47 protein-coding genes and 1 tRNA gene (1 of these 48 running past the window's edge) are annotated in these 57,323 nt (G+C 72.3%); 19 read left to right on the forward strand and 29 right to left on the reverse strand.

The window, feature by feature from the left end:
• Nucleotides 1-37: 37 nt before the first annotated feature.
• A tRNA-Ser gene (locus ACILSK_RS14645) sits at nt 38-125 on the reverse strand.
• Nucleotides 126-481: 356 nt separating this feature from the next.
• Between ACILSK_RS14645 and ACILSK_RS14650 the strand changes: the two genes are divergently transcribed.
• Complete coding sequence (locus tag ACILSK_RS14650; RefSeq protein WP_395727907.1) at nt 482-916, forward strand: VOC family protein; 435 nt, start codon at nt 482-484, stop codon at nt 914-916.
• On the opposite strand, the gene ACILSK_RS14655 is transcribed toward ACILSK_RS14650, so the two are convergent.
• Nucleotides 820-1,527 (reverse strand): hypothetical protein, encoded by a 708-nt coding sequence (locus tag ACILSK_RS14655; RefSeq protein ID WP_395727908.1) that lies wholly within the window; start codon nt 1,525-1,527, stop codon nt 820-822. The two genes, ACILSK_RS14650 and ACILSK_RS14655, sit on opposite strands and share 97 nt — an antisense overlap.
• 195 nt (nt 1,528-1,722) lie before the next feature.
• On the opposite strand from ACILSK_RS14655, the gene ACILSK_RS14660 reads away from it, so the two are divergent.
• The gene (locus ACILSK_RS14660) at nt 1,723-2,097 is read left to right on the forward strand and encodes a VOC family protein (protein ID WP_395727909.1); all 375 of its coding nucleotides are present in this window, start codon (nt 1,723-1,725) and stop codon (nt 2,095-2,097) included.
• On the opposite strand, the gene ACILSK_RS14665 is transcribed toward ACILSK_RS14660, so the two are convergent.
• A complete protein-coding gene (locus ACILSK_RS14665) occupies nt 2,072-2,707 on the reverse strand; it encodes a hypothetical protein (protein WP_395727910.1) in 636 nt (211 codons plus the stop codon). The genes ACILSK_RS14660 and ACILSK_RS14665 overlap by 26 nt on opposite strands.
• A gap of 656 nt (nt 2,708-3,363) precedes the next feature.
• Between ACILSK_RS14665 and ACILSK_RS14670 the strand changes: the two genes are divergently transcribed.
• Together ACILSK_RS14670 and ACILSK_RS14675 are read left to right on the forward strand one after the other, a co-directional pair.
• Entirely contained in the window at nt 3,364-4,368 is a 1,005-nt protein-coding gene (locus tag ACILSK_RS14670; protein ID WP_395727911.1) for a sensor histidine kinase, read from the forward strand.
• A complete protein-coding gene (locus ACILSK_RS14675) occupies nt 4,365-5,009 on the forward strand; it encodes a response regulator (protein WP_395727912.1) in 645 nt (214 codons plus the stop codon). Before ACILSK_RS14670 ends, ACILSK_RS14675 begins: the two co-directional genes overlap by 4 nt.
• A 29-nt stretch (nt 5,010-5,038) precedes the next feature.
• Here the strand turns inward: ACILSK_RS14675 and ACILSK_RS14680 are convergent, their stop codons facing one another.
• The 4 genes from ACILSK_RS14680 to ACILSK_RS14695 all read right to left on the reverse strand — a co-directional run bounded on the left by ACILSK_RS14680 (nt 5,039) and on the right by ACILSK_RS14695 (nt 11,460).
• A complete protein-coding gene (locus tag ACILSK_RS14680; RefSeq protein ID WP_395727913.1) occupies nt 5,039-6,622 on the reverse strand; it encodes a TrkA C-terminal domain-containing protein in 1,584 nt (527 codons plus the stop codon).
• Between the two features lie 113 nt (nt 6,623-6,735).
• Nucleotides 6,736-8,775 (reverse strand): NAD(+) synthase, encoded by a 2,040-nt coding sequence (locus ACILSK_RS14685; RefSeq protein WP_395727914.1) that lies wholly within the window; start codon nt 8,773-8,775, stop codon nt 6,736-6,738.
• 76 nt (nt 8,776-8,851) lie between these two features.
• Nucleotides 8,852-9,292, reverse strand: a complete 441-nt coding sequence (locus ACILSK_RS14690) for a hypothetical protein (RefSeq protein ID WP_395727915.1) — start codon at nt 9,290-9,292, stop codon at nt 8,852-8,854.
• 545 nt (nt 9,293-9,837) lie between these two features.
• Complete coding sequence (locus ACILSK_RS14695; protein ID WP_395727916.1) at nt 9,838-11,460, reverse strand: DHA2 family efflux MFS transporter permease subunit; 1,623 nt, start codon at nt 11,458-11,460, stop codon at nt 9,838-9,840.
• Between the two features lie 59 nt (nt 11,461-11,519).
• On the opposite strand from ACILSK_RS14695, the gene ACILSK_RS14700 reads away from it, so the two are divergent.
• Complete coding sequence (locus ACILSK_RS14700) at nt 11,520-11,981, forward strand: MarR family winged helix-turn-helix transcriptional regulator (RefSeq protein WP_395727917.1); 462 nt, start codon at nt 11,520-11,522, stop codon at nt 11,979-11,981.
• 16 nt (nt 11,982-11,997) lie between these two features.
• Here the strand turns inward: ACILSK_RS14700 and ACILSK_RS14705 are convergent, their stop codons facing one another.
• From ACILSK_RS14705 to ACILSK_RS14755, 11 genes are all read right to left on the reverse strand, one after another.
• Nucleotides 11,998-12,648: a LuxR C-terminal-related transcriptional regulator gene (locus tag ACILSK_RS14705; protein ID WP_395727918.1), complete on the reverse strand. Its 651-nt coding sequence runs from the start codon at nt 12,646-12,648 to the stop codon at nt 11,998-12,000.
• Entirely contained in the window at nt 12,645-14,180 is a 1,536-nt protein-coding gene (locus tag ACILSK_RS14710) for a sensor histidine kinase (RefSeq protein WP_395727919.1), read from the reverse strand. Before ACILSK_RS14710 ends, ACILSK_RS14705 begins: the two co-directional genes overlap by 4 nt.
• Entirely contained in the window at nt 14,167-15,678 is a 1,512-nt protein-coding gene (locus ACILSK_RS14715; RefSeq protein ID WP_395727920.1) for a TRAP transporter substrate-binding protein, read from the reverse strand. The genes ACILSK_RS14710 and ACILSK_RS14715 overlap by 14 nt, the downstream gene beginning before the upstream one ends.
• On the reverse strand, nt 15,675-16,175 hold the full coding sequence (locus ACILSK_RS14720; protein WP_395727921.1) for a sensor histidine kinase: 501 nt from the start codon (nt 16,173-16,175) through the stop codon (nt 15,675-15,677). Before ACILSK_RS14720 ends, ACILSK_RS14715 begins: the two co-directional genes overlap by 4 nt.
• A gap of 89 nt (nt 16,176-16,264) precedes the next feature.
• Nucleotides 16,265-17,323 (reverse strand): hypothetical protein, encoded by a 1,059-nt coding sequence (locus ACILSK_RS14725; protein WP_395727922.1) that lies wholly within the window; start codon nt 17,321-17,323, stop codon nt 16,265-16,267.
• 201 nt (nt 17,324-17,524) lie between these two features.
• Nucleotides 17,525-18,811 carry an ATP-binding protein gene (locus tag ACILSK_RS14730; protein ID WP_395727923.1) on the reverse strand — a complete coding sequence of 429 codons (1,287 nt, stop codon included), beginning with the start codon at nt 18,809-18,811 and terminating at the stop codon, nt 17,525-17,527.
• A complete protein-coding gene (locus ACILSK_RS14735) occupies nt 18,808-19,455 on the reverse strand; it encodes a response regulator (RefSeq protein WP_395727924.1) in 648 nt (215 codons plus the stop codon). The genes ACILSK_RS14730 and ACILSK_RS14735 overlap by 4 nt, the downstream gene beginning before the upstream one ends.
• 31 nt (nt 19,456-19,486) lie before the next feature.
• Entirely contained in the window at nt 19,487-20,122 is a 636-nt protein-coding gene (locus ACILSK_RS14740; protein ID WP_395727925.1) for a maleylpyruvate isomerase N-terminal domain-containing protein, read from the reverse strand.
• A gap of 484 nt (nt 20,123-20,606) precedes the next feature.
• Nucleotides 20,607-21,647 carry a DNA polymerase IV gene (locus tag ACILSK_RS14745; RefSeq protein WP_395727926.1) on the reverse strand — a complete coding sequence of 347 codons (1,041 nt, stop codon included), beginning with the start codon at nt 21,645-21,647 and terminating at the stop codon, nt 20,607-20,609.
• Nucleotides 21,648-21,676: 29 nt separating this feature from the next.
• Nucleotides 21,677-24,145, reverse strand: a complete 2,469-nt coding sequence (locus tag ACILSK_RS14750; protein WP_395727927.1) for a DUF4157 domain-containing protein — start codon at nt 24,143-24,145, stop codon at nt 21,677-21,679.
• Between the two features lie 375 nt (nt 24,146-24,520).
• Nucleotides 24,521-26,335: an SLC13 family permease gene (locus tag ACILSK_RS14755; RefSeq protein ID WP_395727928.1), complete on the reverse strand. Its 1,815-nt coding sequence runs from the start codon at nt 26,333-26,335 to the stop codon at nt 24,521-24,523.
• A 130-nt stretch (nt 26,336-26,465) separates the two neighbouring features.
• On the opposite strand from ACILSK_RS14755, the gene ACILSK_RS14760 reads away from it, so the two are divergent.
• The 5 genes from ACILSK_RS14760 (at nt 26,466) to ACILSK_RS14780 (ending at nt 31,449) form a co-directional block, all read left to right on the forward strand.
• Nucleotides 26,466-26,786 (forward strand): putative quinol monooxygenase, encoded by a 321-nt coding sequence (locus ACILSK_RS14760; RefSeq protein WP_395727929.1) that lies wholly within the window; start codon nt 26,466-26,468, stop codon nt 26,784-26,786.
• A 127-nt stretch (nt 26,787-26,913) separates the two neighbouring features.
• A complete protein-coding gene (locus tag ACILSK_RS14765; protein WP_395727930.1) occupies nt 26,914-28,065 on the forward strand; it encodes an iron-containing alcohol dehydrogenase in 1,152 nt (383 codons plus the stop codon).
• 556 nt (nt 28,066-28,621) lie between these two features.
• Nucleotides 28,622-29,752 carry an alpha/beta hydrolase family esterase gene (locus tag ACILSK_RS14770; RefSeq protein ID WP_395727931.1) on the forward strand — a complete coding sequence of 377 codons (1,131 nt, stop codon included), beginning with the start codon at nt 28,622-28,624 and terminating at the stop codon, nt 29,750-29,752.
• 221 nt (nt 29,753-29,973) lie between these two features.
• The gene (locus ACILSK_RS14775) at nt 29,974-31,113 is read left to right on the forward strand and encodes a globin domain-containing protein (protein WP_395727932.1); all 1,140 of its coding nucleotides are present in this window, start codon (nt 29,974-29,976) and stop codon (nt 31,111-31,113) included.
• 27 nt (nt 31,114-31,140) lie between these two features.
• Nucleotides 31,141-31,449, forward strand: coding sequence for a hypothetical protein (locus ACILSK_RS14780; protein ID WP_395727933.1), 309 nt, complete (start codon nt 31,141-31,143; stop codon nt 31,447-31,449).
• Between the two features lie 61 nt (nt 31,450-31,510).
• Here ACILSK_RS14780 and ACILSK_RS14785 read toward each other — a convergent pair whose 3' ends face one another.
• The gene (locus tag ACILSK_RS14785; protein ID WP_395727934.1) at nt 31,511-34,957 is read right to left on the reverse strand and encodes a BTAD domain-containing putative transcriptional regulator; all 3,447 of its coding nucleotides are present in this window, start codon (nt 34,955-34,957) and stop codon (nt 31,511-31,513) included.
• Between the two features lie 213 nt (nt 34,958-35,170).
• Here ACILSK_RS14785 and ACILSK_RS14790 point away from each other — a divergent pair, with 213 nt between their 5' ends.
• Entirely contained in the window at nt 35,171-35,839 is a 669-nt protein-coding gene (locus ACILSK_RS14790; protein ID WP_395727935.1) for a hemerythrin domain-containing protein, read from the forward strand.
• 340 nt (nt 35,840-36,179) lie between these two features.
• Here the strand turns inward: ACILSK_RS14790 and ACILSK_RS14795 are convergent, their stop codons facing one another.
• Nucleotides 36,180-36,695, reverse strand: coding sequence for a gamma carbonic anhydrase family protein (locus tag ACILSK_RS14795; protein WP_395727936.1), 516 nt, complete (start codon nt 36,693-36,695; stop codon nt 36,180-36,182).
• A 47-nt stretch (nt 36,696-36,742) separates the two neighbouring features.
• Nucleotides 36,743-37,249, reverse strand: a complete 507-nt coding sequence (locus tag ACILSK_RS14800) for a SixA phosphatase family protein (RefSeq protein WP_395727937.1) — start codon at nt 37,247-37,249, stop codon at nt 36,743-36,745.
• A 306-nt stretch (nt 37,250-37,555) separates the two neighbouring features.
• Between ACILSK_RS14800 and ACILSK_RS14805 the strand changes: the two genes are divergently transcribed.
• Complete coding sequence (locus tag ACILSK_RS14805) at nt 37,556-38,503, forward strand: acyl-CoA thioesterase (RefSeq protein ID WP_395727938.1); 948 nt, start codon at nt 37,556-37,558, stop codon at nt 38,501-38,503.
• Nucleotides 38,504-38,517: 14 nt separating this feature from the next.
• On the opposite strand, the gene ACILSK_RS14810 is transcribed toward ACILSK_RS14805, so the two are convergent.
• Nucleotides 38,518-39,753 carry an AI-2E family transporter gene (locus ACILSK_RS14810; RefSeq protein ID WP_395727939.1) on the reverse strand — a complete coding sequence of 412 codons (1,236 nt, stop codon included), beginning with the start codon at nt 39,751-39,753 and terminating at the stop codon, nt 38,518-38,520.
• A gap of 128 nt (nt 39,754-39,881) precedes the next feature.
• Between ACILSK_RS14810 and ACILSK_RS14815 the strand changes: the two genes are divergently transcribed.
• The 4 genes from ACILSK_RS14815 (at nt 39,882) to ACILSK_RS14830 (ending at nt 46,746) form a co-directional block, all read left to right on the forward strand.
• Nucleotides 39,882-40,424 carry a 2'-5' RNA ligase family protein gene (locus ACILSK_RS14815; protein WP_395727940.1) on the forward strand — a complete coding sequence of 181 codons (543 nt, stop codon included), beginning with the start codon at nt 39,882-39,884 and terminating at the stop codon, nt 40,422-40,424.
• Between the two features lie 51 nt (nt 40,425-40,475).
• On the forward strand, nt 40,476-41,408 hold the full coding sequence (locus ACILSK_RS14820; protein WP_395727941.1) for a hypothetical protein: 933 nt from the start codon (nt 40,476-40,478) through the stop codon (nt 41,406-41,408).
• Nucleotides 41,409-41,491: 83 nt separating this feature from the next.
• Nucleotides 41,492-45,604, forward strand: a complete 4,113-nt coding sequence (gene hrpA, locus ACILSK_RS14825) for an ATP-dependent RNA helicase HrpA (RefSeq protein WP_395727942.1) — start codon at nt 41,492-41,494, stop codon at nt 45,602-45,604.
• A gap of 71 nt (nt 45,605-45,675) precedes the next feature.
• Nucleotides 45,676-46,746, forward strand: a complete 1,071-nt coding sequence (locus ACILSK_RS14830) for an alpha/beta hydrolase family protein (RefSeq protein WP_395727943.1) — start codon at nt 45,676-45,678, stop codon at nt 46,744-46,746.
• Nucleotides 46,747-46,802: 56 nt separating this feature from the next.
• Here ACILSK_RS14830 and ACILSK_RS14835 read toward each other — a convergent pair whose 3' ends face one another.
• Complete coding sequence (locus ACILSK_RS14835; protein WP_395727944.1) at nt 46,803-47,015, reverse strand: antitoxin; 213 nt, start codon at nt 47,013-47,015, stop codon at nt 46,803-46,805.
• A gap of 70 nt (nt 47,016-47,085) precedes the next feature.
• Entirely contained in the window at nt 47,086-47,670 is a 585-nt protein-coding gene (locus tag ACILSK_RS14840) for a putative glycolipid-binding domain-containing protein (protein WP_395727945.1), read from the reverse strand.
• 138 nt (nt 47,671-47,808) lie between these two features.
• On the opposite strand from ACILSK_RS14840, the gene ACILSK_RS14845 reads away from it, so the two are divergent.
• The gene (locus tag ACILSK_RS14845) at nt 47,809-49,503 is read left to right on the forward strand and encodes an ABC-F family ATP-binding cassette domain-containing protein (protein WP_395727946.1); all 1,695 of its coding nucleotides are present in this window, start codon (nt 47,809-47,811) and stop codon (nt 49,501-49,503) included.
• A 321-nt stretch (nt 49,504-49,824) separates the two neighbouring features.
• On the opposite strand, the gene ACILSK_RS14850 is transcribed toward ACILSK_RS14845, so the two are convergent.
• The gene (locus ACILSK_RS14850) at nt 49,825-51,279 is read right to left on the reverse strand and encodes an LLM class flavin-dependent oxidoreductase (RefSeq protein WP_395727947.1); all 1,455 of its coding nucleotides are present in this window, start codon (nt 51,277-51,279) and stop codon (nt 49,825-49,827) included.
• Entirely contained in the window at nt 51,276-51,746 is a 471-nt protein-coding gene (locus tag ACILSK_RS14855) for an Lrp/AsnC family transcriptional regulator (protein ID WP_395727948.1), read from the reverse strand. The genes ACILSK_RS14850 and ACILSK_RS14855 overlap by 4 nt, the downstream gene beginning before the upstream one ends.
• Before the next feature lie 163 nt (nt 51,747-51,909).
• Here ACILSK_RS14855 and hppD point away from each other — a divergent pair, with 163 nt between their 5' ends.
• A complete protein-coding gene (gene hppD, locus ACILSK_RS14860) occupies nt 51,910-53,142 on the forward strand; it encodes a 4-hydroxyphenylpyruvate dioxygenase (RefSeq protein ID WP_395727949.1) in 1,233 nt (410 codons plus the stop codon).
• 8 nt (nt 53,143-53,150) lie between these two features.
• On the opposite strand, the gene fahA is transcribed toward hppD, so the two are convergent.
• Complete coding sequence (gene fahA, locus ACILSK_RS14865) at nt 53,151-54,353, reverse strand: fumarylacetoacetase (protein ID WP_395727950.1); 1,203 nt, start codon at nt 54,351-54,353, stop codon at nt 53,151-53,153.
• Between the two features lie 25 nt (nt 54,354-54,378).
• Between fahA and ACILSK_RS14870 the strand changes: the two genes are divergently transcribed.
• Nucleotides 54,379-55,536 (forward strand): homogentisate 1,2-dioxygenase, encoded by a 1,158-nt coding sequence (locus ACILSK_RS14870; RefSeq protein ID WP_395727951.1) that lies wholly within the window; start codon nt 54,379-54,381, stop codon nt 55,534-55,536.
• Nucleotides 55,537-55,689: 153 nt separating this feature from the next.
• Here the strand turns inward: ACILSK_RS14870 and ACILSK_RS14875 are convergent, their stop codons facing one another.
• Complete coding sequence (locus ACILSK_RS14875; protein ID WP_395727952.1) at nt 55,690-56,343, reverse strand: class I SAM-dependent methyltransferase; 654 nt, start codon at nt 56,341-56,343, stop codon at nt 55,690-55,692.
• A gap of 63 nt (nt 56,344-56,406) precedes the next feature.
• Nucleotides 56,407-57,323: the 3' portion of a prephenate dehydrogenase gene (locus ACILSK_RS14880; RefSeq protein ID WP_395727953.1), read on the reverse strand. Its footprint extends 103 nt past the window's final position; 917 of the gene's 1,020 nt are visible here — the last part of the coding sequence; its start codon lies off the right edge, out of view; it ends in the stop codon at nt 56,407-56,409.

The raw sequence follows: 57,323 nt of genomic DNA on the forward strand, positions 1-57,323 counted from the left end.
CTTATTTCACCACATCCCGGCAGGCCGGTGTGCAGCGCGGAAGCGGAGGGATTTGAACCCTCGGTGCCCTTGACGAGCACAACACATTAGCAGTGTGTCCCATTCGGCCGCTCTGGCACGCTTCCAGGGGCCATCCTGGGATGACCACCGGCCGGTTACCCTACCGGTCCTTGCCCCGGCCGGGCAAAACGCCTGGTGAGAGCCATGGGGCTCCGATCCTGAAGCCTCACTGCCAGGGCCCACGCCGAGCCCCGAGCGGGTCCGGTCCGGGGCGGCGACGTGGGGGTCGGCCGTCCCGTCCGGGCGGACCCGTGCGCGGATTCACCCTCGGCCACCGGACCGTCCCGGGTGGACCGAAGCACCCGGTCGATCGGTCGCGGGGTTCGCTGGTCGCGGGTGGGTTGACTGTCGTAGGCGACCGCCAGACTGATCCGGTCGGCATTTGGGTACCAGCCCGCCGACGACGACGAAGGGAATCGCGATGACCGACCGCCCGGACGTGACCATCGGGATGATCAACATCGACAGCGCCGACGCCGCCAAGGCGGGGGAGTTCTGGGCGGCGCTGACCGGCTGGGAGGTGGTGGCCTCGGGCGACGGGTACGCGATGGTCTCCGGCGGCGGGCACAACCTCGGCTTCGGCACGATCCCCGACTACCGGCCGCCGGCCTGGCCGAACGAGCACGGTAGCAAGCAGTTCCACCTGGACCTGGCCTGCGCCGACATGGCCGCCACCGAGGCCAGGGCGGTCGAACTGGGGGCCACCGTGGTCGATCCGCAGCCCGGTGACACCTGGCGCGTGCTGATCGACCCCGACGGTCACCCGTTCCGCCCGGCCGATCCCGTGTGTGTCGGGCAGGCGCAGGATCGGCGCCGCCCGCTGCCACAACCGCACCTCTTCCACCGGCCCCAGTAGAACGTTTCGGCCACGCACTGCCGCTGCGGCTCGGCCAGGATCGCCGGACACCGGTCCCGTTGCCCCGGGTTGAGCAGGTCCGGGTACTTCTGCCGGCCGATCCGGGCCTGGACGACGTCGGTGACCGTGGCGAGCACAGTCTCCTCCTCCCGGTCGGCGGCCAACGGGGCCAGCGCGGCCGGGCGCGGGACCGACATCTCCCGCAGTTCGCGGGTTCGCTCGTCCAGCTGCCGTCGCGTCCGAATCAGGTCGGCCGGCGGTGCCCACGGCGGCAGCAGGTCGGCGCGCCGCGGCCATCGACCGAATTCGGCGAGCCAGTTCTCCTCGCCCGGGTTGGTCGGCTCGCCCGCCGGTGGTGGGGCGAACGGCGGGCGGTCGAACCCGTCGAACACCTGCCGCTCGTAGTTGAAGTCGAATCGGTAGGTGCCGTCGTTGGTCAGCGTGACCGTCGCGGAGATCCAGGCGCCCTTCTCCGGGTCCCCCATCAGCGTCTTGAGGGTGCGCAGGTCACTCAGGAGATCGTGGCCGAAGTCCACCTGCACATCCGCGCCGGTGGCGTCGACGACGTCCTCGACGCTCCAGCTCACCGTGCCGACGGCGGCGTAGAGCATCTCGGCCCGCGACCACCACTCCCGGCCAGCGACTCGAACAAGCGGCGCGCGATCGCCGTCTGAAGGTGCATCTGCTCGTCGAAGGTCCCCACTCCCGGCACGCTACGAGTCGCCGGGCGCGCCCACGAGGTAGACGCCCGACTGATCGGGTCGATCGGTGGGTACCAGCCCTCCGATGACGAGAAGGGAATCGCGATGACCGAGCCGGATGTGACCATCGGAATGATCAATATCGACAGCGCCGACGCCGCCAAGGCGGGGGAATTCTGGGCGGCGTTGACCGGCTGGGAGGTGGTGGCCTCGGGCGACGGGTACGCGATGGTCTCCGGCGGCGGGCACAACCTCGGCTTCGGCACGATCCCCGACTACCGGCCGCCGGCCTGGCCGAACGAGCACGGTAGCAAGCAGTTCCACCTGGACCTGGCCTGCGCCGACATGGCCGCCACCGAGGCCAGGGCGGTCGAACTGGGGGCCACCGTGGTCGATCCGCAGCCCGGTGACACCTGGCGCGTGCTGATCGACCCCGACGGTCACCCGTTCTGTCTTACGGACGCGAAGAACTGGGGCTGACCTCGGCCGCGGCGCCGGCCACGGCCGGCGCTGCCACACCCACCCCGATGAGGGCGATCCCGACGTTGACCACGGTCTCCACCCACCCGGGGTGCGCGTAGGCCGGCGCCAGGAATGCCAGGGCGATGATGATCCCGGTGACCGGCAGGATCAGCACCAGCACCCGGCCACCGATGCCCACCGGGTTGGTGCGGATCAGCGCGAGCCCGAGAACGACCGCGGCCAGGATGGTGCCGAAGAAGATCGGCGTGCCCAACGCCCCGAACACGGCGGCGAACGCCCCGTCCGTCGACTCGGTCACCAGCAGGGCCGGCACGATCACCACGAAGCTGACCGCCGACGCGGCCAGGCACACGACCAGCACCCACCGGCAGATCCGGGCCACCCGGTTGGCCGCGGCGAACCGCGCGGCCTCCGCGATCAGCACCCAGGTCAGCGCGGCGTAGGTCAATCCGTGCCACACGTCGCTGGCGACGATGGCGCCGACCGGGCCATCGTCGGCGGCGAAGATCGAATCATGGCCGGTGGTGGCCTGAACGAACGCGTCGGTCAGCGCGATGCCGGACAGTCCGACGCAGCCGATCAGCGCGGCGATGTGGTGTGCCTTCATCAGTGATCTCCTCCGAGTCCGGGCCGCCGGAGGCGGCGGCCTCGGCGTCGACCATCCCGCCGCACCCGGGCCGGCCGCGTCGCCCGCGAGCCGGTCATCGCACTCGCGGACGGCCGAACCGGCGACGCCGACCGGACGACGCCGGGTCGTCCGCACGGAGGATGTCCGGACGCCGGCGGGTTCCTATGCTCGGGCGATGGCGCACCCCGCGGTCCGCGTCGCCGCTCTCGCCTTGTTGGCGGCGGCGCTGGCCGGTGCGCTGACCGTGACGGCCGGCGCCGGTGTCCCGGAGTGGCTCTTCGGAACGGTCACCCTGTTCGCGTTGCTCCTCGTGCTCGACCACGGCGTCCGTGCCTGGCGGTTGGCCCGCCGCGAGCGGCGCCGGACCCGCACCGTCCTCGGCGTCGCTCCGGAGGTGGCCGCTCGGGCCGCGGTGGTCGACGAACGCCGGCGGCTCGCCGCCGACATCGCCGCGGGCCTGCGGGAGTCGCTGGACACGATCGCCGGGCAGGCCGCGGCGGCGGTCACCGCGGCCGACCCCACGCCGGCGATCCGGGACATCCACCGGGAGGCCCGCCGGGCCACCGCCGACCTGCGCCGCCACCTTGGCCTGCTCCGGGACCCGACACCGCCCGCCGCGCCCGCGCCTCTCCGTCGTGCTCACCGGCCTGGCCGCCGCGGCGATCGTCGGGCGACGCACCGCTCCTGGGCCGGCCGCGCTGGTCGTCGGCCTGACCTACCTGGCCGCGCTGGCGTTCGGTGCGCCGGTGAGCGGCGGGTTCTGGTGCCTGACGACCATCGGTGGCCTGCTGTGGACGATCGCCGTCCGCCCCGCCGCCAGCCGGCGGGACGCGGCCTGCGCCGGTTTCCTGGTCCTGGCGGTCGGGGCATCGGCCTGGCTGCTGGACCCGGACAATGCGGCGCTGCTGATGCTGGTCATGAGCGTCGCGCTGGCCGGTGGCGGCGCCGTCCGGTTCGCCCGGTCCCGTACCGACACGGCTCGCGAGCGGGCCCGGTGGCACGAGGTCGAGGTCGGCGCGGCCACCGCGGCGGCGCTGGCCGCCGAGCGTGCCGCGTTCGCGCGGGAGATCCACGACACCGTTTCGCACGCGGTCGGTCTCATCGCGGTGCAGGCCGCGGCGGCCGAGGTCAGCTGGCCGGGTCAGCCGGCGGCGGCCCGGCAGGCCCTCGGCGTGATCGCGGCCACGACGACCGCCGCCCTTGCCGACCTGGACCGGTTGCCGCCGCGTCGTGCGGCCCGGCCGCGGCAGCCCGCCGACCTGGTCGAGCTGATCGAGCGGATCCGGGCGGCCGGCACGCCGGTCCGGGCGACCGGCCTCGGGCTGATCCCGCCGGCGCGGCTCGACGTCGCCTACCGGGTGCTGCAGGAGTCGCTGACCAACGTCCTGCGGCACGGCGACGGCGCCGCCGCCCAGGTCACGGTGACCACCGACGACGTCGACGACCTGCGGATCGCGATCGTCGACGCCGGCCCCGCCGGCGGCGCCGATGACGCACCCGCCCGCCGGGGGTACGGGCTGATCGGGCTGGCCGAACGGGTCGGCTTCGCCGGCGGCACGCTGCGCGCCGGGCCGGGCCCCGACGGCGGATACCGGGTCGAGGTCACGCTGCCGGCGGTCACCGACCGGGTGGTCACGTGAGGATTCGGGTGGTCGTCGTCGACGACAACGAGCTCCTGCGGGCCGGCCTGGTCACCGTACTCACCAGCGACCCCGACATCGAGGTCGTCGGGCAGGCCGCCGATGGTCCCGCCGGCGTCCGCGCCTGCCGCGCGCACCGGCCCGACCTGGTCCTGATGGACGTCGAGATGCCCGGCGGTGACGGCATCGCCGCGACCCGGCGGATCGTCACCGAGCTGCCCGCCGTCCGGGTGCTGATCCTGACCATGTTCGACCTGGACGACTACGTGGTGCAGGCGCTGCGCGCCGGGGCCGCCGGGTTCCTGCTCAAGACCACCCCGCCGCGGGCGTTGACCCGGGCGGTGCGCCAGTGCGCGGCGGGGGAGACCACCGTCGGACCGACGGTGATGTCCCGCCTGGTCGACTCCTATGTCGGTCATCAGGAGCCGCCGCCGCCGGGGCTGGCCGAGCTGACCGGCCGCGAGCTGGACGTGCTTCGCTGCCTGGCCGACGGGCGGTCCAACGCCGAGATCGCCGGGGAGCTGTTCCTGGCCGAGACCACCGTGAAGACGCACGTCGCGCGGATCCTGGCCAAGCTCGGCGTCCGGGACCGGGTGCAGGCCGTCGTCGTCGCGCACCGCTGCGGGTTGGCCCGCGGCTGACGGCCGGCCGGCCCGGGCGCCCGACGAGATCAGAAATAGACCACCATCAGCTGCGCCAGCAGCACCTTGATGATCATGCTGACCGGGAACAGCACCGCGTAGCCGATCGCGACCCGCTGGTCCGGCACCTTGCCGATGGCGTACGCGTAGGGCGCCGGGTTCAGCTGCGAACCGGTCAGGCCGCCGAGCGAGCGCGCGGTCCCGTACTTGAGCACGGTGCGCAGGCCGATCACGCAGACCAGGGCGTGCGCCGCGGAGATGGCCAGGCCCAGGCTGACCAGCCGCACCCAGTCGGCCGCCAGCGCGGTGATCAGCCCGGACCCGGCGCCGGTGCCGACCGCGACCAAGAAGACCAGCAGCGAGTACTGGTTGAGCGTGTTGGCGACGTTCCCGGGCAGCGCCCAGATGATCGGGCCCGTCCGGCCGAGCGCGCCGAGGATGACGCCCAGGATCAGCGGGGCCGTCGCGGTGCCGAGCACCAGCGTCCCGCCGCCCGGCAGCGGGATCTGGATGAACGCGGCCAGCAGGCCGATGGCCAGTCCGAGGCCGAGCCCGACCGGGTTGATGTCGCCGGCCGTCCGCTCCGAATCGCCCAGCTCCTTGGTGATCGCGGCCAGCTTTTCGCGAGGCGCGGTCACCCGCAGCCGGTCGCCGCTGGCCAGCACCAGGTCCGGCGTGGCGATGATGTCGACGTCGCCCCGACGGACCCGGCTGACCACCGCGTCGTACTTCTCGTCGAGCCGCAGGTCGACCAGTTCGCGGCCGACGTAGGCGCTGTTGGACAGGGTGATCCGGCGGAAGTCGATGTCCGACCGGTCCATCCAGGGCTCCTCCTGGGCGGGCCGGCCCAGATCGCCGATCATCCGCTGCACCTCGTCCTCGCGGGCGGTGATCGTCAGCAGGTCCCCGGCGGCCAGTGCCTCCTCGTCGTGCGCGACGACCGTCGTGCCGCCCCGGGTCAACCGCGACACGACCGCCTGGTAGCGGTCGGCCAGCCCGCGCACGGTCAGCGCCGGGTCGCCCACCAGTTCCAGCGTGCGCACCGCGATCGGCGCCACCTTCTGCTGGTCCTCCGCGGTGGGCTTGCGGCGGCCCGCGCTGATCAGGTACGAGCAGCACAGGATGGTCAGCAGCACGGTGATCGGGTAGGCCACCGCGTAGCCGATCGCCGGTTCCGGCGGGATCGGGCCACCCGCGGCGAGCTGCTGCTGGACGGCGCCCAGTGCCGCGGTCGCGGTGCCCGCCCCGGCGAATGCGCCGGCCACGGTGCCGATGTCCAGGCCGAACCAGCTGCCGACGCCCAGCGCGGCCGCCGCCATCGCGACGATGGCCAGTACCGACACCACCACCGGCTGCCAGCCGGACCGCAGCGCGTTGACGAACGACGGCCCGGCGGCGATGCCGACCATGTAGCAGAAGACGCACAGGGACAGGCTGGTGACGATCGGCGGCAGGGCGACCTTCGGCTCGATCGCGGATAACGCCAACGCCACGAACAGCGCACCCGCCGGGCCGAACGACACCGGGCCGAATCTGATCTTGCCCAGCAGGCTGCCCACGCCGACACAGAAGAAGATGGTGAGCAGTGGGCTGTCGACGAACCATTGCAGCATGAGTGGACCCCCTTGGTGGGCAGCCCGCAGTTCCGGGCCACGCCGGGAACGCTAACGGGCCCACGGTGATCACGCAGGGGGCGAAAGGCCCTACTGTGCGTGCACGACCGGCGTCATTCGGTCGGGACGTTGCGGTCCAGTTCGGCCAGCCAGACCGCGGCGTTCCCGTCGGACGGCGCCCGCCAGTCGCCGCGCGGCGAGAGTGAGCCGCCGGCAGACACTTTCGGCCCGTTGGGCATGGCCGACCGCTTGAACTGGCTGAACCCGAAGTACCGCGTGACGAAGACGGTGAGCCACTGCCGGATCGGCGCCAGATCGTAGGCGTGGCGCCGCTCCGGCGGGAACCCGACCGGCCACAGACCGCCGTCGACGTCGTGCCAGGCGTGCCAGGCCAGGAACGCGATCTTGGACGGCGGGAACCCGTACCGCAGCGTGTAGAACAGGTTGAAGTCCTGCAGTTCGTAGGGCCCGATGGACTTCTCGGTGCTCTGCGGCACCTCACCGTCCTTCACCGGGATCAGCTCCGGGGAGATCTCGGTGCCCAGGATGGACAGCAGGATCTCGTCGACGTCGTCGGAGAAGTCGGGCAGCCCGGCCACCCACCGGATCAGATGCTGGATCAGGGTTTTCGGCACCCCGGCATTGACGTTGTAGTGCGACATCTGGTCGCCGACCCCGTAGGTGCTCCAGCCCAGGGCGAGCTCGGACAGGTCGCCGGTGCCCAGCACGATGCCGTGATGGTGGTTGGCCAGCCGGAACAGGTAGTCGGTGCGCAGCCCGGCCTGGACGTTCTCGAAGGTGATGTCGTACACCTCCTCGCCGTGGCCGAACGGATGGTCCAGGTCGGCCAGCATCTGCCGGGCCGCCGGCCGGATGTCCAGCTCGTTGGCAGTGATGCCCAGGGCCCGCATCAGCGCCCACGCGTTGGCCTTGGTCGACGTGCCGGTGGCGAACCCGGGCATGGTGAAGCCGCGGATGTTGGTCCGCGGGTACCCGAGCAGGTCCATGGCCCGGGCGGCGACGATCAGCGCGTGCGTGGAATCGAGCCCGCCGGACACCCCGATGACCACGGTCCGCGTGCCGATCGCCCGCAGCCGCTGCACCAGCCCGTCGACCTGGATGTTGTAGGCCTCGAAGCAGTCCTGGGCCAGCCGCTCCGGGTCGGCCGGCACGAACGGGAACCGCTCGACCACCCGGCGCAGGCCCAGGTCCGCGTCGGGCGGGTCGAGGGTGAACTCGACCGTGCGGGGGACGGGCCCGCCGACCGTCCGGCGGTTGTCGTCGAACGTGCCCTGCCGGGCCCGCTCCTGCCGCAGCCGATCCAGGTCGACGTCGGCGACGGTGACGACCGGGTCCTCCGCGAACCGGGGACCCTGCCGGAGCAGCACCCCGTTCTCGAAGATCGACGTCTGCCCGTCCCAGCTCAGGTCGGTGGTCGACTCGCCCCGGCCGGCCGCCGCGTACAGGTACGCCGACAGGCAGCGCATCGACTGCGCCCGGCACAGTGCGGTGCGGGTGTCCGACCGACCGATGGTGATCGGGCTGCCGGACAGGTTCAGCAGCACCGTCGCCCCGGCCAGCGCCAGCCCGCTGGACGGCGGCACCGGCACGAACATGTCCTCGCAGATCTCCACCCCGACGGTCAGCCCGGGCACGTCGGACGCCGCGAACAGCAGGTCGGTGCCGAACGGCGCCGCCCGCCCGGCCACCTCGATGGTCTGCCCGACGACGCCGTCCCCGGACGCGAACTGCCGCCGCTCGTAGAACTCCCGGTACGTCGGCAGGTGGATCTTGGGCACGACGCCCAGCACCGATCCCCGGTGCAGCACCACCGCGGTGTTGAACAACCGGTCCCGCTGCCGCAGCGGCGCGCCGACGACCAGCACCGGCAGCAGGTCGGCGGTCGCCGCCGCCAGTTCCCCGATGGCGGTGTGCACCGCATCGAGCAGCGACTGCTGGCCCAGCAGATCGTCGATCGCGTAGCCGGTCAGCGACATCTCCGGGAACAGCGCGACGGCCACCCCCTGCTCCGAACACCGGCGGGCCGTTTCGGCGATGCCGGCGGCGTTGCGCGACGGGTCGGCGATCCACACGTCGGCGGTGCAGGCGGCCACCCGCGCGAAGCCGTGCGCGTACAGGGAGCGGAACGTCATGCCCCCATCCTGGTACGACCACCCCTCCGGGCCGTACCAGGGCTCCGCTCCCGGCGTGCGTTCCCCGCCCGCGCGCTCAGCGGCGCCGCTCCCGGCCGGTGAGGATCAGCGCGATCCCGATCCCGACCAGCGCCACCACCCCGGTGAGGCCCCCGACCAGCCCGTGCCGGTCGTCGGCGATCCACTCCGGCAGCCGGGTCAGTTGCAGGAGGGCCACCGCGATCAGGGTGCAGCCGGCGACCAACCAGGCTGTCCGGCGGCGCGCGGGTACCGGCGTCGGCACCATCGCCGACGCCTCGGCGGCGAATCCGGCCGACGCGAACCCCGGCCGGTCCCCGGTCGGGTAGGCCGGGACCGGCCCGTACGCCGGAACCGGCCCGTACGCCGGGGGCGGGTAGGCAGATGCGCCGGCGTACGGCGGGTACGGCGCCGTCGTGGGGAACTGCCCGCTCGGCGAGGCGGCGGCGGTCGTCGGGGCGGCCTGATCGGTGGTCGGCGCGGTCGGGGTGGTGGTCATCGGTGCTCTCCTGGTCATCGGGGTTCCGGCGGGCACCAATGAGATTGCCGGGCTCGCACCACCGTGACCGTCCGCCGACCGGCCGACGGTCCGGGGGAGCTGGGTGTCCACCGATCGGGGGACCCGCGCGTGGTGGTTCCCCCCCGCAATGGCGCGTCGCGCTGCCGTGGTGAACGTCGCGCCGGGACAAGGTGGTGCGGCCCCAGGGGCGTGACGGGGCCTGGCTCGGGTCGGCCCCGCTGAGCGTGCGGAACATTTGCCGGCGTCAGGCCCGCGGAGTTTCCGCGGTCTGCGGCAGGCGACGGGCGCGGGTGGCGTGGAGGTTCGCTGCGGAACATTTGTCGGCGTCAGGCAGGCCGAGTTTGCGCGGTGGGCGGTTCAGGGTCCCGGGCGGCGCGGTGGTGGTGCGCTGCGGAACATCCGCCGGTGTCAGGCAGGCCGAGTTTCCGCGGTCGGCAGCACGCGACGACCCACCCGCCCGGAGCCGGCCCGGCCGGAGCTCAGCCCACCGCCGGAGCGGAGCTCGGGCCACCGCCGGAGCCGGATCAGCCCACCGCCGGAGCCGGATCGGCCGGCCGCTCGGCGGGTTCGGGTCGCCGGTTGGGCAGCGCGAGCGTGGCGAGCAGGCCGATGACCAGGAACCCGGCGGCGGTGAAGGCCGCGAAGCTGGTGCCGTCCGAGAACGCGATCTTCGCGGCATCGGCGGCGCCGGCGGTCTGCGGGGACGCCGCGAGCTGCGGGATCGCGCCGCCCGCGCTGTCCACCACGGCGTTCACCAGTTGATCGGCGGCGGCCGGCGGAAGCCCTTGATCGGCCAGCCCGGACGAGAGCGCGTTCCCGGCGCTGACGAACAGGACGGTGCCGAGCACGGCGATGCCCAGGGCGGAGCCGACCTGCCGGGCGGTGCTCTGGATGCCCGAGCCCTCGCCGCTGCGCCGGATCGGCACGTCGGCGAGCACCACCCCGGTCAGCTGCGCGGTGGCCAGGCCCACGCCGAACCCGTAGACGAACAGGAACGCGACCAGCACCGGCCAGCCGGTGGTCGGGGACACCACCAGGCCGACCCCGGCGATGCCGATGATCTCCGCGACGATGCCGATCCGCACCACGCCAACGGCGCCGATCTTGCTCGGCAGGCCGACGGACAGCCCACTGGCCGCGAACGAACCGATCGCCAGGCCGAGCAGCACCAGACCGGTCTGCAGGGCGCTGTAGCCGAGCACGTTCTGCAGCCAGATGGGCAGCGACAGGATGATGCCGAACTCGCCCAGCGAGACGATCAGGGCCGCGACGTTGCCGTTGCGGAAGCTGGTGATGGAGAACAGGCCCGGGTCGATCAGCGACGACCGGCCGGCCCGGGTGCGGCGGCGGGCCCGCACGGCGAACGTGATCAGCGCGGCGGCGGAGACGGCGAAGGCGGCCGGCACCGGCGAGAAGGCGGCGGTCCACGACCAGCTGCCGATCGTCAGCGGCTTGATCGTCGTCCACCAGCCGTACTGCCGTCCCTCGATGAGCCCGAAGGCCAGCAACCCGAAGCCGACGGTGGTCAGCGCCGCGCCGACCCAGTCGACGCCCCTGCTGTGCTCGCCGCGCGACTCGGGCACGAACAGCAGGACCAGCACGATGATCGCGATCCCGATCGGCAGGTTGATGCCGAAGGCCCACCGCCAGGAGAACGAGGTGGTCAGCCACCCGCCGAGCAGCGGCCCGACGGCGGCCATCCCGCCGATCGTCGACCCCCAGATGGCGAACGCGATACCGCGGTCGCGGCCGGTGAAGGTGGCGTTGATCAGGGACAGCGTGGTCGGCAGCATCATCGCGCCGCCCACGCCCTGGATCACCCGGGCGCCGATGAGCAGCGAACCGGTCGGCGCCACCGCGCACAGCATGGAGGCGATCAGGAACAGTGCAGTGCCGGTGACCAGGATGCGGCGGCGGCCGTACCGGTCGGCGAGCGCGCCCCACATCAGCAGGGTGGCGGCGAACACCAGCGTGTAGGACTCCTGCACCCACTGCACCTCGGTCGACGACAGGCTCAGATCCCGGACCATGGACGGGACGGCGACGTTGACGATCGTCGAGTCGACGATGATCAGCGCGACCGCGAGGCTGATCCCGATCAGGCCGATCCAGCGGTTGCGGTCGGCGGTCGGCGGAAGGGTGGCCACGGTGACCTCCTGGGGGAAGTAATACGGAAACCGTACTACACGGAAGGTAGCATGAACTCATGGCGGGACCACCAACGGCGGCGGGCCGGAGTCAACCCGAGACGCAGCTGCTCCGGCAGATCCAGGTGGCCGGGTCGATGGCCGAGCAGGCGATGGCCCGCCGGCTGGAGATCAACGGCACCGATCTGGCGGCCATGGGTCACGTCGGCGCCGCGCAGCCGCCGATCGGCCCGCGGGAACTGAGCCAGCGGCTGGGGCTGAGCCCGGCCGCCGTCACCGAGGTGGTCGACCGGCTGGAGACCGCCGGGCACCTGGTTCGGCAGCGGGACACCCAGGACCGTCGGCGGGTGCAACTGCGACCGTCGGACGCGGCCGTCGGCCGGGTGATGGCCGAGCTGGCCCCGTTGACCGGCGAACTCGACGCACTCGCCGCGTCGTTCGACGAGGCCGAGCGGGCCGCGATCGGCCGGTACCTGGCCGGCGTCCTCGCCGCCTACAACCGATTCCAGCAGGACCGGTGAATGGACGGCGCGTTGGTCAGGTCGCCGCGCGCAAATAGGTCAGTACCGCCATGACCCGCCGGTTGGTGACAGTGGTGTCGTCGAGCCTGAGTTTGCTGAAGATCTGTTTACTGTGCACCTCAACGGTGCGTTCGGTGATGAACAGACGCCGGGCGATCTCGGCATTCGTGAAACCCTCGGCGATCTGCTCCAGCACCTCGCGTTCACGCTCGGACAGTGCGTCCAACGGGTCTCTGCGTCGCTCCCGGCCGAGCAGCCGCGCAACGATGAACGGATCGACCACGCACTCACCGGACACGATGCGGCGTACCGAGTCCAGCAGGGCCGCCCGGTCCAGGATGCGGTCCTTGAGCAGATAGCCGACGCCGCCGCCGCCTTCGGCCAGCAATCGCAGGACGAACCCGGTATCCAGATGTTGCGACACGATCAGAACGGCCGTCGATGGGTACTCCCGCCGAATCCGGGCGGCCGCGACGAGCCCTTCGTCGGTGTGCGTCGGCGGCATCCGGATGTCGACCACCGCCGCGTCGGGGTGCTCGGTCGCCACGAGAGCGAGCAGCCCGGCGGCGTCGGTGGCCTCGCCGACGACGTCGAGTCCGGCCTGCCGGAGGACGTGCACGAGCCCTTCGCGGGTGAGCAATTGATCCTCTGCGACAACCACTTTCATGACGACTCCACCGGGGCCAAGGGGGGCAACGGCAGGCATCCGGTGAGGACACCGGCCACCGAGGGGGTGGGTGATGGCACGCACTGCAGCGTGCCGTCCAGGACGGCGAACACATCGAGGAGTACCCCGTCGGGCATTGACGCCCCGGTGACCACGACGTCGACCTGGTGGCCGCTGGTCGAGACGATCACATCGACGGGAAGCCGGGCTGTTTCGGTGGCCCGGGCGACCAGCAGGTAGATCGCGCGTTCCACCCCGGCCGGCAGTCGCTGGTCGGGGACGGCCACCGACAGCGGCACCGGGGACCGGTCCGCGAGGCTGTCAAGCGCGTCACGCAGGCCGGTCTGGTCCAACGACGCGGGATAGAAGCCGTGAGCGAGGTCACGAAGCTCGTGCAACGCCACGACGGTCGCCGCCAGGCCGGCCTGCAGCGTGTCCTGGGTTGAGCGATCTGCAGCCGCATCGATGCACGTGCGAAGGACCAGTCCCAGCGCGAGCAGATGCTGCTGGGCACCGTCGTGCAGATCGCGCTCCAGGATTCGGCGCTCCGCGTCAGCGCGGGCAACGATCCGCCGGCGGGAGGCGGACAGGGCACGAGCATGGTGCGCCGCGATGGCCTGGAGCCGACCGTTCTCGAACGCGAGCCGAGCCGGGCCCGTGACGGCGGCCGCGAGCGCAGCGGGGTCGGCGCGGCGGGGATCGTGCCGCACCCGCGCCACCAGACCTTCAGGGCCGATGATGTCCGTCCAGACCCGGCCGTCGGCCGGAGTGGGGGCTGGTCTGCCGGGCCGGTCTGCCGGGGCCGCGCCGCCGTCGAGGACGTAGGACACGGTGATGCTCGGGTCGCCCACCGTGGATTGCAGGGTCGCCTCGACGTCGGCGGCGCTTTCCAATGCGTGCGTGAGATCGGCGACCCGGGCTCGGGCTTCGAAGGTTCCGCCGACAACCCCGCCGCCGACGACGAGCAGCACGGCCCCGCTGAGGATTCCCGAGACCAGTCCACGGGCGGGGTCGGCTGAATACAGGGAAGCGGCGGACAGGGCGGCCGCCGCGGACAACAGCAGCATGGCCAGCCGTCCGGGGCCACGAAAACCCCTCACCAGGAGCGCCCCGGCGCTGACCATGGCCGCCGCCTGCAGAGTCGCGTGCATCGCGGCATTGATGTGGACCAAGGCCAGCGGGTTTCGGTCGCAGAGCGTCGTGCACCCGATGTCGTAGAACGGGTCGTAGAGCAGCGTGGAGATCGGACCGGCGACGAGGCCGGCGATCAGCGCGACGCGGACCGAGGTGCGGGCGGCCAGGAACGACCACGCAGCGAGCGGCGCCAGGAGCGGGCAGAGCATCAGGGCCAGCCGGGCCAGGCCGGCCGGCGCACCGAGATCATGCGAGTACGCCATCAGCGCAAGACTTGCTCCAACGGCGATGGCGCCGGCACCGATGCGCCGGCGACGCACGGCGAACGCCGCCGCCCCCACGATCAGCAGGGCGGCGGCGACGGCCAGCGCGAGGGCATCCATCTCAGTTCGCGTCACCCAACCGGATGAACGGGTTGTGGAAGAAGGCGGCGGCGAAGCCGGCCGGATCGGGCACCATGCGCCCTTCGTCATCACCCGTCAGCGGGACCCCGGTGGCGGTCCCCGGCCAGGGCGTCATCTGCATTTGGTCTCCGGAACGCGCCACCACCAGGGGCAAGACGTTGTTGCACCCGGGTTCTCGGCCGATTCCCAGGAAATGGTCGCCGCCCAGCACATATGTCATCCGGCAGACCCTGCCCCGCGGCTCGGTGTACGTGGCCTCGCCATCGGTGAGCGTGAAGGTCCACGTGCCCGCGTTGTTGCTGGCATCCAGTTCGCTCAGTCCGGCGGCGAGCAGGACGCCGGCATCGACGTCGAGCCGCCAGACGCCATTGATCGCGGATTGGTCCGCATCGGCCGCCAGCTCCGGGATCGCCACACTATGGTTGTCGGGCTCGCACGGGGCCGGGGTCGCCGGTGGGGTGACGTCACGCGCGAGCTCGCGGATCCGGGCGATGACGGTCCGCGTGACGTCCTGCTCCGCCAACGTCGAGACCACCTGCTCCGTCGCCGTCTTCATCGCCGCGAACTGGTCGGGCGTCGCGATCACGATGCGGCCGCCCGAGTCCGAGCAATAGGCCGCCGCCAGCGTTGCCGGATCCTCGTGGCGGGTGGCCATCCACTCACGGGTCTGTGCCGCGGCCGTGCGCAGCGCCTGTTGTTGCGCGGCGGACAGGCCGCCGAACACCTTGGCGTTCATGACGATCACGTTCGCCCGCAGGAAGGCCGGCTCGTTGGCGGTGAATATTTCGCCGGCCACCGGTTGAGTCGGTCCGTCGAACTTCTCCCAATTGCCGCGGACTTCGTTGTCGGCCACCGCCTGTTCCAGGTCGGGGCCGTTGCGTGGGTCCGGCGTGCCACCGAGCGCCTGCACGAGCAGATCGTTGGCCCGGCTGGGCCGAACCTGGAAAGCCTTGCCCGCGTAGTCCTCGGGGGTCAATACCGGCTGCCCGAAGCCGCCGGGGTAGGCCAGGAAGTCGTAGGCGAGACCGAGCCCGACAAGGCCGAGTGGTTGGGTCCCGTCCAGCATGGTGGCGGCGACCGGATCGGCGAGAATCCGGTCGGCCAGTTCGTTGGAGGTCACCAGATACGGTGCCTGCAGGGCCTGGAAGGACGTCACGCCCAGGGTGTCGAAGGTGCGGGCCGACACCACCGCCAGCTGCACTCGCCCATCCTGCGCCATGGCGATTGCTTCCGCCGAGGTATCCGGTCGGGAACTATCCGGCTCGGGGCCGGGGGTGATGGCGATCGAACCGTTCGACAACGTCGAGGCCAGTTCGGTGAACTTCACCAGTTGGTCGCCGCCGGATCGGCCGGTGACGCTGTAGCTGGTGGCGGTGATCGTGACGGGTGCGTCGACCGCTCCGTTGACGGTCACCTGGCCCGCGGCGCTGCCGCAGCCGGCGACGAGCACCGCGGTGATGGCCACGATCGCGGCCTGGTTCCTGCGTGTCATGGGGTGCCTCCAGGTAGCGGGTCACCGTCACGGTAGGAACCGTCGAGCGACCGCGAATCTGAGCTCGCCGGTAGCGGCACCTGTGGCTGGCCACAGTTCGATGGGTCCGGAATGACGATCTCGATGACCGTTCCGGCGTTCGTCGGGCTCAGGACGCGCAGCGTTCCGCCCAATGTCTCCACCCGGTCGGCGAGACCGAGCAGCCCCGGGCCCCGTGCGTCGGCGTCGCCGAGACCATCATCGGTGAGGGTGGCCTCGACCGAGTCACTCGTGCGCGACGCGGAAACCTCGAGCGCGGCGCGCGGACTGTGTTTCGCAGTGTTGCTGGCGGCCTCGGCGACGCAGAACCACAGAGCGCGGGCAACCTCCCGCGAACGGGGCTCATCGCAGCGCTCGATGCGGACCTCACAGGGAGCGGTCGCCACGAGCGCCTCCAGCGCCTGCCGCAACGATCGGTCCGACCCGATGGGGTCGATCCCGTGGGCGATGCTCTCCAACGCGCGCCTGGTTGTCGTGGTGCGCTCGCGAGCGCCGCCCAGTTCCGGGGAGCGGGCGAGTTCGCGCTCGGTCGAGACGATGTGCGAGATCACCCGGCTACGGAGCCGCGCCCCGAGCGCGGCCCGCTCCCAATCCGCTGCGGCCAGCAGCCGGCGTCGGATGCCTCGAGTTCGTCGACCTGCATGACGATGGAGGCTCGGAGACGGGCATTGACCGCGGCCAACCGGAGCATGCTGCTGACCGCAGGCGTCACGGGCGCGGACAGGGTGCCCGCCAGCACGGCACAGGCCTTCCCGGCACCGTCGTCCACGGCAATGCCTGACGGGGGCGCCGCCCCCCACGCCTCGCCGGTCGGCAGCAGCCAGCCGCCGGCGCCGTCACTGAAGGCGATCCGCAGGTCTGCAGCAGCACCGAGTTCGTCAGCCACGATCGTGGTCAGCTGCGCCAGGTTGTCGGTTCGAGGGGTGATGCTGCCCCATTCCGTCCGGCGGGTCCCGGCAACCGTCAGGAGCACCGCCGTCACCGCGATCTCGACGGGATGGCCGATCGCGATGAGGGCCTCCGGCCGGAGTGACGTGGTGCCCACCTCGCGCAGCAGCGCGTCACCGATGAGTCCAAGACCGAGCACCAGGCCGGCGAGCGTGCGGAGCCGGCGGACCAGCGGTGGGCGATGATGTCGGTCGGCGAGCACCGCGATGGTGACGGCGATCCCCGTGGCGGGCAGCGCCAGCCGATAGCCGCCGCCCAGGATGGGAGTGATGGCCGTCAGGTAGCCGATCGCGATGGCCAGGGCCTGCGGGACTCCTCGAACCCTCCGCGCTCCGACCACCACCACGGCGTGAACCAACAGTGCGATGTGCAGCAGCGCGCAGCTCCGCAGGGCGACATCGAGCCCGCTGTGGCTGGTCACGGCAAGGGCCGGCAGGAACCAGCAGTAGCCGGCCCCCAGGACCAGTCCGCCCACCGGGCCGACCGCGCGCGAGCGCACCAGCACGATCCCGCCGCCCAGCACGGTGAGTCCCGCCACCAGGGCGATCAGGTCCGGCCGTTGCAGGTGGACGGCGCGCGGCAGCAGTACTGACGCGGCGGCCAGGCCGACACCGAGAATGCCGGCCAGGACGACGACGACCGGGCGACGAGCGATCATCCCGGCATCGCTATCGGCACGCTGTCGATAGTGACGCCATCCGTGCGCCGAGGGAAGATGTGGCCCGGATGCTGCCGGCGTCGTTCGTGATCTTGATCGGGTCGCCCTGGGCGCCCTGACCAATCCGGCGCCTTCGTCGCCGAATCGCCGTCCGGGCACCCCACCGGTGCTCGATGGTGGCCTCGCGGGCGCGGCCAACTGTCACCCGACCTGCGGTGGTGGCCCGGCGGTCAGGTCGGTTCGGGTGAGCGGCACCGTCACCCGGACGGTGGCGCCGGGCCGACGGCTGGAGCTCGGTGACGCAGGAGAACCGGTTGCGGCGTCAGAGTTCCCGACCTGGAACCGGCCGCCGGCCGCCTCGACCTTGACCCGCTGCGAGTCCACGCCGATGTGCCCCTCCGACAGCTTGCGGGCCGCCGTGCCGGGCGTGAAGCCGACGCCGTCGTCGCTCACGGTCAGATCGGCCCGGCCGTCGTGCAGGGCGAGGGTGATCGTCATCCGGCTGGCGTGCGCGTGCCGGACGACGTTGCTGATCAGCTCCCGGGCCACCGCGAACAGCAACCGGTCCTGGTCGGTGCGGGCGTCGTCGGGCCAGCCGGCGGTGTCGACGGTCACCGTCAGGTCGCCCCGCTCGGCGCCGGTCGCGGCCAGCTGGCCGATCGCCAGCGCGAGCCCGGACTGCTCCAGCACGGCCGGGTGCAACTCGGAGACGGTGGATCGGAGCAGCTGCGCGGTGCGGGTGAGGGCGTCGTCCAGCCGGTCGAAGGCCGCCTCGGCGTCCGGGGTGCCGTCCCGGGCGTCCTCCAGGTCCATCCGGGCGGCCAATACGTATTGCAGGGCCCCGTCGTGCAGGTTCTCGGCCATGGCCCGGTGTTCGGTCTCGGTCGAGGTCATCAACTCGGTGAGCAACCGGGTCCGGTCGTCGACCAGCCCGCGGATCGAGCCCACCCGGGACCGCTGGATCCGGGACAGCCAGACCGCGGCCAGCCCGACCCCGGCGAGCACGACCACCCGCAGGATGATCGACGGCCACGGCTCGTTCTCGTTGGCCCGCTGGGTCAGGATCACCTCCAGCGCGTACAGGGCGACGGTGGGGATGACGACGCTGGCGCACACCCCCCAGCGGAGTTGGGTCGCGGCCAGGATCGGGATGAGGAAGAACCCGGACTGCAGCACGTACGACGTCCACGTGGTGCCGGCGGACTGCTGGGCGATCAGATTCAGGGTCAGCAGCACCGCGAGATCCAGGTACAGGCCGAGCCAACCCCAGTTCAGCGCGGCCCGGGTGCCGGTGCGCAGCCAGACCGTCAGCGCGATCGCGGCCATCACGTAGCCGCCGGCCACCCACCACGATGCGGCCCCGCCGACGCCCGGCGGCAGGAACGTCAGGGTGGCGACGACGAACACGACCAGGACGCCGCGCAGGGCCAGTTGCAGGTTGAGCCCGCGTTGCGCGGACACCGTGACGATCTGCTGGAGCTGCGTCATTCGAGCAGGCCGCGCCGCATGCCCTCGGCGACGGCGGCGGCCCGGTCGGACACCCCGAGCTTCTCGTACAGCCGCTGGGTGTGCGTCTTCACCGTGCTGGCGCCGATGTACAGCTCCTTGGCCAGTTGCGGGATGGACAGCCCGCGGGCGAAGCCCTTGAGCACCTGCATCTCCCGTTCGGACAGCACCGGCCCGGCCGGCTGCGCGCGCATCCGGATCTCCTGGGCGAGCGAGCCGGCCAGTTCCGGCGGGACCACGGTCCGGCCCTGGGCGACCGACAGGACGGCGTCCACGATCTCGGCCCGCCGGGCGTCCTTGGACAGGTAGCCGGACGCGCCGACCTCCAGCGCGCGGAACACCACCGGGCTGTCGGTGATCGCCGACAGCAGCAACACCTTGGTGGGCAGCCCGTCCCGGACGACCGCCTGGGTCACCGCGATGCCATCCAGGTCGGGCATCTGGTAGTCGACCACCGCGACCTGCGGCTGGTGTTCGACGATGGCGGCCAGCCCGTCCCGGCCGTTCTCGGCCTCGGCGACCACGGTGATCAGGCCACTGTTGGTCAGACCCCGGCTGACCCCGTCGCGGAAGAACGGATGGTCGTCGATGACGACGACCTCGATCCGGCGTTCGGAGGTCAGCACGAGGTGAGACTACTGCCGGTCGGACCTCAGCTCACACGACGGAGAAGCCGGCCGGCAGCTGGCGCCGGCCGGTCAGCGCCAGCAGCAGTTCCGGGCCGCGGCCGCCGAGCACCGCGACGTCGACGGCCAACCGCAGGGATTCGGTGAGGGCGGCGGCCGGCGGGTCGTACGGCCGGCCGGTGGCGGCGCCGATGTCCAGGCCGTGCACGACGAGCTCGAAGCTGCGGGTGACCAGGTACTGCTCCAGATGCATGCCGCCGACAATGGTCTCGATGACGGGGTCGCCGGGCGTGGCGTCCAGCGCGACGCGGCACCGGTCGACGAGGTCCCGCACGGTCGCGACCGGATCGTCGCCCAGGGCCGCGCCGGCCTGCCGTCCGCGCTCGGTGACCGCCACCGGGTCGGCCGCCATCATCGTCACCGCCGCCTGGTAGTACTGCGCGACGCTGGTCACCGCGGCGATCTCGGTCGTCCGGGGCAGGTACGTCAGCACCGTCACCAGGGACCGGCTGGCGTGCCCGACCAGCGCCCGCAGGTCCCAATCACCCAGGCCGGGGCCGTCCCAGACCGCGTCGGATCCGGCGGCGCCGATGCGGGCGACCTGGTCCGCGAAGGCGCTCGCGGCGAGGGCAAAGGTGGCGCGGGTGCTCGGGCTGGGATCGGTCATGCGGCGAGTATGCGGGCCTCGCCCCGATCCGGCGGCGCCGGCGTCCGTCGGACCGGTGCGGGCCTCCTGGCGGAGGCGTCGGTCAGCGGCGAGTGGTGCGCGGCCGGTTCACGTGAGCCGGTGTTGCGCCATTCGATCGGTCGGGCCGGCGCAGGCGTCGCCGCGCAGGCGTTGATCAGCACGAGTGGTTCAGGGCCGGTCCAAGTGAACCGGCCCTGCGCCATTGGATCCGGAACCACGGACATGCAGGTTGCTCCGCTGATCATCGTCCCGGTGAGGCGGACATTTCGGGCGCCAAAGTGGGACTTGGATCAGCGGAGGTGGTTCCGGCCGCTGGGTTCGCTGATCAAAGCCGGGCCGGGGTCGGACAAACCGGGCGTTCCGCGCGGGTTTGATCAGCGAAGGCCGGTCCGGCCCCGGCGGGCGGGGAGGGTGGTCACGCCGGGCCGGCCCCCTCCGGGGCCAGGGCGACCATCGCGCGACGTCACGCGGAGTCGGGAATCGGTGCGAGGTCCACTCGGACGCCGAGCAGCCTGGTCGGCCGGCGCAGCTCGAACTTGTCCAGCAGGGCGACCGCCGCATCGGCGACGTCACCGACGGTCGTGGTCGGCGCCGGCAGGGTGCGGATGTGGCTCTCGGTGAAGAACGAGGTGTTCCGGACGATCACCGCGACCTTGCTGATCACCCGACCTTCGGCCACCACGTCGGCGACGACCGCGGCCGCCAGCACCCGCAGTTCCCGCTCGATCTCCGCCCGCGTCAGCAGGTCGTCGGGGTAGGTGGTCTGGTGGCTGCGGGACCGGGCAATCCACGGCTCGGTGCGGATCGTCGTCTCGCCCTCGCCGCGGGCCAGCGCCCGGTAGCGCGGTCCCGTCGTCGGGCCCCACCAGCGGGCCAGGTCGGCCGGGTCCGCGGCGGCCAGCTCGGCGACCGTTCGGATGCCGTGCTCGGCGAACCGGGCGGCGCCGCGCGCACCGACGCCCCACAGGGCCCGGACCGGCCGGTCACCCATCACCGCCATCCAGTTGTCGGCGGTCAGCCGGTAGACGCCCGCCGGTTTGCCGAAGCCGGTGCCGACCTTGGCCCGCAGCTTGTTGTCGCCGACGCCGATCGAGCAGGGCAACCCGGTGCCGTCGAGCACCAGCGCCTGGACCGACCGGGCGAACGCCTCCGGATCGTCCGCGACGAGGCCGAGGAAGGCCTCGTCCCACCCCCACACCTCCAGCGGCCGGCCGGTGCCGCGCAGGGTGCTCATGACCTGCTCGGAGATCACCTCGTAGTGCGCCAGGTCCAGCGGCAGGTACACCGCGTCGGGCGCCTTCCGGGCCGCGGCCCGCATCGGCAGTCCGGCCCGCACCCCCAACGCCCTGGCCTCGTACGACGCGCAGGTCACCACCTGCCGGGCGCGGGTCGGGTCGCCGTCGCCGCCGACGACCACCGGGCGTCCGCGCAGCTCGGGCCGCCGCAGCAGTTCCGCCGACACCTGGAACTGGTCCAGGTCGACGTGCAGGAACCACTCGGTCACCGGCCCATTCTGCGGGCGTCCGGCCCCGGTTATCCCGCCGACCGCAACTTCGCCAGTTCGGGCGCCGCCCGCTCCATCGGCGTCAGGCTCTCCAGCACCGCCCAGCGGAGTTCGCGGGCGGACTGGACGGCCGCGAGTGCGAACGCCCGGAACTCCGTGGGATCCGCGTCGCCCTTGGCCGGTGATTCGACCTGTGACCGTAGGGATCCCACGTTGGCCAGGCACCGATGAACAAACCGCGACTTTCGGGTACCGAGCTTGGCCCGGCCCGCATCCTGCAGGCCGTCGCTGATCGCCACCAGTACCCGCGTCGCTCCATCGCGTAGCCGCCCATTGCGGTTCTGGTTGTCCGCCTGAACAGGATTACGATGCTCGTTCAGCTCCCGGCTCGACGGGAGGTCCACGATGTGGGCGTCTGCGTTGATCTTGTTCGTGCCGCGCATGCGCTCCAGCTGGATGCGTATGGCTCCGACGTCGGTCACGTCCTTGAAGAAGACGAAAACGCTGCGGCCGCGGTGTTCTCCGATCGCCCGCTGGTAGGTGACGTTTACCTCGATGAAGCTGACGTTGGCCGCCCACGTGCCCAGCGCGGCCATGATGTCGGCCTTCTTCGCGGTACTGCTGATTCCGACGATGGCCAGCCCGAGGTCGGCATTGCCCCGTGGCACCATGCGAACCGCGTCGACCGGGGGCGAGTCGATCGCGATCTCGCGAGCCCGGTAGGCATCTCGACCCGCCTTGGCGTTCGCGGATTCCCCCTTGATGTGTTTCGGAACGAACTCGACCTGTCCGAGGTCCTCGATCTCGAAGATGTGCTCCATCGCCTCTTCGCTGTGGGCCTCGGTGTAGCCCTCCTGGGGAACCCGGGCAAGATCGACCTTGACGATCCCGAACGGCGAATCGTATGTTCCCCGGGATGTCGACGTCGCCAGTTGATCGGACGTTGTCGCGGACAGGAAGCGGCCGTACCCCCGAATTTGACCGACCACCTTCTCCGGATGCGACAACTCGTCGCCGGTCGTGAAATCCGGCCCGTAGTCGGCCGCCTCTTTCCCGGAGATGCGCTCGTTCGGGCTCATCTTCGTCGGCATCGATTGACCCCCGAGGATCGCGATGGCGTCCTCGTACCGGATCGCCCTGGTGGCGAATCGAGGGGTGTACCGGTCGTACCGGTCCTTGACGAACTCCTGACCGGTCGAGAGATCCACATAAATTGCCGAGCCGTCGTCACGCAGGGGACCGTGAATCTGTCGGAAGCGAGCGTCTCCGAAATGCAGAACGCCGAGATCGTAATCGCGCCCGTCGAAATTCGTCGCACGGATCGTGCTCGTCTGCGAATCGTCGTCCTCTTCGATCTCGATGTCCAGCTCATATCTGTCGGCCAGGACACCCACCACCCGGTCGACCTCCGACCTGGCCCGGCGGTGGATCGTGACGATGTTCTGCTCGTGTTCGTAGACCCGCTTGTAGCGCAGCCCGGCGTCCAGTTTGTCCAATTGATCGGCCGAAATTGCGTTCCTGGCGAAGGCCGCGATCTCGCCCGGGGAGAACACCTCGTGCAAGACCGTCAGCTGCCGTGGGTTGACGTTGCCCTGGCTGATCGAGTCGGTGATGGCACGAAGGGTGTCGGGAATGGCCTTGAACTCCGCCTTGACGATGCCATCGAGGATGTCCAGGTCCGCCTTGGCCTCGGCCCGGACCTGCTCCATGAGCTCACCCAACCGGCGCCGCGCCTGCTTGATCGTCAGCGGGGCCAACGGGTCCCGCGGCGTCTGAGTGAAGGCATACTCCGCGGCGTCCGCGCGGGTCTGGCCCTCCTGGTCGCGTTGAACCTGGAAGCGGGCCCCCAGTGGCGGCGACAGCCCTATTGCCGTCCATTGCTGCGCGGTCTGCCAGGCGCTGTAGGGGCCGTCATCGACCTTGTGTCGATACAGGTCGTCCGTCAGGTTGCCGGGCTTGGCCAGGGACACCTCCCAGAAGCGGCCCTCCAGTTTGACGTCCTGCTCGTACCTGGTCGAACCGTCGTCCTCGCTGGTCCGGCTCCACTTGGCCTGGAGAACCGGCGTTCGGGTATGGCGGTCGACGGATACCGAGCCGTGGGGGAGCGGACCGGCCGCCGCGGCAGCCGCACCCAGGGTGTCCGCCTCGTGCTCGAGGCGTTCGTCGTCGTTGACTCGACGACCGTCCGTCAGCCGGATCGACGGCCGGACCCGGCCCTGCAGCTGCTGAACGACATGCCACGCCTCGTGCGGCAGGTGCCCCTCCTGGCCGGGCGCGAGGTGGATATCCGTGCCCTGGGTGTACGCGAGCGCATGGATCAGGCTGGGCCGCGGCGAGTTGTAGTGGACCGTGACGTCGTCCATCGACCGTCCGACCGCCCGTTCCATCCCGTCCTTGAGCACGTCGGGAAGGCCCGTACGGTTCGGAATTTGCCGGATCGCGGCGGACCGATCCGCACCGCTCGGGTGGTCCGATCCGCCCTCGTTCTGCTCAGCCATCCGCCGGAGACGGGCAAGCGGGACGCCCGCCCGATCGTCGATGTCGGAGCCCGCCGCCGGCTGTCCGCCGTCCGGGCCGGTGCGGCCCGGACCATCGCTTTCCGAATCACCGATCCGGATCAGGCCCGGAACGGCTACGCCGGTCCGCCCGGGGTCGGGCCGGCCGTCGGGGTGCTCGGTGGTCTGATCCTGCCGCGGCGAACCGGTGGTGGTCACAGTGTGACGAGGGGACGCCAATTCCACCCGGGCAATTCTCCGCGGTCGGTTGAACGATGTCCACAGATCGAGGGACCCATCGAGCCAGATGGACCCATCGAGTCAGCCGACTCCCACCGTGTTCCGGACCAGCCGCCCGGACATCCGGGATCGGCGGCGCTATGCGTACAACGGCCACACCAACGGCACGAACAGCACCCCGATGACGAGCCAGAACACCATGGTCACCGCGCCGAGCTTCCAGTAGTCGCCGAACCGGTAGCCGCCGGGCGCCATCACGATCATGTTCGCCGGCGTCGCGATCGGGGTGAGCAGCGACGCGGCTCCGGCGACCGCGACCATCATGAGGATCGCCTGCGGTGACACCCCGGTCTCGGCGGCCGCGGACAGCGCAATGGGCATGACGATCAGCACGGTCGCCGCATTGCTGATCACCTGACCGAGGGCCGCGGTGAGTGCGAACAGGGCGAGCATCAACAGGTACGGCCCGGACCCGCCGACCGCGCCGACCAGCGCCGAGGCGATGATGTCGGCCGCGCCACTGGTCTGGATCGCGGTCGACAGCGGGATCAACCCGCCGATCAGCACGACCGTCTGCCAGGAGATCGCCCGGTAGGCCTGCTGCGGCTCCACCACCTTGAACAGGATCATGGCGGAGGCTGCCATCAGGCCGGCGATTGCCGGCGGCACCAGGCCGGTGGCCAGCAGGATGACCATGCCGACCAGGACGGCGATCGCCTGGGGGGCCCGGCGGCCCAGCGGGACGACCTGCCGGCGCACCGACTCGGGCGAGTTCACCACCAGCACGTCGCCGCCGGCCGACAGCGATTCCACCGATCGCCACCGGCCGTAATACAGCAGCGCGTCCCCCTCGGCGATGATCACCGGCCGCAGCCCGGCGTCCTTCCCGACCCGCTGAATGGCCAGCACCACCAGTTGACCCGGCCGGACCATTCCCGGGAACAGGGTCTGGCCGATCAGTCGCGATCGTGGCGGGATGACCACCTCGGCGATGCCCGACCGGCGGGACAGCATCGAGGAACCCTGGCGGGTGGCCAGCGCCGAACCGGTGATCTTCAGGCCGTGCTCGGCGGCGAAGGCGGCGACCGCATCTTCCCGCCCGGACAGCACCAGCCGATCCCCGTCGGCGAGCGTGTGATCGTCCCCCGCCGCGGAGCCGGCCGAGTCCTGCGCGCCGACCAGGGTCAGGCCCGGGTAGGCGTCCATGGGCAGTTCGGTGATCTGGGCTCCGATGAGCCGGGAGTCGGGCCGGACCCGCACCCGGTGCAGGGTCCGATTCAGGTCGTAATGCTCGGCGACGGTGGCCGCGTAGCTGCCGAAATCGGCGGGGAGTTCGGTGGAGGTGCGGGCGGGCAGCAGCCGGTTGCCGAGCAGCAACGCGAACGCGCCGGTCCCCAGCAGCAGCGGCAGCCCGACGATCGCGAATTCGAAGAACCCGAACCCGGGGCCGCCGACGCTCTGCGACCCTTCGGAAACGATGACGTTCACCGGGCTGCCGGACAGCGTCAGCAGCGCGCCGGCGCTGGCCGCAAAGGCCATCGGGATCAGCATCTTCGACGGCATCGTCCGGGCCCGGCGGGCGACCGAGACGGTCACCGGCAGCAGCGCCGCGGCCGCGCCGTTCGGAGTGATCGCCGCGGACAGGCCGCCGGCCAGCAGCATCACCGCGGCGAGCAGCCGTTTCGGCTTGCTGCCCGCACGGCCGACGATGACCTGACCGGCCCAGGTCGTCACGCCGGCCGACTCCAGGCCCTCGCTGACCACGAACAGCGTGGCGATGAAGATGACGACCGGATCGCCGAACCCGGCGACCACCTGGGCGGCGTCCAGCACACCGGTGAAGTACAACGAGAGGCCGGCGAGGATGGCGACGACCCCGACCGGCAGTCGATTCCAGATGAACAGAGCAATGCACCCAACCAGGATGATCAGGCTCACAGTGGCGGCAGACACGCCCTGATCCCACCACGGGGAAGGTCAGCCGGGTGTCCGGAAGGTTGCCGGGGGGCGAGGCGCGGCCCTGTCGCCGGCCGCAACCTCGACCCGGGCTGCCGCGTTCGCGGGGCGGGACGAGGATGGGGTCATGCTGATCGTTCACGTCGACATCGCCGTCGATCCGGGCCGGGTCGACGAGTTCCTGCGCGCCACCATCGAGAACGCCACCGCGTCGATCCAGGAACCGGGGGTCATCCGGTTCGACGCCATCCAGGACCAGGCCGACCCGGCGCACGTCGTGCTGGTGGAGATCTACACCGGCGCCGACGCCGCGGCCGCCCACAAGACGACCGCGCACTACGCAACCTGGCGGGACACCGTTGCCGACATGATGGCCCGGCCGCGGACGGCGGTGAAGTACTCCGCCGTGTTTCCGGTGGCCGAGGCCGACTGGAGTTCGCAGCGATGAGCGTCACCGGCCGAGCAGGTCTTCGGTGTTCCGGCGTCGTCGCCCGCACCGGGGTGGCCGGACCCCCGGGACGGCCCGGCCGGGTGGCCCGGCCCGGCATGGTGGGCCGGTCCGGGCGGGCGGCGAGGTGACCGGGGCGTTCGAGTTCGCCACCGCCGCACGAATCGTCTTCGGGGCCGGCAAAGCCCTCGAACTGCCGGCGATGCTCGACGGGTGGGGCGACCGCGCGGTGGTGCTGACCGGCTCGCGACCGGACCGCCACGCCGAGCTGATCGCCGCCCTGCCCATGAACGTGGCGATCGTGACGGTGAGCGGGGAGCCGACCGTCGACGTCGCCCGGGACGCGGTGGCCGCGGCCCGGGAGCACGGTGCGCAGGCCGTGCTGTCGGTGGGCGGCGGCAGCGTCATCGACCTGGGCAAGACCGTCGCGATGCTGCTGGGCAACGGCGGCGATCCGCTGGACTACCTGGAGGTCGTCGGCCGCGGCCACCCGATCACCCGGCCGTCGGCGCCCTTCGCGGCGGTGCCGACCACCGCCGGCACCGGTGCCGAGGTCACCATGAACGCGGTGCTGACCGCGCCCGAGCACGGCCGTAAGGCCAGCGTTCGCGCCCGGTCGATGCTGCCCGCCCTGGCCCTCGTCGACCCCTTGCTGACGATCGACTGCCCACCGGCCGTCACCGCGTCCAGCGGCCTGGACGCGCTCACCCAGTGCCTGGAACCGCTGGTGTCCCGCAACCGCACACCGATCACCGACGCGTTGGCCGCGGACGGGTTGGCGCAGGCGGCCGCCGGGCTGCGCGCCGCGTACGCCGACGGGACCGTCGTCGCCGCGCGGACGGCGATGGCCCGGTGCAGCCTGCTCGGCGGCATGTCGCTGGCCAACGCCAAGCTCGGCGCGGTGCACGGGTTCGCTGGGGTGATCGGCGGGCTGGTGCCCGTCGCCCACGGCGCGATCTGCGCGGCGCTGCTCGCCCCGGTCACCGCGGCGAACGTGCAGGCCCTGCGGGACCGCGACCCGGACAACCCGGCGCTGGCCGCCTACCGGCGGGCGTCGGTCCTGCTCACCGGTGATCCCGAGGCGACCGTGGCCGACGGGGTCGAGTGGATCGCCGAGACCGTCCGGCTGCTCGGCATCGGCGGGCTCGCCGCCGCTGGCCTCGACCCGGCGCTGGTCGACGAGATCGTCGGGCAGACCGGCAGCTCCAGCAGCACCAAGGGCAACCCCATCGACCTCACCGCGCAGGAGCTGCACGGGGCGCTCGTCGCCGCCCTCTGATCGCACAGCGGCGCGGTCGCCGGTGACGCCGCGGACGGTTGTCCGGGAGGGCCGGTATCCGTCGGCGCCCATCGCCGCCCTGACACTGGTTGAAGGGCGGCGACGCGCGGGTGGACCGGCGGCCGCCGCAGAGGCCACGGACCTGCGGGGTGACGGCCATGGTCGCCGGCGAACCGGACCCGGGCTGGCCGGACGTGCGCGCGATCAACGACGGGGTCACCGTTCGGCTCGGCGACGGCGGGCTGGGACTCCCTGGTCGACCGCGTCGGCTGGCTGCAGCGGTACGAGGGCCAACTGCTCCGGTTGACCGCGCAGCCGGATGGCCGGCCGGCCGCCGACGGCCCGCACCGATCGGATCCTTGCCGATCTGCAGTTCATCGTGGTCGTGCTGACGATCACCGGCTGACCTCGCGAACCGGATTCCACCCGGCGGATCACGGGTGGTCCCGGCCGGCGTGGGGAATAGGGTCAGCGCAGCGTCCCGTCCGGGCGTGACGAGCCCGACGAGTCAGGGAGATGTGTGGCGCGCCGAGCGAGATCCACCCTGCCCACAGCCATGCTCAAAGCGCTGATGCCCAGCCCGGCCGCGTCCAGGCGGGCGGTGAAGAAGGCGCAGCGCACGGCGACAAAGGCGGCGCGCGCGGCCACCCGGACCGCCACCACGTCGCGGAGCAGCACGCCCGCCAAGCGCAAGAAGGCCAGCCGGCCGACGACCGGTGCCCGGGCCGACCTGTGGTCGTCGCCCGGCGGGGGCCGTTCGCAACCCGACCCGGCGACCCTGGGTAAGGGCCGGTGGCACCAGCACCGGTACACCGGCGTCGCGGGCACCCGCGCCTACCGGGTGTACATCCCGAAGGGGCTGCGACGCACCACCCGGGCCCCGCTGCTGCTGGCCCTGCACGGATGTACGCAGACCGGGTTGGACTTCGCCGCCGGTACCCGGTTCAACGACCTGGCCGACACCCACCAGTTCATCGTCGTCTACCCGGACCAGGCGGTGACCCACCACGCCCAACGCTGCTGGAACTGGTTCCGGTCGGGCCACCAGCTGCGGGCGGCCGGCGAGCCCGCGATCCTGGCCGGGATCGTTCGCCAGGTGGTGCAGGAGAGCAGCCGGTGGCGGGTGGACCCGGACCGGATCTACGCGGCCGGCATCTCCGCGGGAGGTGGCATGGCCCTGGTGCTCGCGGCCACCTACCCGGAACTGTTCGCCGCCGTCGGCGTCCACTCCGCGCCACCGTTCCGTACCGCGTCCGGACCGGCCGACGCGCTCGCCGCCATGCAGGGCGCCGGCCAGGCGCCGACGCCGGCCGCGCCGCTCCCGCCGATGATCATCTTCCAGGGCACCGCGGACGGCACCGTGCGGGCGTCGAATGCCGAACGGATCGCCGGCCAATGGTTGGAGTCCCAGCCGGAAGGGACCGTCGGCAAGGGCCGGCAGACCCGCCAGGATCCGCCCCGCACGTCATCCGGTCGGGGGCCGCGGCCCCATCGGGTCACCCGCTGGTCGGCCGATCGGCGGGTCCGGCTCGAGCTGTGGGTCGTCGAGGGGCTGGGGCACGCCTGGTCCGGCGGCTCGGTGCACGGTTCGTACAGCGACGCCCGGGGTCCGCGGGCGAGCACCCAGATGTGGCGGTTCTTCGCGCGGCACGCTGCGACGGCGCCGACCGGCCTCGCCGGGCGCTGACCCGGCCGGCTCGACCCGAGCGTCTGGCCGTCATCGGCACCTGACCGTCGCCCCGACAGGGCCCGGGTGCCGGTGGAGACATCGATCACCCGGACGGGGGAGATCGCCGTCCCGAACAGATGACGTAGCGAGTAGAGCGATGACAGACGGTTGCAACTACCCGAGCAACAGCGTAGTTGTGACACTATCAGCGCACAACAATTCCGAGATGACGGCGGAGCGTGACTATTTTGGTTCAACCAGTATCCGCCGAACAGGTCAACCCGGCAGCGCTCAAGGCCAACTTCGCGGCCGTCGCCACCCACGGTGACGACGTCGCCATGTACTTCTACAACTACCTGTTCCTGACCCACCCCGCGGTCAGGACGATGTTCCCGCTGGCCATGACCGAGCAGCGCGACCGGTTGCTGACCGCGCTGGTCCGGGTCGTCACGCACGTCGATCGGATGGCCGAACTCGAGCCCTACCTGGCCGAGCTCGGCCGGGACCACCGCAAGTTCGGCGCCCTGGCCGATCACTACCCGGCCGTCGGCGAGGCGCTGCTGGCCACCATGGCCCACTTCACCGGGCCGGGCTGGACCGACGCGCTCGCCGCCAACTGGTCTGCCGCCTACGGGGTGGTGGCGAATGCCATGGCCGGCGCCGCCGATGCGGATGCCGGTCCCGCCTGGTACGACGGTGAGATCGTGCGGGTCGACCGGCGCACGTTCGACCTGGCGGTGCTGCGGGTCCGCACCGGGACGGTGGTGCCGTACCGCGCCGGGCAGTCGGTGCCGCTGCAGGCCACCGGGCTGCGCCCCCGGATCTGGCGGCCGTACACGCCGGCCACCATGCCGGGCGGCGACGAGTTCGACCTGCACGTGCGGGCCATCGACGGCGGCACGCTGTCCACCGCGTTGGTCCGCGCGGCCCGGCCCGGCGATCCGGTGCGGCTGGGCGCCCCCTACGGCCGGATGTTCCTGGACCCCGACGCGTACCGGCCGCTGCTGATGATCGCCGGCGGCACCGGGCTGGCCCCCATGAAGGCCATGCTCGAGCAGCTCGCCGCCGAAGGTGGCCGGCCGACGCACCTGTTCCACGGCGTGCGCACGGGTCGGGAGCTGTACGAGAACGAGTGGTTGGGCCGGATGGCCGCCGAGCACCACCAGTGGCTGACCGTCGTCACGGCCACCTCCGACGACGAGTACTGGGGCGGGCCACGCGGGCGGATCGGCGAGCTGGCGGCCACCCAGGCCGAGTGGGCCGGCCACGACGTGTACGTCTGTGGCTCACCGGAGATGGTCGAGGGAACAGTGAAAGCGCTGGTTTTCCGGGGGGTTTCGGAGGACCGGATCGTCTTCGAGGAGTTCGGGAAGGCCTGAACGGCGGGCCGGTAGGGGGAGAGAACGATGTTGATGGCGGACCCACAATGGGCCTCGGTGCGCCGGGGCGGACTGGTCGACGCGCAGTGGTTGCAGACGGTGGAACTGCCCGCCGCCCGCGCCTTCTCCCGCGGTTACGACCGGGTGGCGGTCGACGGGCTGCTCGAGGAGTGCGCGGACACGATCGAGGATCTGACTGCCGAGCTTCGGTCGGCCTACGACGAGGTGACCACCCTGCGTCGACAGGCGCTGACCCGGTCCGCCCGGTGGGCGCCCGGCCGGGTACGGCGGCTCCGGCAGCCGGGCCACCGTCGACGGAGCCTGCCGGCGCGGTAGGTCGAGCGGCCGTCGCCGCGGCTCCCGGCGCCCGGATCCGACGCCGGACCGGCGACCGGACTCACGCTTCCAGGGCGGCCAGCCGTCCCCGGGCGTCGTCGGCCCACCATGTGTTGCCGCACCGCTCGGCCAGGTCGACGGCGGCCCGGTAGAGGCCGCGGGCCTCGCCCGGCCGGCCGAGCAGCGCGGCGAGGTCGCCGAGCACGGTGTCCACCGGGCCCATCACGAATGATCCGGTGCCCCCGCCGCCGATCTGCCCCCGGTAGGCGAGCAGCTCGCGCTCCACCGTCGCGGCCTCGACCGGATCTTTCAGCCCGACCGCCGCCATGCCGCGGAAGGTGAGCAACAGGCTGCGGAAGAAGTTGTGCGGGACCGGCGGCAGATCGTGCCGACCGTGGGCCGCCTCCGCCCGCCGCCCGGCGGCCAGCAGCGGCACCGCCCGCAGATCCTGGACCAGGGCGTCCGCGTTGGTGTCGATCTGGCCCAGGACCTCCACGAGTTCGCCGGTCCGATGATCCGTAACCCGGACGGTGAGCAGAGCGAGCAGGCCGATGCCGGCGGCGTCGAACGCGCCGCTGGCCATCAGCCGTTCCGTCGCCGTCCGGTAGTCGGCCTCGGCGTCGGTCAGCCGGCCGGTCAGATGCGCGATCGTGCCCTCCATCATCGCCTCGAGGGCCGCGGTCTGGCTCCAGCGGAATTGGCGGACGAGTGCGGAGATCCGCTCGACGTGCTCGGTCATGGCCGCCGCCTCACCGTGCACGCAGGCGACCCGGGCCAGGCTGTGGTGCCCGATGACGGCGAACACGGCCAGGCCGGGGCGACCGCCGATCTCGACCAGCTCCCGGCCGACCGCGCGGACCCGCTCGACCTCGAGCTCGGCGTCCACGCTGGCCACCCAGCCGTGCAGGATCAGGCCGATCAGCACCGGATCGCCGATCTCCCGGGCCAACCGTTCCGCCTCCTGGGCCAGGCGGGCGGATCGCTCGCGGTCGGCGACCTCGATGATCAGCGAGTAGAGCAGCCGGCACCGGGTCCGGTGGTCGGGCACGGGATCGGTGCTGGCCAGGGCCCGCTCGATCAGCGCGATCATCTCGTCGTCGACCGAACCGTAGGGCCGGGTCATCCACGGGGTGGGCAGGTCCTTCGAAATGATCACCTGGATGAGCAGGTCGTCCCGACCGCCGGCCTCGGCCAGCCGCATCGCTCGCCGGCGGGAGGCCAACGAGTCCATGGTCGCGCCGGCGGCCAGCTGGGAACGGCTCAGCCGGGCCAGCAGATCCACCCGCTCGGCCAGGTGCGGGTCGGCGCCGGCCCGCGGATCCGGCCTGGCCAGACCGGCCGGGACCCGGTCCAGATCGCCCAATGCCTGGGCGTACAGCTCCGCGGCCGTCTCGTGCGCGTACCGGGTCAGCGCCATCTCGGCCGCCCGCCCGGCGGCGTCGACGGCATTGCGGGCGGTCGCCGTCGCGGCGGCCTGGTGGTAGTGGTACGCCAGCGCGGCCGCGTCGTCCGGGTGCACGGACAGCACCGCCTCGGCGATCCGTCCGTGCCAACGGCTGCGGCGCAGGCGCGGGGCGTCCTCGTAGAGCGTGTCCCGGACCAGCACATGCGCGAACCGGACCCGGCCGGAGTCGGGTTCGGTCAGCAGGCCGGCGAGCACGCCCGCCTCCAGGGCGTCGAGGACGGCGTCCTCGCCGACCTCCGCCGCCTGTACCAGCACGTCGATGTCGACGTCCCGGCCGATCACGGCGGCCAGCCGGAGGATCGACACGGACAGCTCGGGCAGCCGGGCGAACCGGCGGCGCAGCACGTCGCGCACCCCTTCGGGCACCTTGGACAGGGCGACCAGGCTCCCCTCGCTGCCCAGCAGGCGCGCGCTTTCGGCCAGATAGAACGGGTTGCCGTCGGTCCGGTCGACCAGGGCGGCGACGGTGGCCGGATCGGGCCGGCGGCCGGCGATGGATCCGATCAGCCGCTCCGCATGGGCCGCGTCCAGACCGCCCAGGCTCAGCCGGAGCGGCGGCAGCGCGGCCAGGCCGGCGAGGGCGTCGCGCAGCCCCTCGTGCACCTCGGCCGGCCGGTACGCGGCGACCAGCAACAGCGGGACGCCGGTGGTCGCGGTGGCCACGGAGTCGAGCAGGGCCAGGGTCTCCGAATCCCCCCGGTGCAGGTCGTCGAGCACCACCGCGACCGGCTCCGATCCGGCGGACGCGGACAGGTAGTCGATCAGGGCCCGGCTGAGCAGGAAGCGGCCGAACGACGCATCGGACTCGCTCGCGGCCCGGGACTGTTCGTCGAGCAGCGGGGCGAGCGCGGTCCGGTGCGGCCCCGGATCGACCTGGCGCGCCAGCGCGCGCACCACCTCCACCCAGGCCCAGGCCGGCGGCGCCCCGTCGGATTCCGGGCAGCGGCCGATCACCACGCGCCACCGATCGGCCCGCAGATCCTGGACGAACCGGTCGATGAGGGTGGACTTGCCGGCGCCCGGCTCGCCGGCGATCAGCGCCACCCGTCGATCGGACCGCGCGCGGACCTGTCCGGCCGCGGCGTGCAGGGTGGTCAGTTCCGCCTCGCGGCCGACCAGGCCGAAAGGCTCGGCGACGTCGTGGGCTTCGTGGGGCCCGTGGGGCGACCCGGGCGGAGGCTGGTCGTTCGGGCTCGCGGGCGGGTGCTCCGGTCGCGGATGGGCGGGGGCCGGGGCCGGTGGGGGTGCCGGGATGGCGACGGCCGCGCGGACGGTGGTGGGCACCACCAGCCGCTGCGCCAGCACATCGGCCTCGACCCGGGTCAGGGCGGGACCGGGATCCAGGCCCAGCTCGTCGGCGAGCAGATCCCGGGCCCGGCGCAACGCGGCCAGCGCATCGGCCTGCCGGCCCGTCGCGTACAGGCCCATCGCGAGCAGCCGCCAGCCCTCCTCGCGTAGCGGGAACTCGCGGGTGAGCACCTCGGCGGCCACCACCGCCTCGGCGGCATCGCCCGCCCGCAGCACCGCATCGCACCAGCGTTCCCGGGCGACCGTCCGGAGGCTGTCCAGGCGTCCGGCCTCGGTCGCCGCCCACTGCTCGGCCTGGAACTCGGCGTACGCGGGGCCCCGCCAGAGGTCCAACGCCGCCTGCAGCAGCGCGCGGGCGTTCGGCTCCTGCCCGGGCTCACCGGCCCGCCGGACGAGCGCCTCGAACCGCCAGGCGTCGACGGCATCCGGCGGCACCCGGATCGCATACCCCGGTGGTTCGCTGACCAGGACGGTCGCCGGGGTGCGCGGGGCCCGGTCCGGTTCCAGCGCCCGGCGCAGGTGCGAGACGTACGCCTGCAGCGCACCGATCGCGCGCGGCGGGGCCTCACCGTTCCACAGGTCCTCGACCAACCGATCGACCGAGACCACCTGGCCGCGGGCGACGAGTAACAGGGCCAGCACGCTGCGTTGCCGGGGACCGCCGAGGTCGAGTGCGGTGGCTCTTTCCGGATCTCCGGTGGCGTCCAACGCGCCCAGCACCCGCAACGACAGCATGATCCGGCGACTGTAACCGGCCGTCCCGGCGGGCCCCGTCGCCGGGGAACATCCGGCTGCCCGACGCGCCCGGATGGTCCACGGGCAGCGCGGGGCCGCGGGCCCTGCAAGTTGTCGCCAAGTGGCCTGCAAATCGCGCCGGACACCCTTGTTCGTGGGCGCCGGATCCGGCACCCACCGTCGAATCAACGACCTCGACTGCTGGAGACGATCATGACCGCGACCACCACCGACCGCCCCGACACCGCCGAAATGGTGTTCGTGCACAACTCCTTCCGCAAGCAGTTCGGCAACCTGCCGGGCCTGGTCCGGGGAGTGGCCCCCGGTGACCGGGCCCGCGCCGCCGTCGTCGTCGACTTCCTCGGCGGGCTGACCACCGCGTTGCACCACCATCACGAGGGCGAGGACGAGTTGATGTGGCCGCTGCTGTTGGAGCGGGCACCGATGGATTCGGCCCTGATCCTGCGGATGGAGGAGCAGCACGAGCGGATCGCCGAGCTCTACCGCAGCGCCGAACGGTCCGCCGACTCGTTCACCGCGCACGCCGACGCCGGCAGCCGGGATGCCCTCGCCGAGACGTTGACCGAACTCAACGACGCGCTGGGCGAGCACCTGCACGACGAGGAGGTGCACATCCTGCCCCTGGTCGAACGGGTCATGACGGTGCCGGAATGGGAGGAGCTGGCCGAACGGGGCCGGGCGGGGATCCCGAAGGACAAGCTGCTCGCTTTCCTGGGCTTCCTGCTGGACGCGAACACCCCCGAGCGGGGCCGGGACATGCTGGCCAAGTCGCCGCTGCCCGCGCGGCTGGCGTGGGCAGTGCTCGGCCGGCGGGCGTTCCGCAAGGAGTACCGGCGTGTGTACGGCGTCGAGCCGGCCTGATCACGCGCCGAGGCCCGCGCCGCGCTGACCCGTTCGGGTCGGTCGTCGCGCTCGGCGACGGACCGGCTGGGCCGGTCGGGTGGTCCCCGGCCTGTTCGTCGGGCCGAGGTATCTGCACCCCCCGCGCACTCTCTGAATCACTGGTCGGACGGAGCGACCGTGGCCCGGGTCGGTGTTCTCCTATTTGGGGGGAGTGAACAACGACCCGGGCCCATTCGTCGGCCGGCCGTCCGGTCACCTCGGCACTCGGCGCGGCACTCGGCGCGGCACTCGGCGCGCGGGCCGGGTGCGATCGGCCGTTCCGAACCGATTGCCGGCCCGATGCCCGACCGTCCGGCGATCAGGCGTGCGCGGCCCGGTGCGCCGCGGTGAGTTCGGTGTAGTGCCGGGCGTTCTCGCGAATCCCGGCCTGCTCGTCGGTGGTCAGTTCGCGCCGCACCTTGCCCGGTACGCCGGCCACCAGCGAGCCGGGCGGGATCTGTGCGCCCTCCAGCACCACCGCGCCGGCGGCGATCATCGAGCCCCGGCCGACCACGGCGCCGTTGAGCACCACCGCACCCATGCCGATCAGGCAGTCGTCCTCGATCGTGCAGCCGTGCACCACCGCCGCATGACCGACGCTGACCCCCGAGCCCACCGTGCAGGCGAAATCGGGATCGGCGTGCAGCACGACCCCGTCCTGCAGGTTGCTGCCGTCGCCGACCGCGATGGCGGCGGTGTCGCCGCGGACGACGGCGCTGTAGAACACCCCGGTCCGCTCGCCGATCGTCACGTCACCGATCACCGCGGCCGTCGGTGCGACCCAGGCGGTGCCGGCAACCCGCGGGGTTCGGCCGGGCAGCGGGATCTCGGGCATCGAAGTCTCTCCTCGTCTCGGATCGGGGATGGTCGCGTGGTGCCGGGTCAGGGGTGGTCGCGGGGGATGACGACGGCGACCAGGCGGGCCCCGTCGGGCAGGTCCGACCACGGTCCGGAAGTGGTGACGACGGCGAACGCCGAGGTCGGGAACTTCCGGTCGAGCGCGGCCAGCGCAACCGGATCCGACCCGGGCCCGGCGAGCTCGTCGGCGAGGTCGGGCAGGCCGGGGGAGTGCCCGACGACCAGCAACGATGTCACGCCGTCCGGCACGATCCGGATCAGGTCCAGGATCTCGTCGGGTTCGGCGGCGTAGATCTCCTCCCGGAAGTCGACGCGCCCGGCGGCCAGGCCGGTGGCATCCAGGGTCTGCCGGGTGCGGGTGGCCGTCGAGCACAGCACCCGATCGAAGCCGTCGACGACCGTCCGGATGTGCTCGCCGGCGAACGCCGCCTCCCGCCGGCCACGGTCGGCCAGCGGCCGGTCGTGATCAGGGACGCCGGGGGGATAGGCGGACTTGCCGTGTCGCAGCAGGATCAGGGTGCGCCGGGTCATCGACCTGCCCTCCCGCAACGCCTCGCCGGCTCGACCGTTCCGGTTCGGCCGGGCCGACGACAGTCACGAGGATTCGCTCGCTGACGCTCGCTCATCGGCCCGCCCTCCCGGAACGCCTCGCCGGCTCGACCGTTCCGGTTCGGCCGGGCCGACGACAGTCACGAGGATTCGCTCGCTGACGCTCGCTCATCGCTTCATCCAACCCCGGACGGCTCGGCGGCACATCCGGAGCCGCCGGCGGGCCGGTGTCCGGCGCTCGACGGCGGCCTCTCGGGCTCCGCCCACGCCAGGCAATAGGGTTCCTCCATGGCGACGGGGCAGAGCGAGATCACCCTGCGGTTCCTGGCGGCCCCCACCGACGTGGCGTCGCTCGGCGGCTCCATCCACGGCGGCCGGGTGCTCGAGTGGATTGACAAGTCGGCGTATGCGCTCGCCGTCGGGTGGTGCGGCGGGTACTGCGTCACGGCCTACGTCGGCGACATCAGGTTCGCCCGGCCGATCGAGTCCGGTCAGCTGGTCGAGGTCACCTCCCGGCTCATGCGGACCGGTCGCAGCAGCATGGACGTGCACGTCACCGTGTCCTCGGCGGACCCGCAGGACGGCGTCTACACCGAGGCGACCACCTGCGTGGTGGTGTTCGTCGCGGTCGATGCGAACGGCAAGCCGACGGCCGTGCCGCCCTGGGTGCCCGTCACCGACCTCGACCGCGAACTGCTGGCCGACGCGCAGGCCCGGGTCACCGTCCGGCGCAACATCGAGCAGGCGATGGTCGGGCAGACCTACACCGACGCGAGCACCGCGCCGGCCATGACCTTGCGATTCCTGGCCGCGCCGACCGACGTGAACTGGGGCGGCAAGGCGCACGGCGGGACGGTGATGCGCTGGATCGACGAGGCGGCCTTCGCGGTGGCCGCCCGGTGGTGCCAGGGCCCGGCGATCGCCGCCTACTCCGGCGGGGTGCGGTTCTACCGGCCGATCCAGATCGGGCATGTCGTCGAGCTGGAGGCGCAGCTGTTGCGCACCGGCCGCAGCAGCATGCACATCGCCGTGCACGTCCGGTCCGGCCCGCCGACCACCGGCGAGATGGAGCTGACCACGCACTGCCTGACGATCTTCGTCGCGCTCGACGACGCGGGCAACGCCAAACCGGTGCCCCGGTGGCGACCGGTCAGCGCCGAGGACAAGGCGTTGGACGCCCACGCGTTGCATCTGGTCGAACTGCGCCGGCAGATCCGGCCGACCGTGCTGGACTGACCCGGGTCGACGGCTCAGCCGAGCCCTTCGCTCAGCTCGGGGTCGGCGACCACCGAGCCGTCCCGGGTCGCCCCGGTCGGCGGCGGCAGGGCCTGCAATTGCTCGCGTACGTACCGGGCGATCACCTGGACCACCGCGACGGCCGGCACCGCCAGGAACGCACCGACGATGCCGAACAGGGTGCCGCCCAGGGCGACCACGGCGATCGTCACGGCCGCGTGGATGTTCATCGTCTTGCCGACCAGGATCGGCTGCATCACATTGCCCTCGAGCTGCTGCACGACCAGCACGATGACCAGCACACCGACCGCGGTCCAGACGCCGTTGGAGACCAGGGCGACCAGCACGGCGACGGAGCCGGCGACGAACGCGCCGACGATCGGCACGAACCCGCCGAAGAACGTGAGCACGGCGATGGGCAGCGCGAACGGCACGCCGAGGATCCAGACGCCCAGGCCGATGAAGATGCCGTCGACCGCTGCCACCGCCGCCTGCGACCACACGTACTGGCCCAGCGCCGTCCATACCCGGTCGGACAGCTCGGCGAAGTGCCGGCCGCCGCTGGGGTTGATCCAGGTCTGCAGCCACGGCACGAACCGGGGCCCGTCCTTGAGGATGAAGAAGCACAGCACCAGGGCCAGGACCAGCGTGATGATCGCGGACCCGATCGCGCCGAGGCTGCCGATGACGATCGCTACGACCTCCTGGCTGTTGCTCTGGATCTGCGCGATGCCCTTGTCCAGTAGCCCACCCAGCGCGTCGGGCCCGAGGTTGAACGGCGGACCGGCCAGCCACTGCTGCAGGGTGGTCAGCCCCCCGATGGCCCGGTTGGCCAGGTCGCCGGCCTGCGAGGTCACCTGCGGGGCGAGCACGGCGATCAGACCGCCGAAGATCACCAGCAACCCGACCAGCGCGAGGATCGCGGCGAGCGCGTTGGGCAGCTTGCGGCGCATCAACCGCACCGGCGGCCACAGCACGGTAGCCAGCAGCAGGCCGAAGAAGATCGGCAGCAGCACGCTCCACAGCTGGCCGAGGATCCAGAACGCGACCCACAGGCCCACGCCGATGATCAGCAGCCGCAGCGTCCATCGCGACCAGTCGGTGACGTTGTGCTTGAGCCCGGCCAGCGCGGCGTCGCTCAGCGCGTGCCGCGGCCGGTGGCCGGCCAGATCGTTACCGGAGCCGGGCTCGGCGCCGTCCTCGGCACCGCCCTGCGCCTCGGCCGTCCCCCGCTTGCGGCGTCCGAACATGCCACCTCCCCCTGCTGAGCCCCGTCGGGCGGACGAGCGGCGACCGGTTGGCCCACTCAGCGCCCATCTTTCCCTGACCGTCGGCCGCCGAATCGGCGGACCGCCCGGCGGTGTCGTTCGATGGGCGGATGTACTCGGTCGAACTGGTGCTCGACGGCGGCGCGGACACGGCGGTCCGGGCGGACTGGGCGTCCCTCATGCGTGCCGGCCTGCCCAGCCAGGGCCGGCACACGGGTGCGTCGAACCGGCCGCACCTGACCCTGGCGCTGTCCGCGACCGCGCCGGAGCCGGTGCGGGTCCGGCTCGCCGCGATCGCGGCCGGGCTGCCGCTGCCGGTGCGCCTCGGGGCGGTGCTGATCTTCGGGAACCGGCCGCCGCGCGAGGACGGCCGCCCGGGTCGTCCGGCGCTGGTGCTGGCTCGCCTGGTGGTGCCGGACCCGGACCTGCTGACCCTGCAGCGCCAGGTGCTCGCCGCCCTCGACGAACCCGTCGACCGGCACGGCACCTTCGCCGCCGGCGGCTGGACCCCGCATGTCACCCTCGGTCGCCGGTTCACCGCCGACCAGGTCGCGGCGGCGCTCGCCGCGCTCGGTCCCGATCCCCTTCCCGGCACCCTGCCCCGGCTCCGGCTCTGGGACATGTCCGGGCATCAGGAGCACTGGGTCGGGTGATCGCCGAAATCCGGTGGCTGCCGGGCGGCCGGGCCCGGCACAGTGGTGGGCGTGGATCCGCGACCGGCTCGCTTCGGCCCGTGGTGGGGCGGCGCCATCCTGCTCGGCCTGGTCGCGCTGATGGTCGTGGTCGCCGCGGTCCGCGGCACGGTGGTGGCCGGCGAGTCGACGGCGGCGCCGGTGCCGGCGCCGCCCGAGCCGGGTCATTGCCTGCTCGAGAACCTCTTCGACGGCGGCTTCGGCGGGTACGTCGTGGAGGAGAACACCGCTCTGCCGGGCGGGCGGACCGGTGTGTGTGACGGCGCCCGCTTCGGCGAGGTGGTCTGGATCGGCGCGGGGGTCGACCTGGCGACATCGTTCCAGGACGGCGCCTGGGAGCGGTGTTGGACCGACGCCGCCGGCTATCTGGGCCTGCCCGAACGGGCGACCGACGACGACCACGGGGTCCCGGACGTCAACCTGCTGACCGCATTGATCGGCCCCGATCGTCGGCAGCGCGCCGCCGGCCAGGACTGGGCGGCCTGCGCGGTCCAGTTGGTCACGTCCGACACGGGCGCCGGACCGACGATCGAGCATTCGCTGCGGAACGCCTGGAGCCGGGCCGCGGATCGCCGGCTGCTGGCGCTCTGCGTGAGCGACGAGCATCTGCTCTATCCGGTTGACTGCCGGGATCGGCACGGCGCAGAGCAGCTCAGCACGTGGCCCGGTGATCGGACCGGCTTCGGGCAACCCGACGTCGATGCCTGCCGGCAGTCCGCCGTCGACGCCCTCGGCTCACCCGCGGCGCTGGACCGGGGGGACCTGACCGCTCTCGCCCAGCCGACCCGGTGGAACGAGACCACCGGGCAGCAGATCACCGGACCGGACGCGGTGTCGGCCGGCCAGCCCTACGTCATCACCTGTCTGCTGGTGCCGGCCGACCCGGCCCGGACGCTGGTCGGGCCGCTGCGCGACCTCGGCGACGCACCGCTGCCGCTCGGCTGAGCAGCCGATCTCGGTGCGGTCACGACCAGCCGTCCCCGGATCGGCCGGGACGCGACCCGGCGGCTGCCTATTGTGGTCGGGTCATGACTGCCAGCCCGGTATCGGAGGCCGAGCGCGCCGCTCGGCTGTCCGACCTGACCATCGCCGACGAGCGCCGGCTGCGTCGGCGGCTGCGCAGCGCCCGCAAGATCGGTGACGACGGGAAACGCGCGCTGGTGCTCGGCGAGATCGACGCCCAGGTCGCCGCGGGCGCCGAGCGCCTCGACCGGCGGCGGGCCGCGGTGCCGGCGATCACGTTCCCCGCCCAGTTGCCGGTCAGCGCCCGGGTCGAGGATCTGGGCCGGGTCATCGACGAGCACCAGGTGGTGATCGTCGCGGGCGAGACCGGCTCGGGCAAGTCCACCCAGCTGCCGAAGCTGCTGCTGCAACTGGGCCGTGGGGTGCGCGGCATGATCGGGCACACCCAGCCGCGGCGGATCGCGGCCCGGGCGCTGGCCGAACGCATCGCCGAGGAGACCGGCACGGCGGTGGGCGGGGCGATCGGCTACTCGATCCGGTTCGGCGACCACACCGGGCCGACCACCCTGGTCAAGCTGATGACCGACGGCATCCTGCTCACCGAGATCGGCCGCGACCGGATGCTGTGGAACTACGACACGATCATCATCGACGAGGCCCACGAACGCAGCCTGAACATCGACTTCCTGCTCGGTTACCTGCAGGGCCTGCTGCCGCAGCGACCCGACCTGAAGGTGATCATCACCTCGGCCACCATCGACCCGGACAAGTTCTCCCGGCACTTCGGCGGGGCGCCGGTGGTCGAGGTGTCCGGCCGCACCTTCCCGGTCGAGATCCGCTACCGGCCCTATGGTCTGGATGCCCTCCCGGACGTCGACGACGCCGATTGGGAGCCGCGGCAGGCGTCCGGCGAATCAGCCGATTCGGCCGACCAGGGGCAGGCGATCACGGCCGCCGTCGACGAGCTGCTGGCCGAAGGCAGTGGTCGGGACAACGGTGACATCCTGATCTTCCTGTCCGGGGAACGGGAGATCACCGACACGACCGAGGTGCTGCGCGGGCACCTGGCGAACCGCCCGGGCGTCATCGAGGTGCTGCCGTTGTACGGCCGGCTGTCCTCGGCCGACCAGCACCGGGTGTTCTCCGCGCACCCCGGCCGGCGGATCGTGCTGTCCACCAACGTCGCCGAGACCTCCTTGACGGTGCCGGGTATCCGGTACGTCATCGACCCGGGCACCGCCCGGATCTCGCGGTACTCGCCGCGCAGCAAGGTGCAGCGGTTGCCCATCGAACCGATCTCGCAGGCCTCGGCCGGGCAGCGGGCCGGCCGGTGCGGCCGCGTCGCCGACGGCATCTGCATCCGGCTGTACTCGGAGCGGGACTTCGCCGAACGGCCCGCCTACACCGACCCGGAGATCGCCCGGACCTCCCTGGCCTCGGTCATCCTGCAGATGGCCGCGCTGGATCTGGGCGACATCGCCGACTTCCCGTTCCTGGACCCGCCCGACCGGCGGCAGATCACCGACGGTGTCACGGTCTTGACCGAGCTCGGCGCGCTGGACCGGACGGATGCCGACCGGATCCGGCTCACCCCGACCGGCCGGGAGATGTCCGGCCTGCCCGTCGACCCCCGGCTGGCCCGGATTCTGGTCGAGGGGCAGCGGCGGGATTGCCGGCCGGAGATGCTCGTCCTGGTCTCCGCGCTGTCGGTGATCGACGTCCGCGAGTACCCCCTCGACGAGCGGGACAAGGCGACCGCCGCGCACTCCCGTTTCGTCGACGGCAACTCCGACTTCACCGCCCTCCTGAGCCTGTGGGCCTACCTGAACGAACAGGGAAAGGCACTGTCCGGCAACGCGTTCCGCAAGATGTGCCGGCGGGAGTACCTGAACTACCTGCGCATCCGGGAATGGCAGGACCTGCACGGCCAGCTCAGCCAGCTGAGCCGGCCCGCCGACGGTGGCGGCCGGGACCGGGGCGGTGATCGGGGCCGGGGCGGTGATCGCGGCCGGCGCGGCGGCCGGCGGCCGACCCGGCCGGATCCGGGCGCGCCGGCGCCCAAGCTGCGGGACCCGGACGCGGCCCTGGGCGGCCGCGGTTCGCTGTCCGTCGAGGTGGACGCCGAACGGGTGCACACCGCGTTGCTGGCCGGCCTGCTCTCGCACATCGGCCTGCGCAAGGAGGGCACCCGGGAGTATCAAGGCACCCGCGGCGTCGCCTACGCGATCTGGCCGGGCTCGGCGCTGGCCCGGTCCCTGCCCCCGCTGGTGGTAGCCGCCGAGCTGGTCGAGACCAGCCGGCTGTGGGCCCGGATCTGCGCCCGGGTGGAACCCGGCTGGGTGGAACAGGTCGGCGGGGACCTGTTGCGGCGCAGCTACTCCGAACCGCGGTGGAACGGGAAGCGGGCCAGCGTGGAGGCGACCGAGAAGGTGACGCTGCTCGGTGTCACGCTGGTCGCCGCGCGCACCGTGCAGTTCGACCGGATCGACCCGGAGCTGTCCCGGGAGCTGTTCATCCGGCACGCGTTGGTGGAGCGGGACTGGCACACCCGGCACCGGTTCTTCACCGACAACCAGCGGGCCCTTGAGCAGGTCAACGACTGGGAGGAACGGGCCCGTCGCCGGGACATCCTGATCGACGACGACACGATGGTCGGCCTCTACGACGCCCGGATCCCGGCCGAGGTGACCTCCGGCCGGCACTTCGACTCGTGGTGGAAGAAGGCGTCGCGGACCGATCCGGACCTGCTGACGTTCACCCCGGACATGCTGATCGCCGCCGGCGCCGACCGGTTCGACGCCGCCGCGTTCCCCGATCGGTTCACCTCCGGCGACGTCGAGCTGCCGCTGGACTACGTCTTCGACCCCGGCCGGTCCGACGACGGGGTGACGGTCAGCATCCCGCTCCCGGTGCTGGCCCGGGTCGACCCGGCCGGCTTCGAGGCACAGATCCCCGGCCTGCGGGCCGAACTCGCCGTCGCGCTGATCCGCACCCTGCCCAAGACGCTGCGGCGCAATTTCGTCCCCGCCCCGGACTTCGCCCGGGCGGCGCTGGACCGGATCGACGAGACCCGGCCGCTGGCGACGGAACTGGCCGCCGCGCTGACCCGGATGACCGGCGTGGTGGTGCGGGAGGCGGACTTCGAACCGGCGAAGGTGCCCGAGCACCTGCGGATGAACTTCCGGGTGGTGGACGAGCATGGCGCCACCCTGGCCACCGGCCGGGACCTGCCCGCGCTGCAGTCGTCGATGCGCGGCGACACCCAGCGGGCCGTGGCCCGGGCCACCCGGACGCTGGAGCGTCATGGCCTGACGTCCTTCCCGCCGGAAGGGGTTCCCCGCCGGGTGCGGGCACGGGTGGCCGGGCACGAGGTCACCGGTTACCCCGCGCTCGTCCCCGAGGGTGACTCGGCCGTGGGGGTCGCGGTGTTCGACGGCGAGGCCGACCAGCGCCGGGCCATGCGGGCCGGCACGGTCCGGCTGCTGGCCACCGCGCTGCTGCCGTCGCCGGCCCGGATCCGGCAGATGCTCAACCGGGACACCCAGATCGCCCTGGCCACCGCCCCCGGCACCACGTTCCCCGCGCTGGTGGCCGACGCCACCCGGGCCGCGGTCGACGCACTGGTCGACCGGGCCGGGGGCCCGGTCTGGACCGCCGCCGGTTTCGCCGCGTTGTCGGCCACGATCGCGCCGCTCCTGCTCGAGGCGGTGCGGGACGTGCTGGTGGCCGCCGGTGCCATGCTCGCCGCCGCCGGTGCCGCGGCCGGGGCCATCGACGCCGCCGAGCGCGGTCCGGGGGCCGCGGCGATCGCCGATCTGACCGCCGACATGCGCGCCCAATGGCGGGCCGCGGTCGCGCCGGGATTCGTCGTCGACGCCGGCGCCGGCGGCCTGCCGGATCGGACCCGGCAACTCCAGGCGCTGCGGATCCGCGCCGAACGGGTCCGGGAGGCGGCCGGACGTGACCGGGAGCGGCTCACCGAGATCCGGCAACTGACGGCCGACGCGGACCGGGCGGTCGACGCGCTGCCCGCCGACCGTCGGGACGACGCCGACGTGCGGGCGCTGCGCCACCTGCTCGCCGAGTACCGGGTGGCGCTGTTCGCGCAGCCGATGCGCACCGCCGTCCCGGTATCGGCGAAGCGAATCCGGGCGGCGGTGGACGTACTGACGCGGTGAGGTGCGGCCGGGGCCGGCCGCTCCATGTGGTCACAATGGTTCGGTAGGCAAAAGGTCGACGAGGAGATCCGATGAAACGGGTGGCGGTGACGGTCGCGGCGCTCCTGTGCGCCGGTCTCGCCGCCTGCGGGACGGCCGGTGGCGTTCCCGTGCCCGGGTCCTCGTCCTCCCCGTCGTCATCCTCGGCCGACCCGGTGGTGCCCGGACCCGCTGACCCGGTGGTCGGGGTGGCGTCGACAGCGCCGGCCGATCCGCCGCTGTCCTTGTCGGACTCGCGGTCGGATCCGTCCGCGGACCCATCGGCGATCGGATCCGACGCCGACCCGCTCCCCGCGCCGTTCACCGGCGACGAGTCGATGGTGTGGGTCCCGGCCGGCGACCATCGGGTGCCGGGCACCCTGGCGCTGCCCGCCGACGCGGCCGGCCGGCAGGTGCCGGCGGTGCTGATGCTGCACGGCGACCTGGGCACGCGGGACGCGGACGGGGACATGTTCGCCCGCCTCGCCGCGGCCCTCGCCGCGCGGGGCATCGCGTCGTTGCGGATCGACTTCGCCGGCACCGGCGAGTCCGAAGAGCCGGACCTGTCCCTGGACTACCCGAACATGGTGCTCGACGCCACCGCGTCCCTGGACTACCTGCAGCAGGACCCCACCGGGGACGGCGCCATCGACCCGGACCGGATCGCGATCCTGGGGCTGTCCCGGGGCGGCGGCATCGGGGCCACCGTCACCGGCACGGTGCCCGGGGTGGCCGCATTCGTCTCCTGGAGCGGCGCCGTCTACAACGGGTACGACGAGGACCCCGACGGGCACGAGGAGGCCCGGGAGAACGGCTACGTGCCATTGGATTTCGGCGATCGGATCTTCAAGCTCGGGCTGAACTGGTTCGACACCATCGAGGCCTCGCACCCGCTGGACGACGTCAGCGGCTACACCGGGCCGATCCTGGCGGTCGTCGGCTCCGACGACCAGATCGTTGACCCCGAGGTGTCGACGATCTTCCTGCAGACCGTGGCCAGCACCGACACCACGCTGCATGTGGTGGACGGGGCCGACCACGGGTTCACCGTCGACGAGCAGGTCGGCGACGAGGCGATCCGGGTGACCACCGACTGGCTGGTGTCCCGACTCGGGTCGGGCTGACGGACGGCGGGTCCGCCCGGGGCGACCACCGGCCGCCCCCGGCAAGCGAACGCCGGTCAGACCACGGGCGGCGTCGGTGACGGCGGCTCGTCGTTGCGGGCCGCCTTGTCCACCAGGCCGTGCAGCTTCTCCTCGATCGGATCGACCTTGTCGTGTCCGACCTTCTCGCCGACGAAGTCGCCGGTCTTGGTGATCCCGTCCTTGATCGTGTCCGCGTGCTGGGCCACCAGGTCCTGCGCCTTGTCCTTGAGTTCGTTGAAATCGACCATGTCACTCTCCGTCCGGTGGTGCCGAGCTGTCCGGGCCGAGCTTAACGATCACGGGGTCCGCCGGCCGCCGTCAGCGCAGCCGGTAGGACAGGTGCGGCACGTCGACGACGAAGCCCTCCCGGTCGACCAGCAGTTCGTGGTGCCCGGACGGCCCCTGATGGCGCAGCCGGGCGCCGTGCTCGGTGACCTCCAGGGTCCGGTAGTGATGCACCACCGGCGCGACGTTCAGATCCGGGAAGTCGACCTCGGTCACCACGACCGACTCCTGCCCCTCCCGCCGGTGCAGCCCGAGCCGGCGGATGGCCAGCGAGTTGCTGAACACGCTCGCCGTCAGGTCGACGTCGAACGCGAGGTCGAGGTCGGGCATCGGCGGCGATTTGCCGGCCCCGTCCAGCCAGGGGCCCCCGGGGGTGCGGGTCAGCGACAGCCCGCGTTCGGTGGACGCCGAATCACTGTGCACGGTGAGCCGCCGGGTCCGGCCGGCCGCGTCGCACAGCACGGAGTACGAAGCACCGAAGCTCAGCTTGCCCACCCGCACCAGGTAGCCCGAGGCGCGCATGCCCCGTTCGGTCATCACCACCCGCACGGTTTCCAGGCGCCGGCCGTCGTCGGACGACCAGCTGAAGAACCTGGCCGGGCCCGGGTCCGCGCTCACGATGCGTACGGTAACCGCTACACAGGTGATCTTGCGCGGTGAACCAGGTCTGCCATTCGGGGTCGCGGGACCTCGACCGGGCCACCGCACCGAATCGCGTTTGACGCAGCGAGGGTTGCTCGTTCACCCTCGACGCCCATGGGCCATCTGGAGTTCAGCGTCGTGTCGTTCGCGCTGCCGGACGGGCGACCGCTGCTGTCCGACGTGTCCTTCCGGGTCGGCGCCGGCGCCGAGGCCGGGGGAGCGACGGCGCTGGTCGGCCCCAACGGCACCGGCAAGACGACGCTGCTCCGCCTCGCCGCCGGAACCCTGACGCCGGACGATGGCGCGGTGACGGTCTCCGGGTCATTGGCCGTGATGCCGCAGTTCATCGGGTCCGTCCGGGACGACTCGACGGTCCGTGATCTGCTGCTGTCGGTGTCGCCGGACCCGGTCCGGCTGGCCGCTGCCGCCGTCGACGCGACCGAGCTGCGGATGATGGAGGACGACAGCGACCCGGTCGCCCTGGCCTACGCCCAGGCGCTGGCCGACTGGGCCGACGTCGACGGTTACGGGCACGAGACCGCCTTCGACAAGGCCACTGTCGCCGCGCTCGGGGTGCCATACGATCGGGCCAAGTTCCGCTCCGTGACCAGCTTGTCCGGCGGCGAGCAGAAGCGACTGGTGCTGGAGCTGCTGCTCGGCGGCCCGGCCGAGGTGTTGCTGCTGGACGAGCCGGACAACTACCTGGACGTGCCGGGCAAGCAATGGCTGGAACAACGGCTGGCCGCGACCACCAAGGCGGTACTGCTCGTCTCGCACGACCGGGAGCTGCTGGCGAACGCGGCGAACCGCATCGTCACGCTCGAACCCGGGGCCGCCGGCGCCACCGCGTGGGTGCACGGCGGCTCGTTCGCCACCTATCACCAGGCGAGGGAGGACCGGAACTCCCGGCTGGAGGAGCTGCGCCGGCGCTGGGACGAGGAACACGCCAAGCTCAAGGCGCTGGTGCTGATGTACCGGACCAAGGCCGCCTACAACGACGGGCTGGCCTCCCGGTACCAGGCCGCGCAGACCCGGCTGGCCAAGTTCGAGGCGGCCGGGCCGCCGCTGGCGGTGCCGCACCGGCAGCGGGTGTCGATGCGGCTGGCCGGTGGCCGGACCGCGAAGCGGGCGCTGGTCTGCCGGCGGCTCGAGCTGACCGGTCTGATGCGGCCGTTCGACCTGGAGGTGCACTACGGCGACCGGGTCGCCGTGCTGGGGTCGAACGGATCGGGCAAGTCGCACTTCCTGCGGCTGCTCGCCGCCGGCGGCTCCGACCCCGACGTGGAGCACCGCCCCGTCTCGGACGAGCCGGTCGATCCGGTGCCGCACACCGGATCGGTCGTGCTCGGCTCCCGGGTCCGGCCCGGCTACTTCCGGCAGACCCACGGGCACACCGAATGGCAGGGCCGCACCCTGCTGGACATCCTGCACCGCGGGGACGAGCGCCGCTCCGGGATGGGCCGCGAACAGGCGGCCCGGGTCCTCGACCGGTACGGGTTGGCCCGCTCCTCCGAGCAGCAGTTCCAGACCCTGTCCGGCGGGCAGCAGGCCCGGCTGCAGATCCTGCTGCTGGAGCTGTCCGGCGCCACCCTGCTGCTGCTCGACGAGCCCACCGACAACCTCGACCTGCACTCGGCCGAGGCCCTCGAACAGGCCCTCGACGCGTTCGACGGCACGGTCGTCGCCGTCACCCACGACCGCGCGTTCGCCCGCACCTTCGACGCCTACCTGATCTTCGACACCGACGGTCGGGTGCGGCTGTCCGACGAACCCGACTGGGCCGTCGCCCGGGTCCGCCGCGCCCGCTGACCCCGCCCCCGTCCCGGCGCCGCTCCCGCGCGGCTCCACGACCCCCCGCCCCTGGTGCCGCGCGGCTCAACGACCCCCCGCCCCTGGTGCCGCGCGGCTCAACGACCCCCCGCCCCTGGTGCCGCGCGGCTCAACTACGCAGGCGCGGCCGAAGTCGTTGACAGCCGTCCCACCCGTCCCATTCGGGCCGAGTTGATCCGCGCAGTTGTCCACAGCCGGCCCGCGCGGATGAAGTCGTCGACAACCGTCCCACCAGTCACTTTTGGTGCGAGTTGATCCGCGCCGGCGTAGTTGATCCGCGCGGTAAGGCTCGCCCGGGGGTCAGACGAAGGCGGCGACGATCTCCCCGAAGCGGTCGATCTCGGCCGGGCCGGTCAGGTCGGGCAGACCGACGAACACCGTGTCCACCCCCTGCGCGGCCAGCCCGTCGTACCGGGCGATGTGGGTGTCCGGCGTCCCGGCGTGGTGCGCCGCTGCGTAGGCGGTGGCCTTGCTCCGGCCCCGGTGCCGCTCCACCAGGCGCGCGACGTCGTCGGGATCGGCGCCGACGATCGGCACGTCGAGCACGGTGATTCGCAGCTCGTCGGGGCGGCGCCCGGCCGCGGCGGCATGCTCCCGCAGGACGGCCAGCTTGTGGTCCAGGTCGGCCGTCGACGGCAGGTTGCAGCCGTCGGCCAGGGTGGCGGCGATCCGGAGGGTGCGGCGTTCCCCGCCCCCACCGACCAGGATCGGGATGTGCCCGGGTCGGGGGTAGCAGGTGGTTTCGGGGAACCGTCCGTGCGGCTTGGTCCCGGCCCCCCAGAACGCGCGGAGCGTGCCGATCGTTTCCGCCAGGGCGTCGAGTCGGGCACGGGCCGGCGGGAACTCGCTCGCCCCGAACCCAGTGCCGGGTAGGCCGTATGCGGCGTGCTCACGCGCGAACCAGCCGGCGCCGAGGCCGCAGAACACCCGGCCCGGGGCCACGGCGTCCAGCGTGGCCAGCATCTTGGCCAGCAGCGGCGCGGAACGGAACGTGACCGGCGTGACCAGCGGCCCGAGTTCGATGCGCTCGGTCACCCCGGCCAGGTACCCGAGCGTCACGTACGCCTCGGGGATGGGGTCCCAGACCCGGCCGACCTGCGGGATCTGCAGCAGATGGTCCATGACGGACAGCGCCGCGAACCCGGCCTGCTCGGCCGCCACCGCCACGTCCCGCAGCCAGCCGCGCGGGTCCGTGCCCCACGGAAACGCCGACACCTGCAGGCCGAACCGCAGGCCCGTCCCGGCCGGGGCCGGGCCGGCGATCGCGGGGACGGCAGGAGCGGCGGCTTCCGGTCCCGTGTCCACGGTCAGGATCCGGTCGAATCCATCTGCCGCCAGGTCGATCTCGCCGGTGCGGCGATGCTGGGAGCGCAGCGCCGGCGCGGGCACCGGCCGATCGCGGGCCCGGTTGCGCGCGCGGCAGACCTCGATAGCGGTCGTGAAGACGACCGCGACGCAGATCAGGCCGGCGGTCCGGCCGAGGTCGACCACGGCGCTGCGGCGGGCCGCATCCAGGCCCAGGGTGTCGACCACTGTGGTCAGCCCGCGCCGGAGCCGGGCCGCGACGACCGCGTCGAGCACGGCGAACGCGTCGACCGAAGCATCCAGGTCACCCTCCCCGCTGCCCACCATCGCCCGCAGGGCATCCGCCGAGACGACCTCACTCGTCGCGAAGTGGGTGTGCGCCCAGGTGGTCTTGCCCGAACCGGCCGGTCCGACGAGCACGACGAGTGCGGGTCGAGGAAGGTCGATCATCGTCCGGCCACGCTGCGCACCAGCGGCCCGGTGCGGTGCCGCACCGGGGTGTCCAGCGCGATCGCGGTCGACGCCCGGACCACCGCCGGATCGCGCACCACGTCGTCGATCACCCGCTGCAGGTCGGCGTTGTCCCGGGACACCACCTGCGCCAGCAGGTCCGCCGCACCGGTGATGGTGTGCACCTCGATCACCTCCGGGATCGACGCCAGGTGGTCGACGACGGCCCGCCGCCCGCGGCCCTGCGCGATCTCCACGGTGACGAACGCGGTGACCGGGAAGCCCAGGGCGGCCGGGTCGACGGTCGGCGCCAGGTCGGCGATGACGCCGCTGCGCTGCATGCGATCGAGCCGGGCCTGGATGGTGTTGCGTGCGGCGCCGATCCGTCGGGCGGCCTCCAGGACGCCCACCCGGGGTTCGGCCGAGAACAGCTCGAGAATCTGCGCGTCCAGCCGGTCGATCGGCATCGGCAGTCCCTTCAGGGCTGAGCAAATAGCTCAGCGATTGTCCGCATGCAGTGAGCAAAGTGCGCATGATGCTGCGCGGATCAGCTCAGTATTGCTCATCAGCGGGCGCCCTGCCCATCATGGTCCGAATCCAACGACCGCACTGACGCGAAGGCGGATTCACATGACTCTTTCGATGGGGGCGACCACCCGCGCCCTCCCTGCCCAATCCCGGCGCGCGGCCGAAACCGACGAACCCACCGACGACGCCCTGCGCGATCTGGTCGGCCTGGTCGACCACGACGTCGCCGACGACCCGTTCCCGGTGGTCGGCATGGACGCGGTGGTCTTCGTGTGCGGCAACGCCACCCAGTCCGCGCAATACTTCCAAGCGGTCTGGGGGATGGACCTGGTCGCCTACCGCGGGCCGGAAACCGGTCACCGGGGCGATGTCTCGTACGTGCTCAAGTCCGGATCGGCCCGGTTCGTGCTGACCGGTGGGGTTGCCCCGGACAGCCCGCTGCTCGACGTGCACCGGGATCACGGGGACGCGGTGGTCGACCTGGCGATGGAGGTCGGTGACGTCGACCGGTGCATCGAGCAGGCCCGCCGGCAGGACGCCCGGGTCCTGGTCGAGCCGCATGACGAGTCCGACGAGCACGGCACCGTGCGCAGCGCCGCGATCGCCACCTACGGCCACGTCCGGCACACGCTGATCGACCGGCGCCGGTACACCGGCCCGTATCTACCCGGTTATCGCACGGTCGAACCGGTCCGGCGGCGTTCGACCCAGGAGCCCCGCCGGCTGTTCCAGGCGCTGGACCATGCGGTCGGCAACGTCGAGCTCGGCCGCATGGACGAATGGGTCGACTTCTATAACCGGGTCATGGGTTTCGTGAACATGGCCGAGTTCGTCGGCGACGACATCGCCACCGAGTACTCGGCCCTGATGAGCAAGGTGGTGGCCAACGGCAACCACCGGGTGAAGTTCCCGCTGAACGAGCCGGCGGTCGGCAAGCGCAAGTCGCAGATCGACGAGTACCTGGAGTTCCACGCCGGCCCGGGCTGCCAGCACCTGGCCTTGGCCACCGGCGACATCCTGCGCACCGTCGACACTCTCCGCGAGCGGGGGGTGCAGTTCCTGGACACCCCGGACGCCTACTACGACGACCCGGAACTGGCCGCGCGCATCGGTGCGGTGCGCGTGCCGGTGGCCGAGCTGAAGAAGCGGCGGATCCTGGTCGACCGGGACGAGGACGGCTACCTGCTGCAGATCTTCACCAAGCCGCTGGGCGACCGGCCCACCATCTTCTTCGAGATCATCGAGCGGCACGGCTCCCTCGGCTTCGGCAAGGGCAACTTCAAGGCGCTGTTCGAATCGATCGAGCGGGAGCAGGCGGCCCGCGGGAACCTGTGACCGTGTGGTCAGTCGCGGGCCGGCCGGACGGTGCCGGTCACCTCGCCGAGCCGCAGCCGCCCCCCGCCCGTGGATGGCGCCGTCGCGGCGATGGTGACGACGTCGCCGTCGAGCAGGAAGGTCCGGCTGGAGCCGCCGCACGGCACCGGCCGGGTGCCGTTGGCCGACAGCTCCAGCAACGACCCGGCCTCGTCGGGCGCCGGGCCGGACACCGTGCCGGAGGCCAGCAGGTCCCCCCGGCGAAGGGCCGCCCCGTTGCTGGTCAGGTGGGCGATCAGCTGCGGGCCGGTCCAATACATCGTCGCGAACGGTGGCCGGCTGACCACGGTTCCGTTGACCTCGACGGCCAGGGAGAGGTCCAGTCCCCACGGCAGGCCGGCGCCGTCGGCCAGGTAGGGCAGCAGCCGGTGGGTGCGCGGCGGCGGGTCGACCCGCGCCGCGGCGAGCGCGGCCAGCGGGGTGATCCAGGCGCCGACGGAGGTGGCGAACGACTTGCCGAGCATCGGGCCGAGCGGCCGGTACTCCCAGGCCTGGATGTCCCGGGCGCTCCAGTCGTTGAGCAGGCAGACACCGAACACGTGCCGGGCAAACGCCTCGGTCGGCACCGGCGTGCCGAGCGGCGACCCGGTACCAACCACGTATGCCAGCTCCGCCTCCAGATCCAGCCGCTGGGTCGGACCGAACGTCGGCGCCGCGCCGGGCAGCCGAGCCTGTCCGCGCGGCCGGACGATCGGGGTGCCCGAGACGACCACACTGCCGGCCCGCCCGTGGTAGCCGATCGGCAGGTGTTTCCAGTTGGGCGGCAACGGATCCGCGTCCGGCCGGAACATCGCGCCGACCGCGGTGGCGTGCCACTCGCTGGCGTAGAAGTCGACGTAGTCGGCCACGGTGAACGGCAGGAACATCCGGACGGAATCGACCGGGTGCAGGTGCGGCTCCACGGCTCCGCGGCGGGCCGGATTCGTCACCGACTCATGGGCCAGACTCCGAACCGCGGACCAGGCGGCGGGACCGGCGGCCAGCAGCGGATCGAGCGTCCCGGCGGCCAGCAACACGGACACCTCGGAGTCCTCGGCCACCGCGGCCAGGTCGAGCACATCGTGCCCGATCCGGACGCCCACCCGACGGCCGGTCCCGGCATCGAAGACCCCGTAGGGCAGGTGGTCCTCCTCGAACCCCGACCCGGCGGCACCGGACACCCACGAACTCACGGCGGAACCATAGACCTCAGGAGCAGTGGGGGAGGAGGGCTTCTCCTCCGACTCGTCGCTGCTTTACCACCGGGGCATCCCGTCGGCGATGGTCGACGCCCGGATCTGGGAGCTGCCCGACCTGGGCACGACGCCGAATCACCCACTGCTGCCGCGACACCTCAAGCTGCACGACCTGTTCGCCCCCGGCCTCGGCACCGGTCCGGGCGCCGGCACCGGCCCCGCCATCGGCCCCGTGATCGGCGGTGCCGGGATCGACGTGGTGACCGGCCGCCGGCTGGTGCTGGGCAACGGCGACGTGCGCCTCTCGTATGTCGTGGCCACCGCGCCGAGCCCGTTGTACCGCAACGCGATCGGTGACGAATGCGTGTTCGTGGAGGCGGGGTCGGGCACCGTGCAGACGGTGTTCGGCGAGTTGCCGGTCGAGTCCGGCGATTTCGTAATGATCCCGCGCGCGACCGTGCACCGCTGGCTGCCCGACGGGGTGCTCCGCGCCTACATCGTGGAGGGCAACAGCCACATCGGGCCGCCCCGCAAGTACCTGTCCCGGTTCGGGCAGTTGCTGGAGCATTCACCGTACTGCGAGCGGGATCTGCACGGCCCGACCGCGCCGCTGTCGGTGGACGGGGTCGACGTCCCGGTGTTCACCAAGCATCGTGGCAACGGGCCGAGCGGCATCGTCGGGTCGATCGTGGTCGGCCCGCACCACCCGTTCGACGTGGTCGGCTGGGACGGCTGCCTGTACCCGTACACGTTCAATGTGCGCGACTTCGAGCCGATCACCGGGCGGGTCCATCAGCCGCCTCCGGTGCACCAGGTGTTCGAGGGCACCAACTTCGTGATCTGCGCGTTCGTGCCGCGCAAGGTCGACTACCACCCGCTGGCCATCCCGGTGCCGTACTACCACTCCAACGTGGACAGCGACGAGATCATGTTCTACGTCGCCGGCGATTACGAGGCCCGCAAGGGCTCCGGGATCGGGCCCGGCTCGGTCAGCGTGCACCCCGGCGGGCACTCGCACGGCCCGCAGCCGGGCGCGGTGGAGGCTGCGCTCGGCAAGGACTACTTCGACGAACTCGCCGTCATGGTCGACACCTTCCGCCCGCTCGAACTCGGCGAGGGCGGCCGGGCCGTCGACGACGGCGCCTATGCGTGGACCTGGTCCGGCCGCGGACCCGCCTGACCGGGCCGCCGCCGACCGGCCGTTGATCGCGGCGCCACCCCCACCCCCACCCCCACCCCCTTCCCGCTGTTGATCATGGGCTGGGGGCCGTTCCGCCTCGCTCAGAACGGCCCTCAGCCCATGATCAACAGGGATGGGCGGGGGCGGAATCGGTCAGGGGCGGCGGCGGACCAGCACCACCGAGTCGTCCAGGGTCGCCTGCTGCCCGTCGGGCCCGGTGGCCGGGCGGGTGCGCACCTGCGCGATCAGCACGTCCCAGTCGGCGCCCACGGCCAGGGCGGCCAGGTCCCCCGCCGGGGTCGGAAAGACGATGGTCGGGTCGCCGGCCAGGCCCGACCACGGCGGGGCCGCGGCGTGCGCGACGCTCAGCAGATGGCCGCCCGGGGCCACCAGGCCGGCGGCGTGGCGCAGCACCTGCTCCCGGCCGAAGGCGAGCGGGGACTGCAGGAAGCAGGCCGTCACGAGGTCGAAGGTCTCGTCGGTGCGCCAGGTCTCCAGATCGACGGTCCGGAAGCTGGCGGCCAGGCCGCGGTCGGCGGCGGCCTGGGTGGCCCGGGCGACGGCCGTCGGCGAGATGTCGACCCCGGTGACGGTCCACCCCCGCTCGGCCAGCCAGATCGCGTCGCCGCCCTCGCCGCAGCCCAGGTCCAGGGCCCGTCCGGGGGTCAGGTCACTGACCGTGTCGACCAGCGTCCGGTTGGGCCGGCCGGACCAGATCGCGTCCTTCTCGCCGTACCGGCCCTCCCAGAACTCGGTCGGATCATCGGTATCGGGCGGCTGGGCGTGCGCAGTGTGCTGATGGGTCATGCCGTCAGCGTGCCCAGACCCTGGACCGGATGGCAAGGAGAGTTGCCGATCCGGCAAACGGCGTCAGTCCCGGTCGGGGTAGCGGACGTCGATCCGCAGGTCCGCGGCGGGCCCGCGCAGGTCGGTGACGTACCCGCCGGCCGCGCCGACCGCGAGCAGCTGCTCGATCAGGTCGTCACCGGACAGCGTCATCGGCTCCAGCCCGGCGTCCCGGGCCTCGAACTCAGCGCGGGCCGCGTGCCCGCCCTCGGTCAGTTTGAACAGCGAACCGGTGGAGCCCAGCGAGCCGCGGGCCACCCCGATCAACCCCAGGGCATCGTCCAGCGCCGCGACCAGCGCCTCCCGGTTGGTCTCGCACATCGCCCGGATCAGTTCGGGGCGGGTGCCGGCGACCCGGGTGCCGTCGGCGAACGAGCCGGCCGCGAGGGACAGCGCCAACGCACCGCCCTGCGCGCCTACTTGGGCCAGTGCCAGCGCCAGCACATGGGGCAGGTGGGAGATCCGGGCGACCGCGGAGTCGTGCGCCTGCGCCTCGGTCGGCACCACCCGGCTGCCCAGCGCCAGGGCCAGGGCGGCGACGGCGGACCAGTCGGCCAGGTCGGACTCGTCGGTCAGGCAGGTGACCCACGCGGCGCCGTCGAACAGCGTCGCGTCGCCGGCGGCCCAGCCGGATTCCGCGGTGCCGGCCATCGGATGCGAACCGATGTACCGGGCGTCCGGCGCGATCTGTGACACCTCTTCGGCCACCGCCGCTTTGACGCTGGCCACATCGGTCAACCGGACGGCCGGCGCGTGCTCGGCGACCTCGCGCAGCAGGCTGCGGAAGGCGGTGACGGGCGCGGCGAGGACGACCAGGGCGTCCTGATGGGCGGCCGCCCGGAGCGCCGCGGGGAGCGACTCGGCCACGGTGAGTCCGTCGGCGCCGGCCGCGTCCCGGGTGGCCAGGCTGGGCGACCAGCCGGTGACCGGCACGAACGGGA

The sequence above is a fragment of the Nakamurella sp. genome, from assembly GCF_044224575.1.
In the GTDB taxonomy this organism is placed as follows: domain Bacteria; phylum Actinomycetota; class Actinomycetes; order Mycobacteriales; family Nakamurellaceae; genus Nakamurella.

What these genes read in the sequence shown, in the direction of transcription:
- ACILSK_RS14785 (WP_395727934.1), bottom strand. Translation starts at nt 34,957, where the DNA reads ATGCTGTCGTTGCGGGTGCTGGGCGCGTTGGACGCCACCGGAGATCCG.
- ACILSK_RS14780 (WP_395727933.1), top strand. Translation starts at nt 31,141, where the DNA reads ATGTTGATGGCGGACCCACAATGGGCCTCGGTGCGCCGGGGCGGACTG.
- ACILSK_RS14705 (WP_395727918.1), bottom strand. Translation starts at nt 12,648, where the DNA reads ATGAAAGTGGTTGTCGCAGAGGATCAATTGCTCACCCGCGAAGGGCTC.
- ACILSK_RS14795 (WP_395727936.1), bottom strand. Translation starts at nt 36,695, where the DNA reads ATGCCCGAGATCCCGCTGCCCGGCCGAACCCCGCGGGTTGCCGGCACC.
- ACILSK_RS14760 (WP_395727929.1), top strand. Translation starts at nt 26,466, where the DNA reads ATGCTGATCGTTCACGTCGACATCGCCGTCGATCCGGGCCGGGTCGAC.
- ACILSK_RS14660 (WP_395727909.1), top strand. Translation starts at nt 1,723, where the DNA reads ATGACCGAGCCGGATGTGACCATCGGAATGATCAATATCGACAGCGCC.
- ACILSK_RS14835 (WP_395727944.1), bottom strand. Translation starts at nt 47,015, where the DNA reads ATGGTCGATTTCAACGAACTCAAGGACAAGGCGCAGGACCTGGTGGCC.
- ACILSK_RS14850 (WP_395727947.1), bottom strand. Translation starts at nt 51,279, where the DNA reads ATGATCGACCTTCCTCGACCCGCACTCGTCGTGCTCGTCGGACCGGCC.
- ACILSK_RS14800 (WP_395727937.1), bottom strand. Translation starts at nt 37,249, where the DNA reads ATGACCCGGCGCACCCTGATCCTGCTGCGACACGGCAAGTCCGCCTAT.
- ACILSK_RS14815 (WP_395727940.1), top strand. Translation starts at nt 39,882, where the DNA reads ATGTACTCGGTCGAACTGGTGCTCGACGGCGGCGCGGACACGGCGGTC.
- ACILSK_RS14690 (WP_395727915.1), bottom strand. Translation starts at nt 9,292, where the DNA reads ATGACCACCACCCCGACCGCGCCGACCACCGATCAGGCCGCCCCGACG.
- ACILSK_RS14875 (WP_395727952.1), bottom strand. Translation starts at nt 56,343, where the DNA reads ATGACCCATCAGCACACTGCGCACGCCCAGCCGCCCGATACCGATGAT.
- ACILSK_RS14830 (WP_395727943.1), top strand. Translation starts at nt 45,676, where the DNA reads ATGAAACGGGTGGCGGTGACGGTCGCGGCGCTCCTGTGCGCCGGTCTC.
- ACILSK_RS14855 (WP_395727948.1), bottom strand. Translation starts at nt 51,746, where the DNA reads ATGCCGATCGACCGGCTGGACGCGCAGATTCTCGAGCTGTTCTCGGCC.
- ACILSK_RS14680 (WP_395727913.1), bottom strand. Translation starts at nt 6,622, where the DNA reads ATGCTGCAATGGTTCGTCGACAGCCCACTGCTCACCATCTTCTTCTGT.
- ACILSK_RS14790 (WP_395727935.1), top strand. Translation starts at nt 35,171, where the DNA reads ATGACCGCGACCACCACCGACCGCCCCGACACCGCCGAAATGGTGTTC.
- ACILSK_RS14665 (WP_395727910.1), bottom strand. Translation starts at nt 2,707, where the DNA reads ATGAAGGCACACCACATCGCCGCGCTGATCGGCTGCGTCGGACTGTCC.
- ACILSK_RS14730 (WP_395727923.1), bottom strand. Translation starts at nt 18,811, where the DNA reads ATGACGCAGCTCCAGCAGATCGTCACGGTGTCCGCGCAACGCGGGCTC.
- ACILSK_RS14805 (WP_395727938.1), top strand. Translation starts at nt 37,556, where the DNA reads ATGGCGACGGGGCAGAGCGAGATCACCCTGCGGTTCCTGGCGGCCCCC.
- ACILSK_RS14770 (WP_395727931.1), top strand. Translation starts at nt 28,622, where the DNA reads ATGCTCAAAGCGCTGATGCCCAGCCCGGCCGCGTCCAGGCGGGCGGTG.
- ACILSK_RS14655 (WP_395727908.1), bottom strand. Translation starts at nt 1,527, where the DNA reads ATGCTCTACGCCGCCGTCGGCACGGTGAGCTGGAGCGTCGAGGACGTC.
- ACILSK_RS14725 (WP_395727922.1), bottom strand. Translation starts at nt 17,323, where the DNA reads ATGATCGCTCGTCGCCCGGTCGTCGTCGTCCTGGCCGGCATTCTCGGT.
- ACILSK_RS14740 (WP_395727925.1), bottom strand. Translation starts at nt 20,122, where the DNA reads ATGACCGATCCCAGCCCGAGCACCCGCGCCACCTTTGCCCTCGCCGCG.
- ACILSK_RS14810 (WP_395727939.1), bottom strand. Translation starts at nt 39,753, where the DNA reads ATGTTCGGACGCCGCAAGCGGGGGACGGCCGAGGCGCAGGGCGGTGCC.
- hrpA (WP_395727942.1), top strand. Translation starts at nt 41,492, where the DNA reads ATGACTGCCAGCCCGGTATCGGAGGCCGAGCGCGCCGCTCGGCTGTCC.
- ACILSK_RS14650 (WP_395727907.1), top strand. Translation starts at nt 482, where the DNA reads ATGACCGACCGCCCGGACGTGACCATCGGGATGATCAACATCGACAGC.
- ACILSK_RS14750 (WP_395727927.1), bottom strand. Translation starts at nt 24,145, where the DNA reads ATGGCTGAGCAGAACGAGGGCGGATCGGACCACCCGAGCGGTGCGGAT.
- ACILSK_RS14845 (WP_395727946.1), top strand. Translation starts at nt 47,809, where the DNA reads ATGGGCCATCTGGAGTTCAGCGTCGTGTCGTTCGCGCTGCCGGACGGG.
- ACILSK_RS14715 (WP_395727920.1), bottom strand. Translation starts at nt 15,678, where the DNA reads ATGACACGCAGGAACCAGGCCGCGATCGTGGCCATCACCGCGGTGCTC.
- ACILSK_RS14685 (WP_395727914.1), bottom strand. Translation starts at nt 8,775, where the DNA reads ATGACGTTCCGCTCCCTGTACGCGCACGGCTTCGCGCGGGTGGCCGCC.
- ACILSK_RS14700 (WP_395727917.1), top strand. Translation starts at nt 11,520, where the DNA reads ATGGCGGGACCACCAACGGCGGCGGGCCGGAGTCAACCCGAGACGCAG.
- hppD (WP_395727949.1), top strand. Translation starts at nt 51,910, where the DNA reads ATGACTCTTTCGATGGGGGCGACCACCCGCGCCCTCCCTGCCCAATCC.